General features: G+C 72.2%; 51 protein-coding genes and 1 tRNA gene (2 of these 52 cut by a window edge). 24 read left to right on the top strand and 28 right to left on the bottom strand.

Annotated elements, in window-relative coordinates:
* From IE318_RS19230 to IE318_RS19175, 12 genes are all read left to right on the top strand, one after another.
* Nucleotides 1-270, top strand: the 3' portion of a protein-coding gene (locus IE318_RS19230) for a hypothetical protein (RefSeq protein ID WP_189901959.1). The gene continues 189 nt to the left of window position 1, outside the view; 270 of the gene's 459 nt are visible here — the last part of the coding sequence; its start codon lies off the left edge, out of view; its stop codon occupies nt 268-270.
* 80 nt (nt 271-350) lie between these two features.
* Nucleotides 351-980: a hypothetical protein gene (locus IE318_RS19225; RefSeq protein ID WP_229903597.1), complete on the top strand. Its 630-nt coding sequence runs from the start codon at nt 351-353 to the stop codon at nt 978-980.
* Between the two features lie 88 nt (nt 981-1068).
* Complete coding sequence (locus IE318_RS19220; protein WP_189901957.1) at nt 1069-1416, top strand: hypothetical protein; 348 nt, start codon at nt 1069-1071, stop codon at nt 1414-1416.
* An 84-nt stretch (nt 1417-1500) separates the two neighbouring features.
* On the top strand, nt 1501-1776 hold the full coding sequence (locus IE318_RS19215) for a hypothetical protein (RefSeq protein WP_189901955.1): 276 nt from the start codon (nt 1501-1503) through the stop codon (nt 1774-1776).
* Between the two features lie 82 nt (nt 1777-1858).
* Complete coding sequence (locus IE318_RS19210) at nt 1859-2233, top strand: hypothetical protein (protein WP_189901953.1); 375 nt, start codon at nt 1859-1861, stop codon at nt 2231-2233.
* 28 nt (nt 2234-2261) lie between these two features.
* Nucleotides 2262-2651: a hypothetical protein gene (locus IE318_RS19205; RefSeq protein WP_189901951.1), complete on the top strand. Its 390-nt coding sequence runs from the start codon at nt 2262-2264 to the stop codon at nt 2649-2651.
* Between the two features lie 74 nt (nt 2652-2725).
* Nucleotides 2726-3289 (top strand): hypothetical protein, encoded by a 564-nt coding sequence (locus IE318_RS19200; RefSeq protein ID WP_189901949.1) that lies wholly within the window; start codon nt 2726-2728, stop codon nt 3287-3289.
* 70 nt (nt 3290-3359) lie between these two features.
* Entirely contained in the window at nt 3360-3749 is a 390-nt protein-coding gene (locus IE318_RS19195) for a hypothetical protein (RefSeq protein WP_189901947.1), read from the top strand.
* A gap of 92 nt (nt 3750-3841) precedes the next feature.
* The gene (locus IE318_RS19190) at nt 3842-5023 is read left to right on the top strand and encodes an N-6 DNA methylase (RefSeq protein ID WP_189901945.1); all 1182 of its coding nucleotides are present in this window, start codon (nt 3842-3844) and stop codon (nt 5021-5023) included.
* Nucleotides 5024-5127: 104 nt separating this feature from the next.
* A complete protein-coding gene (locus IE318_RS19185) occupies nt 5128-5298 on the top strand; it encodes a hypothetical protein (protein ID WP_189901943.1) in 171 nt (56 codons plus the stop codon).
* Nucleotides 5299-5379: 81 nt separating this feature from the next.
* Nucleotides 5380-5685 (top strand): hypothetical protein, encoded by a 306-nt coding sequence (locus IE318_RS19180; protein ID WP_189901941.1) that lies wholly within the window; start codon nt 5380-5382, stop codon nt 5683-5685.
* An 83-nt stretch (nt 5686-5768) separates the two neighbouring features.
* Entirely contained in the window at nt 5769-6488 is a 720-nt protein-coding gene (locus tag IE318_RS19175; protein ID WP_189901939.1) for a hypothetical protein, read from the top strand.
* Nucleotides 6489-7364: 876 nt separating this feature from the next.
* Here IE318_RS19175 and IE318_RS19170 read toward each other — a convergent pair.
* Together IE318_RS19170 and IE318_RS19165 are read right to left on the bottom strand one after the other, a co-directional pair.
* A complete protein-coding gene (locus IE318_RS19170) occupies nt 7365-8627 on the bottom strand; it encodes a tyrosine-type recombinase/integrase (protein WP_189901937.1) in 1263 nt (420 codons plus the stop codon).
* A gap of 77 nt (nt 8628-8704) precedes the next feature.
* Nucleotides 8705-8797 (bottom strand) — tRNA-Sec (locus IE318_RS19165).
* Between the two features lie 31 nt (nt 8798-8828).
* Here IE318_RS19165 and selD point away from each other — a divergent pair.
* Nucleotides 8829-9854: a selenide, water dikinase SelD gene (selD, locus tag IE318_RS19160; protein WP_030173469.1), complete on the top strand. Its 1026-nt coding sequence runs from the start codon at nt 8829-8831 to the stop codon at nt 9852-9854.
* Between the two features lie 29 nt (nt 9855-9883).
* On the opposite strand, the gene fdh is transcribed toward selD, so the two are convergent.
* From fdh to IE318_RS19130, 5 genes are all read right to left on the bottom strand, one after another.
* Entirely contained in the window at nt 9884-13144 is a 3261-nt protein-coding gene (fdh, locus tag IE318_RS19155) for a formate dehydrogenase (RefSeq protein ID WP_229903596.1), read from the bottom strand.
* A gap of 99 nt (nt 13145-13243) precedes the next feature.
* On the bottom strand, nt 13244-14287 hold the full coding sequence (nrfD, locus tag IE318_RS19145) for an NrfD/PsrC family molybdoenzyme membrane anchor subunit (RefSeq protein ID WP_189901933.1): 1044 nt from the start codon (nt 14285-14287) through the stop codon (nt 13244-13246).
* Nucleotides 14284-15297, bottom strand: coding sequence for a 4Fe-4S dicluster domain-containing protein (locus tag IE318_RS19140; protein WP_189901931.1), 1014 nt, complete (start codon nt 15295-15297; stop codon nt 14284-14286). Before IE318_RS19140 ends, nrfD begins: the two co-directional genes overlap by 4 nt.
* A gap of 46 nt (nt 15298-15343) precedes the next feature.
* Nucleotides 15344-16522 carry a carboxylate-amine ligase gene (locus IE318_RS19135; protein ID WP_189901929.1) on the bottom strand — a complete coding sequence of 393 codons (1179 nt, stop codon included), beginning with the start codon at nt 16520-16522 and terminating at the stop codon, nt 15344-15346.
* A 79-nt stretch (nt 16523-16601) separates the two neighbouring features.
* On the bottom strand, nt 16602-17054 hold the full coding sequence (locus tag IE318_RS19130; protein WP_189901927.1) for a hypothetical protein: 453 nt from the start codon (nt 17052-17054) through the stop codon (nt 16602-16604).
* A 163-nt stretch (nt 17055-17217) separates the two neighbouring features.
* On the opposite strand from IE318_RS19130, the gene IE318_RS19125 reads away from it, so the two are divergent.
* On the top strand, nt 17218-18198 hold the full coding sequence (locus IE318_RS19125) for a pyridoxal-phosphate dependent enzyme (RefSeq protein ID WP_189901925.1): 981 nt from the start codon (nt 17218-17220) through the stop codon (nt 18196-18198).
* Between the two features lie 77 nt (nt 18199-18275).
* On the opposite strand, the gene IE318_RS19120 is transcribed toward IE318_RS19125, so the two are convergent.
* The 6 genes from IE318_RS19120 to IE318_RS19095 all read right to left on the bottom strand — a co-directional run bounded on the left by IE318_RS19120 (nt 18276) and on the right by IE318_RS19095 (nt 23931).
* The gene (locus tag IE318_RS19120; protein ID WP_189901923.1) at nt 18276-18740 is read right to left on the bottom strand and encodes a hypothetical protein; all 465 of its coding nucleotides are present in this window, start codon (nt 18738-18740) and stop codon (nt 18276-18278) included.
* A 92-nt stretch (nt 18741-18832) separates the two neighbouring features.
* Nucleotides 18833-19030 carry a hypothetical protein gene (locus tag IE318_RS19115; RefSeq protein ID WP_189901922.1) on the bottom strand — a complete coding sequence of 66 codons (198 nt, stop codon included), beginning with the start codon at nt 19028-19030 and terminating at the stop codon, nt 18833-18835.
* 146 nt (nt 19031-19176) lie between these two features.
* The gene (locus IE318_RS19110) at nt 19177-20415 is read right to left on the bottom strand and encodes a cytochrome P450 (protein WP_189901920.1); all 1239 of its coding nucleotides are present in this window, start codon (nt 20413-20415) and stop codon (nt 19177-19179) included.
* A 23-nt stretch (nt 20416-20438) separates the two neighbouring features.
* The gene (locus IE318_RS19105; protein WP_189901918.1) at nt 20439-21833 is read right to left on the bottom strand and encodes an NAD(P)/FAD-dependent oxidoreductase; all 1395 of its coding nucleotides are present in this window, start codon (nt 21831-21833) and stop codon (nt 20439-20441) included.
* Nucleotides 21823-22068: a ferredoxin gene (locus IE318_RS19100; RefSeq protein WP_030173506.1), complete on the bottom strand. Its 246-nt coding sequence runs from the start codon at nt 22066-22068 to the stop codon at nt 21823-21825. The genes IE318_RS19105 and IE318_RS19100 overlap by 11 nt, the downstream gene beginning before the upstream one ends.
* Nucleotides 22069-22278: 210 nt before the next feature.
* Nucleotides 22279-23931: a multicopper oxidase family protein gene (locus IE318_RS19095; protein WP_189901916.1), complete on the bottom strand. Its 1653-nt coding sequence runs from the start codon at nt 23929-23931 to the stop codon at nt 22279-22281.
* Nucleotides 23932-24142: 211 nt separating this feature from the next.
* Between IE318_RS19095 and IE318_RS19090 the strand changes: the two genes are divergently transcribed.
* Entirely contained in the window at nt 24143-25873 is a 1731-nt protein-coding gene (locus IE318_RS19090) for a DUF1996 domain-containing protein (protein WP_189901914.1), read from the top strand.
* 335 nt (nt 25874-26208) lie between these two features.
* Here the strand turns inward: IE318_RS19090 and IE318_RS19085 are convergent, their stop codons facing one another.
* Nucleotides 26209-27042: an ABC transporter ATP-binding protein gene (locus tag IE318_RS19085; RefSeq protein WP_189901912.1), complete on the bottom strand. Its 834-nt coding sequence runs from the start codon at nt 27040-27042 to the stop codon at nt 26209-26211.
* 248 nt (nt 27043-27290) lie between these two features.
* Between IE318_RS19085 and IE318_RS19080 the strand changes: the two genes are divergently transcribed.
* Complete coding sequence (locus IE318_RS19080; protein ID WP_189901910.1) at nt 27291-27767, top strand: ATP-binding protein; 477 nt, start codon at nt 27291-27293, stop codon at nt 27765-27767.
* Here IE318_RS19080 and IE318_RS19075 read toward each other — a convergent pair.
* The gene (locus IE318_RS19075; RefSeq protein WP_189901908.1) at nt 27757-28497 is read right to left on the bottom strand and encodes a L,D-transpeptidase family protein; all 741 of its coding nucleotides are present in this window, start codon (nt 28495-28497) and stop codon (nt 27757-27759) included. The two genes, IE318_RS19080 and IE318_RS19075, sit on opposite strands and share 11 nt — an antisense overlap.
* A gap of 610 nt (nt 28498-29107) precedes the next feature.
* On the opposite strand from IE318_RS19075, the gene IE318_RS19070 reads away from it, so the two are divergent.
* The 3 genes from IE318_RS19070 (at nt 29108) to IE318_RS19060 (ending at nt 33894) form a co-directional block, all read left to right on the top strand.
* Nucleotides 29108-30391 carry an FAD-dependent oxidoreductase gene (locus IE318_RS19070; RefSeq protein ID WP_189901906.1) on the top strand — a complete coding sequence of 428 codons (1284 nt, stop codon included), beginning with the start codon at nt 29108-29110 and terminating at the stop codon, nt 30389-30391.
* Between the two features lie 93 nt (nt 30392-30484).
* Complete coding sequence (locus tag IE318_RS19065) at nt 30485-31054, top strand: TetR/AcrR family transcriptional regulator (RefSeq protein WP_189902087.1); 570 nt, start codon at nt 30485-30487, stop codon at nt 31052-31054.
* Nucleotides 31055-31284: 230 nt separating this feature from the next.
* Entirely contained in the window at nt 31285-33894 is a 2610-nt protein-coding gene (locus IE318_RS19060; RefSeq protein ID WP_229903594.1) for a SpoIIE family protein phosphatase, read from the top strand.
* On the opposite strand, the gene IE318_RS19055 is transcribed toward IE318_RS19060, so the two are convergent.
* The 4 genes from IE318_RS19055 to mdlC all read right to left on the bottom strand — a co-directional run bounded on the left by IE318_RS19055 (nt 33837) and on the right by mdlC (nt 39840).
* On the bottom strand, nt 33837-35276 hold the full coding sequence (locus IE318_RS19055) for a condensation domain-containing protein (RefSeq protein WP_189901902.1): 1440 nt from the start codon (nt 35274-35276) through the stop codon (nt 33837-33839). The genes IE318_RS19060 and IE318_RS19055 overlap by 58 nt on opposite strands.
* A gap of 150 nt (nt 35277-35426) precedes the next feature.
* Complete coding sequence (locus IE318_RS19050; RefSeq protein ID WP_189901900.1) at nt 35427-36674, bottom strand: MFS transporter; 1248 nt, start codon at nt 36672-36674, stop codon at nt 35427-35429.
* Nucleotides 36675-36737: 63 nt separating this feature from the next.
* Nucleotides 36738-38192 (bottom strand): benzaldehyde dehydrogenase, encoded by a 1455-nt coding sequence (locus IE318_RS19045; protein WP_189901898.1) that lies wholly within the window; start codon nt 38190-38192, stop codon nt 36738-36740.
* A 67-nt stretch (nt 38193-38259) separates the two neighbouring features.
* Nucleotides 38260-39840, bottom strand: coding sequence for a benzoylformate decarboxylase (gene mdlC, locus IE318_RS19040; RefSeq protein WP_030173541.1), 1581 nt, complete (start codon nt 39838-39840; stop codon nt 38260-38262).
* A gap of 102 nt (nt 39841-39942) precedes the next feature.
* Here mdlC and IE318_RS19035 point away from each other — a divergent pair, with 102 nt between their 5' ends.
* The 3 genes from IE318_RS19035 to IE318_RS19025 all read left to right on the top strand — a co-directional run bounded on the left by IE318_RS19035 (nt 39943) and on the right by IE318_RS19025 (nt 43115).
* On the top strand, nt 39943-40902 hold the full coding sequence (locus IE318_RS19035; protein ID WP_030173545.1) for a LysR family transcriptional regulator: 960 nt from the start codon (nt 39943-39945) through the stop codon (nt 40900-40902).
* A 168-nt stretch (nt 40903-41070) separates the two neighbouring features.
* The gene (gene ctaD / locus IE318_RS19030) at nt 41071-42750 is read left to right on the top strand and encodes an aa3-type cytochrome oxidase subunit I (protein ID WP_189901896.1); all 1680 of its coding nucleotides are present in this window, start codon (nt 41071-41073) and stop codon (nt 42748-42750) included.
* The gene (locus IE318_RS19025) at nt 42747-43115 is read left to right on the top strand and encodes a hypothetical protein (protein WP_030173551.1); all 369 of its coding nucleotides are present in this window, start codon (nt 42747-42749) and stop codon (nt 43113-43115) included. The genes ctaD and IE318_RS19025 overlap by 4 nt, the downstream gene beginning before the upstream one ends.
* Nucleotides 43116-43143: 28 nt before the next feature.
* Here the strand turns inward: IE318_RS19025 and IE318_RS19020 are convergent, their stop codons facing one another.
* The 9 genes from IE318_RS19020 to IE318_RS18980 all read right to left on the bottom strand — a co-directional run bounded on the left by IE318_RS19020 (nt 43144) and on the right by IE318_RS18980 (nt 54062).
* Nucleotides 43144-43821 carry a GPR1/FUN34/YaaH family transporter gene (locus tag IE318_RS19020; RefSeq protein ID WP_030173554.1) on the bottom strand — a complete coding sequence of 226 codons (678 nt, stop codon included), beginning with the start codon at nt 43819-43821 and terminating at the stop codon, nt 43144-43146.
* A gap of 62 nt (nt 43822-43883) precedes the next feature.
* Nucleotides 43884-44621, bottom strand: a complete 738-nt coding sequence (locus tag IE318_RS19015; RefSeq protein ID WP_037868499.1) for a DUF4142 domain-containing protein — start codon at nt 44619-44621, stop codon at nt 43884-43886.
* Between the two features lie 95 nt (nt 44622-44716).
* Complete coding sequence (locus IE318_RS19010) at nt 44717-45313, bottom strand: GTP-binding protein (RefSeq protein ID WP_030173560.1); 597 nt, start codon at nt 45311-45313, stop codon at nt 44717-44719.
* On the bottom strand, nt 45294-45668 hold the full coding sequence (locus IE318_RS19005) for a DUF742 domain-containing protein (RefSeq protein ID WP_189901894.1): 375 nt from the start codon (nt 45666-45668) through the stop codon (nt 45294-45296). The genes IE318_RS19010 and IE318_RS19005 overlap by 20 nt, the downstream gene beginning before the upstream one ends.
* Nucleotides 45661-46092, bottom strand: coding sequence for a roadblock/LC7 domain-containing protein (locus IE318_RS19000; RefSeq protein WP_030173566.1), 432 nt, complete (start codon nt 46090-46092; stop codon nt 45661-45663). Before IE318_RS19000 ends, IE318_RS19005 begins: the two co-directional genes overlap by 8 nt.
* A gap of 12 nt (nt 46093-46104) precedes the next feature.
* On the bottom strand, nt 46105-48789 hold the full coding sequence (locus IE318_RS46140) for a nitrate- and nitrite sensing domain-containing protein (RefSeq protein WP_189901892.1): 2685 nt from the start codon (nt 48787-48789) through the stop codon (nt 46105-46107).
* Nucleotides 48790-49111: 322 nt separating this feature from the next.
* On the bottom strand, nt 49112-50296 hold the full coding sequence (locus IE318_RS18990) for an FAD-dependent oxidoreductase (RefSeq protein ID WP_189901889.1): 1185 nt from the start codon (nt 50294-50296) through the stop codon (nt 49112-49114).
* Between the two features lie 68 nt (nt 50297-50364).
* On the bottom strand, nt 50365-52113 hold the full coding sequence (locus tag IE318_RS18985) for an AMP-binding protein (protein WP_189901887.1): 1749 nt from the start codon (nt 52111-52113) through the stop codon (nt 50365-50367).
* The gene (locus IE318_RS18980; RefSeq protein ID WP_229903593.1) at nt 52110-54062 is read right to left on the bottom strand and encodes a beta-ketoacyl synthase N-terminal-like domain-containing protein; all 1953 of its coding nucleotides are present in this window, start codon (nt 54060-54062) and stop codon (nt 52110-52112) included. Before IE318_RS18980 ends, IE318_RS18985 begins: the two co-directional genes overlap by 4 nt.
* A 795-nt stretch (nt 54063-54857) precedes the next feature.
* Between IE318_RS18980 and IE318_RS18975 the strand changes: the two genes are divergently transcribed.
* A complete protein-coding gene (locus IE318_RS18975) occupies nt 54858-55880 on the top strand; it encodes a GAF domain-containing protein (protein ID WP_189901883.1) in 1023 nt (340 codons plus the stop codon).
* A gap of 189 nt (nt 55881-56069) precedes the next feature.
* Nucleotides 56070-56720 carry the 5' portion of a phosphoglucomutase (alpha-D-glucose-1,6-bisphosphate-dependent) gene (pgm, locus tag IE318_RS18970; RefSeq protein WP_189901881.1) on the top strand. It continues 990 nt past the right edge of the window, so the window shows 651 of its 1641 coding nt (coding positions 1-651); the start codon lies at nt 56070-56072; the stop codon falls past the right edge of the window.

Below are 56720 nucleotides of genomic sequence, written 5' to 3'. Positions count from 1 at the left end.
AGCCGCTTGGGCCTGTGGGCGCTGGCCGCCCCGGACCCGGCCGAGGGCCCCGAGCATCCGGCGCACACCTTCGCCATGCGGTTCGTCACCGCCTTCGCCAACGACGACCAGGACACCTGCCAGGCCCTGTACCTGGCGGCCATGCGCGCCAGCGCCAAGGACTTCGCGCACTCGGTGACCGCCCTCGTCGGCATCACCGCCCACATCACCCGCACCGCGGTGGAGGAGCTGGCCGCCGACAGCGAGAAGCCCTCCCAGCACCCGCACTAGCCCCAAGACCGGGCCGCGCCCGCGGTGTCCAGCCCCGCGGGCGCGGCCCCCACCAACTCCTTCTGCAGAAAGGACCGCTCGTGCAGACCGCCCTGTTCGAGCCCACCCCGGCGATAGCGCCGGGCCTGGCGCCCCCGCTGGTGATCGGCATCGACCCGTCACTGACGTGCACAGGCATCGCCGGCGACGGTTGGGCCGACGCCCTGCGCTGCAAGGGCAAGGGGCACCACCGGCTGGGGTGGCTGCGCCAGGAGGTAGCGGAGCGCACCCGCGCGGCGGACCTGGTGGTCATCGAGGGCGCGGCGTACGGGCAGGGCGGCCAGGCCGGGCATCACGAGCTGGCGGGCCTGTGGTGGATCCTCACGCAGGACCTGTGGGATCAGAAGATCCCGTATGCGGTCGTCACTCCGCACGGCCGCACCATCTACGCCACCGGCAGCGCCAACCCGGCCAAGGACTACCCGAAGGAGAAGCGCGCCCGCATCGCCAAGGGCATGGTGCGCGATGCGGTCGCCGAGCGGTACGGACTCAACTGCGACGGGCCGGGCAAGTACGACAGGGCGGACGCGATGATCCTCGCCGCGATGGGCCTGCACTGGGCCGGCTGGCCGCTGGCCGTGGTGCCGGACACGCACCGCCGCGCGCTGGACGCGGTGCCATGGCCCGAGCGCACACCGCGCCTGCAGCCTCCTGACCTGGGGCTTCGCTGAAAAAATTCTTGCCCCCCCCTCCGAAGGGCACTAGAATAAGAGGGATGGGCAGGGAGAAGCCCGGCCTACACCACGAGGAGAACCGCGTATGAGTGAGCAGACGCACTCGATTCACAGCGACGGCTGGGAGCTGAGGCTGCGCGAGGTGGGCGACACGGCGATCGCCGAGCTCTGGACCTTCGGCGCCAACCTGAGCGAGACGACGCTGAACACCGCCGGAACCGGCGAGGTCACCGTCACCTCCGAGTTCTCGCCGCACGTCGGGGACGATCAGCAGACGAAGTGCTCCGCGAACTGCCCGTGCGGCTGGGAGGTGAGGTCGCGTTACGAGGGCGACAACGTGATCGCCGAGGTCTGGGCCTTCGACTCCAAGCTCAGCGAGACGACGCTGAGCACCACCGGAGACGGCGTGGTCGCCGTCACCTCCGACTTCTGATCCCGCCGCGGGCGGCGGACGACTCCGCCGCCCGCGGCAGGATGTGCCACACCACTCGACCGTTTCGACCTCTTGGAGGAGTCCATGAACCTGCTGGCGCTGTTCAGCGAGAGCTTCGGCGAAGACGAAGCCGTCGTGCGCACCATCGGCAACAGCCTCTTTGTCCGCTACGCCGGCGACCCGGCCGTCCTGAAGATCACCACCGAGCCCGGCGCCACCTACGAGGTCAAGGTCACCCTGCAGGTGATCCACCCGGAGCACGGACCGATCGACACCACCAGCTTCACCCACACCCGCTCCCAGAACGGCACCGCCGCCCTGGAGCGGCTGGCGGCGTACTCGGACATCTGGTTCGCCTGACACACCCCCACACCGGCCGCCCGCCCGCCAGGCGGGCGGCCGGTGCCATCCCCGCACGACAAACGGCCTCTTGGAGGAAGCCTTGACCAGCAGCACCACCACCGACGCGCTCGCCGCGCCGTACGCCCTCACCACCGGCCACACCGCCGACCGGCTCGCCGACATCCTCACCGAGGGCCCGCACCTGCAGCACCTCCTCGCCGAGCGGTTCGGCCTCGACACCGGCGCCGCCGGCGAGGCCGCGATCACCGTCGACCAGGCCCTGACCGCCACCTGGCGGATGTCCGGCTACGGCCAGGACTACCGCACCTGGATCAGCTGCATGCCCGACGTGCTCCTGAAGTGCTTCGTGGAGCTGGCCGCCCGCGCCGAGCGGGACGAGTTCTCCACCGGCCACGCGGTGCACATCGGCCGCCAGCTCCTCACCGAGCTGGCCCTGCAGCTCCGCCCGTTCTGACCCGCCCACCCAGAGCAAGGAGAAAGCGATGAGCAAGACGATCCACGCCGTCCGCCTCGACGTCGACGGCACCCTCACCGACCTGCAACTGCCCCTCGGGTGGGGCTTCCTCGAGGAGCTGCGCGAGCAGGTCGACGGCTGGGTGGAGATCGCCCACTACGCCCGCCCGGACGGCAACCGCCGCCTGTCGATCGCCGTCGACTCCGACGGGCAGGCCCGCAAGAAGGAGAACCTGTACGCCACCGCGCTCGTCAGCGCCGTCTACACGAAGCAGCTGCCGTACTGCCTGTACGGGCCGGTCGTCCTGATCGGCGCGCTGGACGACACCCGTCACCACACCGACATCCCCAAGGCCCTGCACGAGGTGCTGCCGAAGGTGATGAAGGCCCTCGCCACCCGCTACAGCACCACCGCCTGACGAAGCTTCCGGCCGGGCCCACACAGGCCCGGCCGGATGTGCCACACCACTCGAACGACCTCTTGGAGACCCGTATGACCGCCACCGCCGAAGCCAGCCGCCGCTGGCTCGTCGTCTACACCGAACAGCCGCACGCGATGCAGATCACCGCCGTCGAGCCCCTGCCTGACGACGCCGACGCCGAGCTGCGCTCCGAGCTGTGGGTGAACTGCCTGTCCTCCTACGTGGTGGACGCCGCCGGCGCCCGCGAGGCCCGGCGCACCGCCCGCCAGCTGCACGACGTCGACCGCATCCGCGAGGTGCGCGCCCGCCAGCGCGCCTGCCGCACCCTCCGCCGCACCCACCCGGCCGTCGCCCCGCACGGCCCGGCCGCCATCGAGACGGCCTCGCAGGACCTCAACCTCACCCACCGCTGCCGCGCCTACGCCAGCGCGCTGGCCGTGGCCGCGCTGACCTCCGGATACCGCCACCGCCCCTTCGAGCAGCGAGACCTGACGTTCCAGCAGTACGTCGCCGAGCTCCCGATCGCCCTGCAGGCGACCCTGCACCGCTACGCCGTGCTCGACGCCACCGGCCGCAACGACGAGGCCGTGGGGCTGCTCGTCAACACGCTCGCCGCCCACGTCTCCGACCTCTGACCCCCACACCCATCCACAGGGCCGGGCCCCGCACCGCGGGCGCCCGGCCCCTTCCATGCTTGGAGAAGCCATGGGAACTCAAGCAGTTGTCGCCCGAGCCACCGAAGGCGGCGGTTTCGCCGGGCGCATCGTCCTGCACGACGGAGAACCCGGCACCGCCGCGAGCCTGCTTCGTAGCCTCGTCCACCACGTATGTGGCGGCGACGTCGAAGCCGCCACCCGCCTGCTCATCGATGAGCACCCCGGCGGCTGGGTCGACATCCCCGACGCGGACAGCGACGGCACGTGCCTGTGCCACGACGCCCCACCCCTCAACGGTCCCGCCACCACCGAACTGGCAACCCACGAGACCAGCGGACACACCGAGTTCGTCTACGTCCTGTACCCCGACCGGCTGCAGATCCTCGTCCTCGGCAGCGACGGCTGGGAAGAGATCCGCTCCATTTCCTGGGCCTACTGACCCTTTCCCACCCCTTCTTCTGCGCCCCGCCACCCGGCCGACCGCGGCCCGGGCGGCGGGCGCCCTCATACCCACACCTGAAGGAGCACCCCATGGACCAGCTCGACCTGTTCGCCGACGCTGAGGAGACTAAGGTCCCAGCGACGTTCGCCGCCCGCCCCAGACCGGCTCGCACCACCCCCGCCCCGCCGGCGCCTCGCCCCGCGCCCCGCCCGGCCGCGCAGCTCCCCCTCCAGCCCACCGCCGCGCCCACGCCCGCGGTCCGACCGGCGCCCGCCCCGCGCCCCGTCGTGGTCGCCGAGGAGGAGCCGGACGGCCTGTTCACCGACCCACGCCCCGAGCTGCCGTCCGTCAAGGCGCCCATTCCCGCGCCGCGCCGGATCGCGCCGCTGCTGATCGGCAACCCGCGCGATGCCGGGCAGAGCCTCGGTGAGGCCGTCGCCGAGACCTGGCACGCCTCCAACTGGGGCGGCTACCGCATGGACATCCCCGTCAGCATCGTCGGCGCCCTGGCCCTGTTCCCCGTCAAGGGCCACACCGGGGACGTCACCCGCATCATCAGCAATGCCAGCGACTTCGAGATGCTGCAGGGCTACCGCGAGGTCTACGCCCACACCTGGGCCCACCGCCCCGATCTCGGGGCCCGCATGGCGCCGCTGATGGGCTGGCTCACCGAAGAGGGCGTGGAGGAGAAGGCGTACGCGGTACGCCGGGTGACCGAGACGGCGCTGCGCCACGGCATCCTGCAGCTGACCGGCGACCCCGACCCCTACCACCGCTCCGACACCGACGTGATGTCGTGGACGATCACCTCTCTGCGCTCGCTCGGCGCGAAGCAGGGCCTGGGCGAGTACCACACGCCCCCGGAGCTGTGCGACATGATGGCTGCGATACTCCTCGGCAACGAGGTGCCCGAGAAGGGCTTGAGGTTCCACGAGCCCGCCGGCGGCACGGGCGGCATGTTCCGCGCCCTCGCCCAGGCTCTGCGCCATCTGCACGCCGACCCCGCCGACTACGTGTGGGCGCTCAACGAGCTGGAGCCGCTCGCGGCAGCCGGCGCGGCCGTCAACGCCATCGTGTGGGGTCTGGGCCCGAACGTCGTCATCGCCTGCGGCGACACCCTCGCACGCGGCGACCTGCACGAGCAGGCGCTGGCCGAGCGCGAGGGCCTGTTCGCCGAGCGCGACGAGATCCTGAGCCGTCTCGCGGTCGCCGAGGCCGCGCAGCGGGCGATCGCGCTCGCGGACCGTCTGATCGGCTCGCACGGCGTCTGACCTGCGTTTTTTTCGAGAAGAGTCGTTGACCCCTTCGCGACTGGCGCTAGAATAAGAGGGATGGCCAGGGAAGAGCCCGGCCTACACCGCAAGGAGAACTGCATATGAGCGCACAGCAGAGTGCCGCGTCGACCGCGGCCTGCGAGGGCGGCAGCTGGAAGCTGGTAGTCCGCCACGAGGGCGAGACGACGATCGCCGAGGTGTGGTGCTTCGGCGCCAAGCTGAGCGAGACGACGATCAACACGAACGGCGACGTCACCGTTCGCGAGGCCTAACCCCGGTGCGGGCGGCGGACGACTCCGCCGCCGCCTCTGGATGTGCCACACCACTCGACCCCATCGACCTCTTGGAAAACCGTGCAGCACACAGCCGCCGCCCTCGACGTTCAGCTCGACCTCACCACCGTCGAGGCCGCCGCCCGCAGGTGGGCCACCCGCGCCCGCGCCCTCGTCAACCGCGCCGCCTGCGACGACCAGGAGGCCGCCCTCGCCGTCACCGCGAGGCAGTTCGACTCCGCCGCCACGTTCCTCGACCGCGGCGACATCACCAAGGCGCGCGAGGCCCTGTACGCCGCCCGCAGCTACGCCGCCAGCGAGGAGGCCATGAACGACCGGCTCGCCAAGGCCGCCAGCACCCTCCTGGAAGCCCTCGGAGACGCCTGAACCCTCCGGCCTGGCGGCGGACACCACCGCCGCCAGGCCGGGATGTGCCACGCCCCTCGACCGATGAACCTCTTGGAGAATCCGTGCAGCTCGCACCCTCAGCCCTCTACGCCACCGCCGAAACCCTCGGCGGCTACCTCGGCTGGACCCCCAACGAACTGATCATCGACGGCATCGTGAACCTCGACGGCCCCCGCGACCGCCAGATCGGCATGCGCCTGGTCGGCGACGGCAGCTCCATCCAGCTCTGGGCGACCGGCGGCGCCGAGCCCGACGCCCAGGAGCCCACGCCGGACTTCGTGCCCCTGCGGCGCGGCCACCGTTGGCACACCTGGATCCACATCGGAAGCCTCGAAGCCGACCGCGACCCCGCGACCGTCCTCTACAACGCGATCACCGACCGCCTGATGCCGGTCTTCGACACCAAGCCCCTCTTCGTCGGCCACCGCCCCTGGGACCCCGAGCCGGAGCCCGAGGCCGACGCCGAGGCGACCGCACCGGACGACACCGCGGCGACCGCCGAGGCCGACACCGGCCAGCCCGCGCATCCGCCCGCCCCGGCAGCCCAGGCCGAACCGCAGGCCGAGGTCGTCCCGATGCGGACCCGCCGCAAGTCCGCCGCGAAGACTGACACCCCGGCCGCCGACGACAAGCCCAAGCCCCGGCCCGCCCGCAAGCGCACCCCGGCCAAGCCGGCCGCCGCGAAGGCCGACGACTCGGCCGCCGAGGACAAGCCCAAGCCTCGCCCCGTCCGGAAGCGCACCCCTGCCAAGAAGACCGCCGACAAGCCCACCACCTCCTGACCCAGCCCCGACCGGGCCGCCCACCTCACCAGATGGGCGGCCCGCTCCATACCTCGTGGAGTTGGCCGACGCGGTCGCCTCGGCGAGGGCAGTCCGAGCCCAGCTCAACGCACCCCTGAGGGAACGCATCGAACGCATTCTCGGCCAATCCATGCGGCGGCTGTAGCCGCGACGAGCACGATGGGAAGTTTCTCAGGCAAACAGAAGGAGGTCAGCGCCGTCACTCAGTGTGCAAGGCTCACAAAATATGAGCCAGAACCGGAACTCGCGAACAGAGCCAGAGCCGGGCAAGACGACGCGAGGCCCTACCACTTCGGGGTGGTGGGGCCTCTTTGCGTTCCAAGGGCGTCATTCGATGGAGATTGCTTCGCGGAACAGCCATTGAGCGGAGAGGCCCGCATAGTGGCTCGGACAGTCCAACGTTCAGGCTGAGCGCCGTGGGGAGGAACGCAGTGGCAGCGGGCGCAACGCGGCAAAGTCCGCCGTTGCTGGGACAGCAGGTGACGTTGACGACGGCTCCACGCGATGCATGGCGTCAATCGCGTCCAGGTCCGCGTCCGAGAAGGTCACCGCGCGCCCTTTCTTGCTGTGCGGCAACCTGCTGATATTCCGACGCAGCCACCGCTCACTGACCCGAAGCCGCTCGGCGGCCTCGGGATAGGTGTGACGGTTCACTCGGCCGCCTCCTTCCGGACGGAGGGCACACAGCGGTGGGCCAGGCGTACGAGGCCATTGGGATGCGGCACGAAAGATCCTCCCGTAGCGCCCCCACGCCGCAGCCAGTATAGAGATCAATCCTCTCTCCAAGAGATGGGGTCGACCAGCCAACACGCTGCCGTCATGGCTAGTTCGTGCAGCCGGTGGACCCTTGCAAGCTCATCCCGCTACAGGTACGAGCTGACGCGCACCAGGTGCAGCAGGCTCCACAAGCGCCCGCTCAACAACTGCTGTGATCTCGTCATCCAATTCCCGCACCAAGTGCCCGTACCGGTCGACGGTCGTCGTGATCGACTCGTGCCCGAGGCGGACCTGTATCGCGGGCAACGGGATCTTCGCCGCGATCAGCCACGCCACATGCGTGTGCCGCAGATCATGGATCCGAGGGCGCTTCGGCAGCCCCTTTGCGATCGCGGCCTCTACGGCCGGCACCCACCGGCGGCGCCAGAAGTTCGTGTGCCGCCAGCTGTGGCCTCGCTGCGTCTCGAATATCAAGTCCTCGGGGCTCTTACCCGCCATACGGCGGCGCAGCATCTCCATCTGGGAACCGGTCAGTGCAACGATCCGCCGGGCCTTCTTCGTCTTCGGCGGGCCGAGGAAATAGGACGGGCCCGGCTCGCCCGGGGCCGCGCGCTTCCACGCCCGGTGAACGCTGGCCGTGTTCCGAGTGAGGTTGATGTCGCGAACCTGCAATGCGGTTGCCTCACCCCAGCGCATGCCCGTTCCGACGAGCCAGTCGGCGAGGTCCCGCGCGTGTGAATCCGTGATCTCGGTTGCAATCCGGGCGTACTCGTCGTGTTCCAGGAAGCACATCTCGTCCTCGATGCCGTCGTCCAAACGAGGAAGCCGTGTGCCCGTGCAGCAGTTCTTCGTGCGCAGCTGAGGTTCAGCCTCAACTGCGGCCTGCACGATGGTAGACAGGAGCCCGTGCCGGTTCGCGATGCTCTTCGGACTCGACGGCCGGCGCAGCCACTCCTCCGGGTTCTCCGGGTCGCGCTCGCCGGCTTCCTCGACGCGTACCCAGTCCTGGATGTCGTTCGCTGTGATGTTGGCGATCGTGGCGTCGACGACCAGACCGGACGGCTGGGTGTGCTGGACGAGCGAGATGTGGTTGTCGACGTCGCGCTTGTAGTCGCGGCGGGTGCGTTCGTCGATTCCGGTGAGGCGGTCGATGTAGCGGTGTGCCCATTCGGTCAGCGGCATGTCGCCGTCGAGTACGGTCTCCTGGACGAAGCCCTTGCCCTTGACCCAGCCGGTCGGCCACTGCTGTCTGTGTGCGTCGACGAGCTTCTTGAACTCTTCGGCTGAAGTCTCGTCGCCGAACTTCTCAGTCTCCCAGTCGCCGCCGCGGCCGCCTTGGAGCCAGCGCACCTGGTAGATCGCCGTGCCGTCCTTGCGTTCACGCTTTCGGATGCTCGCCATGGCGGAAGGGTAGGGGAGTGGAGGCGTTGGTGTTAGGCCCGTGTTTGGCCGAGATTTACATCGGTACAGGTAGGAGACGGAGGCGGACGGGAATCGAACCCGCCTGCCCGAGATCCTCGGACACCTCGGTTTTGAAGACCGGGAGGGCCACCAGGCACCCACACGCCTCCACCGCCCGCCAGGCTACCGGAAGGACCCGGCATGACCGCCACCCGCGAAACACCCGTACGGCTCACGCAGTTCGCCCACGGCGGCGGCTGCGCCTGCAAGATCCCGCCCGGCGAGCTGGAGGACGTGCTCGGCGGCCTGGCGACCGCGCCACCGGTCCCCGGTGGCACCCCGCTGCTGGTGGGACTGGCCACCGGCGACGACGCGGCCGTCGTCACCCTGCCCGCGTACGGCGGGGCCGCCGCGCAGGCGGTGGTGTCGACCGCCGACTTCTTCACACCGGTCGTCGACGACCCGTACGACTGGGGGCGCATCGCCGCGGCCAACGCGCTGTCCGACGTGTACGCCATGGGCGGCCGTCCGGTCCTCGCCGTGAACCTGCTGGCCTGGCCGCGTGACCTGCTGCCGTTCGAGCTGGCCCGCGAGGTGCTGCGGGGAGGGATGGACATCGCCGCCGAGGCCGGCTGCCACGTCGGCGGCGGGCACAGCGTGGACGACCCGGAACCCAAGTACGGCATGGCCGTCACCGGGCTCGCCGACCCGGCACGGCTGCTGCGCAACGACGCCGGCCGGCCGGGCCTGCCCCTGTCGCTGACCAAACCGCTCGGCCTGGGCGTACTGAACAACCGTCACAAGGCCACCGGAGAACGGTTCGAGCAGGCGGTGGCCACCATGGTGGCCCTCAACCGGGACGCGTCCGAGGCCGCGCTGGCCCGGGGCGCCACCTGCGCGACCGACGTGACGGGCTTCGGACTCCTCGGCCATCTGCACAAACTCGCCCGGGCCTCCGGCGTGACCGCGGTCCTCGACACCGCCGCCGTGCCCTGGCTCGACGGGGCCCGCCAGGCCGTGCGCGACGGCTACGTCAGCGGCGGCACCCGGCGCAACCTCGCCTGGGTGGCCCCGTTCACCGACTTCGGCGACACGGACGCCGACACCCGCCTCCTGCTGGCCGACGCCCAGACCTCCGGGGGCCTGCTCGTCGCGGGCGAGGTCCCCGGCGCCCCGGTGATCGGCGAACTCGTCCCGCGCGGAGCCCACTCGGTCGTCCTGAGATGAGCCCCGGACGAGCCTGGACACCCCCTAGGTCAGGGCTCGGTGCCCGTGTGGTCGTCGATGCCGGCCCGCGCCTGGTAGGCGCGCACCAGTTCCCGTGCGGCCGGGCCCCGGGGGCGGCGCCCCGGACGGATGTCGACGGCGAACGCCTTGGTCTCCTGGATGTGGGTGTTGGGGTCGAGCGACAGATGCACCAGCTCGTTGGCGGCGTCGCCCGTGCTGTAGCCGCTCGGCCCCCAGTGGTAGGGCAGCCCCACCTGGTGCAGGGTGCGGCCGTGCACGGTCAGCGGCGGCACCCGGTCGGTGACCAGCACCCGCGCCTCGATCACACCCCGGGCGCTGACGATCGTCGCCCAGCCGGTGTGCTCCAGGCCGCGCTCCGCGGCGAGTTCCGGCGACACCTCGCAGAAGAACTCCGGCTGGAGCTCGGCCAGATAGGGCAGCCAGCGCGACATGCCGCCCGCCGTGTGGTGCTCGGTGAGCCGGTAGGTGGTGGCCACGTACGGGAACACCTCCGAGCCCGGCTCGCCACCGCTGGGCTGGTAGCGGTTGTCCGGCCGCGAGGGCATCACCTGCCGTACCGGATTGCGCTGCTGCTCGTACAGCAGGTTCGGGAAGGGTGATTCCTGCGGCTCGTAGTGGGCGGGCAGGGGACCGTCGGTGAGCCCGGAGGGCACGTACAGCCAGGCCTTGCCGTCGGCCTGCATCACGAACGGGTCCGTGCCCGACAGCGCCTCGGGACCGGTCGCGTCCTTCGGCGGCCGATGGCCGGGCGCCTTGTCCTTCTTGAAGTCGGCGATGTCGTGGCCCGTCCACTCACCCTTCGCCTCGTCCCACCACACCAGCGCCTTGCGCGCGCTCCAGGGCCTGCCGTCCGGGTCCGCCGAGGCCCGGTTGTACAGGATGCGGCGGTTGGCGGGCCACGCCCAGCCCCACTCGTTCGCCACCCAGTTCTGCTCCCCGCCGGGCTTGCGGCGGGCGGCCTGGTTGACGCCGTCGGCGCGGACACCGCAGTAGATCCAGCAGCCGCAGACCGTGGAGCCGTCGGGCCTGAGCTGCTCGTACGACGCCAGCGGCTCGCCCTCGGCGTCATGGCCGTTGATCTCCGCCAGCACCGCCTCCGCCTCCGGCTCGGCCAGTGTGCCCTTCGTGGGATAGTCCCAGGCCAGGTCGAGCACCGGCCGGTCCATGGGGTCGGCGGACCCCGCGAGCTTCTGCCGGACGATCCGGCCGAGGTGGAAGGTGAACCACAGGTCGCTGCGGGCCTCTCCCGGCGGTTCGACGGCCTGGTGGTGCCACTGGAGCAGCCGCTGGGTGTTGGTGAAGCTGCCGTCCTTCTCGGTGTGGGCGGCGGCGGGCAGGAAGAACACCTCGGTGCCGATGTCCTCCGTGCGCAGCTCCCCGCTGTCGATCTCCGGGCCGTTCTTCCACCAGGTGGCCGACTCGATGAGGGAGAAGTCGCGCACGACGAGCCAGTCCAGCTTGGCCATGCCGAGCCGCTGCATGCGGGCGTTGGCGGAGCCGACCGCCGGGTTCTCGCCCATCAGGAAGTAGCCCTTGCACACCCCTTCCAACTGGGCCAGCACCGTCTCGTAGGTGGAATGCGAGCCGGTCAGCCGCGGCAGGTAGTCGAAGCAGAAGTCGTTCTCCGCCCTCGCCGCGTCACCCCAGTACGCCTTGAGCAGGCTGACGAGGTACGAGCGCATGTTGCCCCAGTAGCCCTTGTGGGCCGCCTCGGCCTGCACGAAGGCGTCCAGGTCCTCGTTCTTGTGCGCGTGCGGCATCGGGATGTATCCGGGCAGCAGGTTGAACAGGGTGGGGATGTCCGTCGAGCCCTGGATGGAGGCGTGGCCGCGCAGGGCCAGGATGCCGCCGCCCGGGCGGCCGATGTTGCCGAGCAGGCTCTGCAGCACGGCCGCGGCACGGATGTACTGCACCCCCACGGTGTGCTGGGTCCAGCCGACCGCGTAGGCGAACGCGGTGGTCCGCTCGCGCCCGGAGTTCTCCGTGATCAGCTCGCACACCCGGCGGAACACATCCTGCGGCACCCCGCAGATCCGCTCCACCATCTCGGGCGTGTACCGGGCGTAGTGCCGCTTGAGCACCTGGAACACACACCGCGGATGCGTCATCGTCTCGTCGCGTTCGATCTCGCCCTCGCCGATGACGGCGCCGCCCGACCCGTGGGCCTCGCCGCGTCCGGCCGCGCTCACCGAACTGCCGCCGCCGGTGCGCTTGTCGTACTCCTGGTCGCGCTCCCCGGAGGCGGCCTGCACCTCCGTGCCCTCGTACTGCCAGCTGCTGTTGTCGTAGGTGCGCTGCCCGGCGTCCAGGCCGGAGAACACGCCGTCGAGGTCCTCGGTGTCCCGGAAGTCCTCCCGCAGCACCACCGGCCCGTTGGTGTAGGCCACCACGTAGTCGCGGAAGTACGCGCCCGTGCTCAGGACGTGGTTGATGATCCCGCCGAGGAAGGCGATGTCCGAACCCGCGCGCAGCGGCACGTGCAGATCGGCCAGCGCGCTGGTCCGGGTGAACCGTGGATCGACATGGATCACCTTCGCCCCGCGGGCCTTGGCCTCCATCACCCACTGGAACCCGACCGGATGGCACTCGGCCATGTTCGAGCCCTGGATGACGATGCAGTCCGAGTTCTGCAGGTCCTGCTGGAAGGTGGTCGCGCCGCCGCGGCCGAACGAGGTTCCCAGACCGGGAACGGTGGAGGAGTGTCAAACACGCGCCTGGTTCTCGATCTGGATCGCGCCCAGGGCGGTGAACAGCTTCTTGATGAGGTAGTTCTCCTCGTTGTCCAGTGTCGCCCCGCCGAGGCTGGCGATGCCGAGCGTGCGCCGGGTGCGCGCGCCGTCGACCTCCCACTGCCAGCCCGCGCGGCGGGCCTCGATCACCCGGTCGGCGATCATGTCCATCGCCGTGTCCAGGTCGAGACGCTCCCACTCGGTGCCGTGCGGGCGCCGGTACAGGACGTGGTGCTCACGCGCGCCGCCCGTGGTCAGCTGGAGACTGGCCGCGCCCTTGGGGCACAGCCGGCCGCGGGAGACGGGGGAGTCCGGGTCGCCCTCGATCTGTGTGACCCGACCGTCCTCGACGTACACGTTCTGGCCGCAGCCCACGGCGCAGTACGGGCAGACGGACTTCACCACCCGGTCCGCGGAGGCCACCCTGGGTGTCAGCCGTGCGCTCGGCCCGCTCTTGGCCGCGGCGCCGCGCCCCAGGGGGTCGGTGCCCGTCAGCTGGCGGTAGACCGGCCAGGAGTCGATCCAGGTACGTACGCCCATCAGGTCAGCCCTTCCGGTGGTGCTCGGTTCCTGTTCGGGATCCTTCTCGTGTCCTCCTCGGCGGAGCGGCAGCCCGTCCGCCGACGGGTACCCGCGCCGTCAGCCGGTGCGGGCCCGCAATCGCTCCCGCTGCGGTACGACCGTGTACCGGGGATCCTCGGCCGAGGCCACCCCGGCGTGGAACACCCCGAACCGCAGCGCGGCCGAACCGGTCAGCAGCGCCACCCCGGCCGCCACCGCGCACGCCCGGCCCCGCCGCCGCCCCGTGCCCGGGTAGGCCGCCAGTGCGGCGCCGCCCGCCGTCAGCAACTCGGCGGCCCGCAGCAGCCGGTGCGGTCCGCCCTGTTCGAACGGCTCCGCGACCAGACCCATCCGACGCTTCATCAGTTGGAAGGCGCCCAGTTCCAGCCCGGCACCGAGCACCGCCATGCGGCGCGCCGGAGCCGTCTGCCCGGCCGGCGCGCAGGCCAGCGCCAGCCCGGCCGCCGCACTCGACGCAGACCCCGCGAAGACGAACGGCAGCTCGCGGTAGCCCTCGTGCCAGGACGGCACGGCGGTGTCGGAGAGCAGCACGGCGGTGTAGGTGGCGACCGCCGGGCCCAGGCAGGCCGCGGCCGCCGTGGCGCCCGCGCCGGCGACGCGCGCACGGCCCGTGACGTCGGCGGCAGCGGCGGCCATCGTCAGGGGCGCGTACCCGGCCAGCAGCCACGAGCCCATGCTCATCGGCGACGTGGGCTTGAACACGCGGAGCATGTTGAGGAACCGGGCGGGCCGGCCCAGATCGTGCACGAGCGCGCCCAGCGACCCGCTGATGGCGCCCGCCGCCCCCAGCTTCGCCACCCGCGCCAGGCCCGGCCGCCCGCTGGCCTGCCCGCCGGCCGCCAGCAGCGACGACGCGCCCGCCAGACCCCCGAGGAAGAGATAGCCGGCGATGTCGAGGGCCTGCCACGTCGGCTTGTTGAGGATCGGCCTGCCGTAGTACGACGAGAACCGCGCCTCGGGGACCATCGGCTGCTCGCCGCGGCCCCTGCCCCGGCGACGGCGACCCCGCCGCGAGCGCCCCGCGTCCTGAGCGCCCGTCACGGCGTCCCGGCCGGGCCGCGCCCCTCGCAGGCCCCCGCGGGTCACGTCCGACTCGCTCATCGCCGCCTCCCGGCGAAGCTCGCGACACCCAGCGCGGCGAGCGAGACGGCTGCCACCGCCGCGTGCCGCCACATGGCGGGCAGATCCCGGGTGGTCACCACCGGATCCGGTGGCAGGCCGTACACCTCGGGTTCGTCGAGCAGCAGGAAGAACGCGCCGTCGCCGCCGACCCCGTCCTGCGGGCTCTCGCCGTACAGCCGGGCCTCGGTGACACCGGCCGCGTGCAACTGCGCCACCCGGGCCGCCGCCCGTGCGCGCAACTCCTCCAGCGGGCCGAACTGGATGGAGTCGGTCGGGCACGACTTGGCGCAGGCCGGCTCCATGCCGACACCGAGCCGGTCGTAGCACAGCGTGCACTTCCAGACCCGGCCGTCCTCCTTGCGCTGGTCGATGACCCCGTACGGGCAGGCGGGCACGCAGTACCCGCAGCCGTTGCACACATCCGCCTGGACCACCACCGTGCCGAACTCGGTGCGGAACAGTGCCCCTGTGGGACACACGTCAAGGCAGCCCGCGTGCGTGCAGTGCTTGCACACGTCGGAGGACATCAGCCAGCGCAACTCGGTCCGGCCGTCGGGCGACACCGGCGAGATCGCCCCGTCGGGGGAGGGGGAGGGAGAGGGAGAGGGAGAGGTGCCGAGGTTCCGGGCGGCCTCGAACGCGTCGAAGCCCTCGTGGCCGCCGCCCGGTTCGCGGCCGGTCTCGGGCAGGCGCTGTTCGATGAACGCCACGTGCCGCCAGGTGTCCGCGCCCAGGCCCTGCGTGTTGTCGTAGGACATGCCCGTCAGTTCCAGGCCGTCCTCCGGCACGGCGTTCCACTCCTTGCACGCCACCTCGCACGCCTTGCAGCCGATGCACACGGACGTGTCGGTGAAGAAGCCCACGCGCGGCGGGGCGTCGGGGTATCCGGCGGCCCCCGCCACGTTGGGCTGCGGCCCGGACAGCAGGTTTCCGGACGGCGGCGGTTCGCCGCCTGTCGCGCTCACCGCCGTCGTGTCGCCCTCGGACATGCTCCGACCTCCTCGGCTTCCGTGCGCGGCGCTCACCCTGTCCTGCTCACGAGCCTGGCACGGGTGCCCGGCCGGCGCGCGTCCGAAACCGCGCCGGAGGCGGCCCGCCGTCCGCGCCGGAGCACCCCACGGCGCCGGTGTCGCCGCGGGTCTCGGCGATCAGCAGACGGACCGCGGCGGGCAGGCCACCGCTCTCGGCGGCCCGCCGCAGCCGGCGTGCGGCGCTGCCGTCGGCCAGCGCCCGGCCCAGCAGTTCGCGCACGCTCTCCCAGTCGCCGGACGCCTCCAGCGCCGGGCGCAGCCGGTCCGGCAGGCCGTGCAGCACTTGGCGGGCGGGGACCGCACGCCGGGTGACCGGGTCGACCAGGGGGCCCTCGAGGCCGGAGCGGGCGGCTCGCCAGGCGGCGGCGCGCAGCCATTCGTGGTGCCCGGCGCAGGCGGGGCCGGCCCGTCGGGCCAGCCGCGCGCACGCGTCGTGGACGAGGGCCCGGAAGAGCCCGGCGACCAGGACGACCGTCTCCACCCGAGGGCAGGCGTCGCAGATCCGCAGCTCCAGCGTGCGCTGGTGCGCGGAGGGCCGTACGTCGTAGTAGACCATTCCGGGGTCGGTGATGACGCCCGAGCCGATCAGCTCCTCCAGGGCCGCGTCGTATTCGGCGGCGCCGGAGTAGCACCCGGCCGGCCCGGCGGTGGGCCAGCGCTGCCACAGCATCGTCCGCCAGCTCGCGTAGCCGGTGTCACCGCCGAGCCAGAACGGCGAACTCGCCGACAGCGCGAGCAGCGGCGGCAGCCACGGCGACACCAGGCACATGGCGCGCACCGCCGTGTCCCGGTCCGGGACGTCGACGTGCACCTGAGCGCTGCAGATCAGCTGTTCCTCGGCGACCCTGCGGTACTCGTCGGCCATGTGCCGGTAGCGGGGATGGTCGGTGACGCCCTCGTGCGAGCCGAGCCGGGCCAGCGGCGCGGTGCCGGCGGCCACCGCCGCGAGACCCAGCGGGGCGGCCGCCGCGTCCAGGCTGCGCCGCGACGCGGCCAGATCGGCGCGGAGGCCGTCGAGGGACTCGTGCACCCCGCTGTTGCTCTCCACGACGCAGCTCTGGAACTCGGGCGCGAACCCGGGTCCGGTCAGCCGGTCGAGCACGGCGCGCGCGCCCGGCACCGGCAGGCCGCTGTGAACGTCCAGCAGGTGGAACTCCTCCTCGACCCCGATGCGCAGCGTCACGGTTCGTTCCCGCCCTCGTCGTGGTTTACCGCCTGTGATGTGACCGGCCGGTGGCTCCCGCGTCGCCGGCCCTGTCCGGTCAGCCCATGGCCCGGTACGCCGCGGCGGTCGTCAGGCCGTACGCCAGGTGCGGTACGACGTCGGACGCCCATGACGTCGGGCTCCACGAGGTGGGATCGGTCAGGCGCAGCGCGGTGGCGGGGGCGTCGGCGCCCGCCATGGCGGCGGCGCCGAGCAGCGGTCCGGCCAGCCAGATCGGCAGGGCCGGACGGCGGTACCGCAGCAGCCCGTACGCCGCTCCGGCCCCGAGACCGATGGCGTACCCCAGCAGCGCGCCGGCCGCCTGGGCGCGGTTGTCCTTATCCTCGCCGTCCCCGAGCGGCACCTGGGCGCGGTCGGCCAGACGGTCCGCTATCTGGGCCGGGATGCCGCTGGCGGACCGCCCGCGCAGCAGCATGTCGCCGTAGGACACCAGATCCAGTGCGAGGGTGCCCGCGGCGCCTGCCAGCAGGCCTTTGGTGATCGAGTGCATGACCGGGCGCTCCCTCGGTGGCGGGTGGCTGGGGTGCTCACGGGTCCTCCGGGTTCCATCCGTGGGAGCGGCGAAACAGCGGGAGAAAATCGTTGGCAGCCCGGTGTGCGGGGTGCTGGGATGACGCGGTGAGCAGCGACACCGGCCAGGATGGAGCACCCGCATGACCGACACCCCGCCCGCGACCGCGTCCGTCACCCTGGACGACGTCCGCGACGCCGCCGAGCGGATCAAGGGCGTGGCGCACCGCACCCCCGTCCTGCGTTCGCGCACCCTGGACGCCCTGGTCGGCGCCGAGGTGCACGTCAAGTGCGAGAACTTCCAGCGGGTCGGCGCCTTCAAGTTCCGCGGGGCCTACAACGCCGCGTCCCGACTGTCCGCCGGGCAGCTGGCCCGGGGGATCGCCGCGTACTCCTCCGGCAACCACGCCCAGGCCGTGGCCCTGGCCGCACGGGAGCTGGGCACCAGCGCGGTGATCGTCATGCCGGAGGACACACCGCGCTCCAAGCGGGAGGCGACGGCGGGGTACGGAGCGGAGATCGTCACCTACGACCGCTACACCGGCGACCGCGTCGCCATCGGGGAGGCACTCGCCGCCGACCGAGGGCTCGCGCTCATACCGCCGTACGAGCATCCGCACGTCATCGCGGGCCAGGGCACCGCGGCCCTGGAACTGATCGAGGAGGCCGGTGAGCTGGACGCCCTGGTCGTCCCGGTCGGCGGCGGCGGGCTGATCGCCGGCAGCGCCACGGCGGGCAAGGGACTGCTGCCGAACCTTCGGGTCGTCGGCGTCGAGCCGGAGGCCGGCGACGACACCAAGCGGTCCCTCGGGGCCGGCCGGCGCGTCGGCGTGCCGGTGCCCCGGACCATCGCCGACGGCCAGGCCGCCGACATCCCCGGGGAACTCACCTTCTCGCTCAACCGGCGTCTGGTGGACGCGATCAGCCTGGTGAGCGACGACGAGATCCGCGAGGCCATGCGGTTCGCCTTCGAACGCCTGAAGATCGTCGTCGAGCCCAGCGGAGCGAGCGCCCTGGCCGCGCTGCTGGCCCGCCGGGTCGAGGCGCTGCCCCGCCGGGTCGGCGTCATCGTCTCCGGCGGCAACATCGACTCCCGGCGCTTCACCGAGATCATCGGCGGCTGATGCCACCGGGTGCCCGCTCTCGCGGGCACCCGCCCCACATCAGCTCAGTCCCACCGAGGGGAGAGGCCGCGCCGATCTCAGTCCCACAGCGGGGTGGTCATCACCCGGTCGTACCCCTCCGGCCGCGCGCCCGTGAAGACCAGGCTGATCCGGGTGAAGTGGTCCACCTTCGGGTCCTTCTTCCAGGGCTCCGGGCGGTCCAGCCGCACGATGACCGGATACGAGCGGAAGGTGCCCTTCGCGCAGTACGGCTTGCAGTCGTTGACGAAGTTGACACCCTTCGCCACCGCGCTCCTGCCGTTCCACGTCGACCAGTGCAACGAGGAGAGGCGGCTGTTGGCGTCGCCGCAGGCGAGGATGAACGCGTCGGGGCGCGCCTGCGGCTTCCAGAAACAGTCGACGAGCACGGGCTTGTGCGACGCCCCGTGCCCCGCCGACGGCGACGGCTGCCCCGCGGGTGCGGCGGAGGCCGTTGCCAGACCCGCGCTGAGCACTGCGGCAGCAGCGAGCGTGACCACTGTCCTCACCGTGTGTGTGCGCATGTTCGCTCCCGGCCGACGACGTCCGATTGCTGTAACGACGCTACGACCGTGCTGGATGCGGCACCACTCGGACGGACCGGTGCCGGGCGGCCTCATCCGGGGAACGGCCGGTGCGCGGGCACGCCGAACGGCGGGTCGCCGCCGCCGGGATCCGGCTGGCAGGTGTCGCAGAGTTCATGCTGACCGTCGCGGGTGATGACGGTTCCCCAGCCCAGGCAGTGGTCGCAGTCACGAGCCAGGCTCAGGTCGGGGTGAGGCGGGATGGGGCTGTGGTGGGCTCCGTACGCCATGTGGGGGCGGCTCCTCGAAGTCGCGTGGTGGACGTCACACCATTTTGTCGGATTTTTCTGAGTTGTCCAGAAAATTCTTCGGTGTAATCGGCCCCGCACAGTGTGCGACCGACGGCAGGCGGAGGCCTGATGCCCCCGTCGCGAGCTCAGGGGCGTACGCCGTCGATGTCGAGGTGGAGATGGCGCGGGCCGCGCAGCACCGCGTTCTCCCGGTACGGCGGCGGGTCCTCGACCAGGCGTGGGCCGTCGAGGCGACGGGCCAGCTCGGCCAGCGCGATCTGGGTCTCCAACCGGGCCAGCGGCGCCCCGAAGCAGCTGTGGATGCCGCTGCCGAACCCGAGGTGCTCGAGGTCCGCGCGGTCCGGGTCGAACCGGTCCGGGTCCTTGAACCGCTCCGGGTCGCGGTTGCCCGCCGCCAGGACGAGCCAGATCCGCGCGCCCTTGGGGATCGTCACCCCGCGCAGCTCGATGTCCGTGATGCAGGTGCGCTGCGGCAGCAGCTGCACCGGCGGCTCGTAGCGCAGCAGCTCCTCGACGATCTTGACGGACAGCCCGGGGTCCTCCCGCAGCCGCTCCAGGTACTCGGGATGGCGCAGCAGGGTGAGCATGCCGTTGGTGATGAGGTTGACCGTCGTCTCGTGCCCGGCGATCAGCAGCAGGACCGCCGTGCTGAGCACCTCCATCATCGACATCGAGCCGTCGGGGCCATCGCCGCCGACCAGGTCGGACAGCATGTCGTCGCGCGGCTCCCGAGCGCGCTGCTCGACCAGGCCGGCCAGGTACATGCCCAGCTGGACCCGTGCCTCCCGCGCGGCCCGCTGGACCGGCGCCTCGGGATCGTTCCGGCTCTCCGGGTCCAGTGCGGCGACGATCGGGTCGACCCAGGCGCGAAAACGTGGCTCGTCCTCGCGCGGCACCCCGAGCAGCCGGCAGATCACGGTCACCGGGAAGGGATAGGCGACCTGGTCGACGAGGTCGATCCGCCGGGCGTCCCCGAGGCCGTCGACGAGCTCGGTGACGATCCGGACCAGCTCGCCGCGCAGCGAGTCGATCCGGTGCGGCCGGTGCGGCGGGCCGAAGGAGCTGTTGGCGATCCGCCGCAGCCGGTCGTGCTCGGGCGGATCGAGCCGGATGAAGCTCGGCGGCAGCCCCGTGGTCTCCGGATCCGACAGTTCGTCGACGCCCGGCGCGGTCAGATGGGCGGCGTCGGAGCTGATCCGCGGGTCGTGGAGCAGGCTCTGGATGTCGTAGTACGAGCTGACGGCGTACGGGCCGTCCTCCTCCTCGTGCAGCACGGGCGTCCGGCGGAGCTCCTCGTACAGCGGATACGGGTCGGCGCGGCTGGAGAAGTCGGTGATCCGGCGCAGGAGCGAGGCGTGCGTCATGGGGGGTCCTCGGGTCGCTTCGGTCAGTGGCGGGCCGGGGTGAAGACCAGGCGCCGGTCGGCGGGGGAGTAGCCGCTGAGGGTCACCGTCGGGCCGTGGGTCGGCAGGGACGGGTCGGGGAAGTCGGCCGGCACCGGCTTGCGGCCCTCGGGCCGGCGGTCCACCGTCGGGTACTCCACCGGGAACGGAGCGCCACGCTCGATCTGCCGCTCGTAGAACTCCAGCCACCGCGTGTTGTCGAAGCTCACGGCGGCGATGACCCGCCCCTGGTAGCCGTAGACCCCGACGAACCGGCGCTCGGCGAGCGAGCCCTGCGTGATCATGATCTCGGTGCCCATGGACGGCACCCCGACCGACTTGATGTTCACCCCGAACTGCGACGACCAGAAGGCGGGCACCCACAGATGCGGGATCCGGTCGGAACTGGCGCTGATCATGTTGTGCGCGGCCACCTCGGCCTGCGCCACGGCGTTGCCCCAGTGCTCCAGGGACAGGAACTGGTAGCCGAACAGCGGATGCGGGGAGCGGGCCACGTCGCCCGCCACGAAGACGTCGTCGGTGACGATGCCCCGGAAGTCGAAGGCCCGGCAGCCCGCGTCGCAGGCGACGCCGCGCGGCCCGGCGCCCAGCCCGGAGCCGGCCAGCCAGTCGGTGTTGCGGGTCGCGCCCAGCGCGACGACCACGACGTCCGTCTCCACGACGCTGCCGTCGGACAGGTGAGCGGCCCGCACCCGGCCCACCGAGTCGCCCTCCAGACCGGTCACCATGACACCGGTGCGCAGGTCCACCCCGTTGTCGCGGTGGAGCTCCGCGGCCACCGCGCCGATCACCCCGCCGAGGGCGCCCACCAGCGGAGCGTCGGCACGCTCCGCCACGGTGACCGGGATCCCCTGGTCCCGGCAGGCCGAGGCGATCTCCGAACCGGTGAACCCCGCGCCGATGACGAACACCCGGCGCGGCGCGGCCTTCAGCCGGCGGTGCAGCCGGACGGCGTCGTCCCGGGTGCGCAGCACACAGACCCCGTCGAGCTGGGCCTCCTCCTCCTTCGGCCACGGCCGGGCGCGCACCCCGGTCGCGATCAGCAGCCGGTCGTAGGGCACCTCGTCGCCGTCGGCGAGCCGCACCCGCTTGCCCGCCATGTCCAGTCCCGTGGCGGCCACGCCGAGGCGCCAGGTGGCGTCGATCCCGCGGCGCCGGGGCAGTTCCGTGCGGTCCGGCGACGCCTTGCCGAGCAGCACCGCCTTGGACAGCGGCGGACGGTCGTACGGCTGGTACGGCTCGTCGCCGATCATGGTCAGCGAGCCGGCGAAGCCCTCGGCGCGCAGCGTCTCGGCGGCGCGCAGACCGGCCAGCGAGGCTCCGACGACGACGATGCGCCCCTCGCGCCTGAGCCACTCGTGGAACTGCTCAGCGGGCATCGGAGGCCCCCTGCCCGGCCCCGGCGGACCTCTCGGCCGCCTCGTCGAGGCCGTCCGCCGTGATCGCCTGCACCGGGCAGGCCGCGACCGCTCGCGCCACCTTCTCCCGGTGCTCGTCGCCGGCCCAGGGGCTGTAGACGAGCGACTCCTCGCCGTGCATGGTGAACACGTCCGGCGCGAGGAACGCGCACTGGGCGTACCCCTGGCACTTGTTGAGATCGACGACAAGCCTCATCGGCGTCCCCGCCCTTCCGGCGGCCAGGTCCTCGGCGACCACCCGGCCGGCGGGCATCCTCGGACGACGGTCATCTTCCCCGTGCCAGGATCGAAGGAGCGGCGGGCCGGGTGCCCGCCGGGGCGGGCCGAAGGGGTGACGGACCGCGCGGCCCGGCCGGCCGGGCGGTTCCGAGCGGCGCCGGCCGTACGGCCCATGGCCCCGCGCCGGTCATCTGTGGTAGCCGAGGGTGGTCATCATGCCGGACTCGGAGTGGTACTGGTTGTGGCAGTGCAGCATCCACAGACCGGGGTTGTCGGCGTAGAAGTCGAACACCAGCTTGCGGTGCGGCAGCACGATCGCCGTGTCCTTGCGCGCGCCGGCGGCGTCCAGGCCGGTCATGGCGAACGTGTGGCCGTGCAGGTGGATCGGGTGCCACATGTTGGTGGCGTTGATGATGGTGAGTCTGACCCGCTCGTCCTGGCGGATGGGATGGCGCTGCTCGACCGAGTAGGGCCTGTGGTCGAAGCTCCAGTTGAAGTCCTTCATGTTGCCGGTCAGCCTCAGCCGGATCTGCCGGTCCGGCTTGCGGTCGGAGTACGCCACCGCGTCGCCCGGCACCAGGCGCCGGGCCGGCACGAGGCGGCCCTGGAGTTCGTCCGGCTGCACCGAGGGCTCGGGCAGCGCCCCGGACTTGGCCGTGCGCAGCACCGCCAGCGCCCTGGCCTTCTTGCCCTCGGCCAGCGCCACCAGGGGGAACACTCCGTCCTGGGCGGTGACCAGGACGTCGTAGCGCTCGGCCATGCCCAGCAGCAGGGCGTCGGTGGTCGTGGGCTGGACCGGGTAGCCGTCGGTGTGCGTGATCGTCATCTCGTGGCCGCCCAGGGCCACCCGGAACGCGGTGTCGGCGCCGGCGTTGATGATGCGCAGCCGGATGCGGTCCCCGGGCTTGGCCCGGAACACCGTGGGGGCCTGCGGGAGGCGGCCGTTGACCAGGTAATAGGGAAAGTCGACATTGCCGCCCATGCTGCTCAGAAGGTCGCTGTGGGAGCCCCGCAGCACCCGGGAGGGACCGGACGAGCCGGCCCGCGCGGGCCCGCGGGCCATGGCATGGTGACCGGCGGAGCCGCCGTGCCCGGACATGCCGCCCGTGCCCATGTCCATCGGCGGGCGCTTTCCGTGGTGCAGCTGGGTCAGCACGGAGTCGGGGGTGGAGCCGTCCACGCCGTCCACCCAGTCGTCCAGGACGACGACCCACTCCTTGTCGTACGTCAGCGGCTCCTTGGGATCCTCCACGATCAGCGGCGCGTACAGGCCGCGGTCGAGCTGCATGCCCGAGTGCGAGTGCAGCCAGTAGGTGCCCGGATGCTGCACGGCGAAGCGGTAGGCGAACTCCGCGCCCGGCTTGATGCCCGCCTGGGTCAGGTCCGGCACACCGTCCATGTCGCAGCGCAGGCGAATGCCGTGCGAGTGCAGTGTGGTGTCCACGGGCAGGTGATTGGCCAGCGTGAGGTCCAGAATGTCCCCCGCGGTGACCCTGACCTCCTTGCCGGGCAGGTCGTCCCCGTAGGCCCAGGTCCTGAGGGTGCGTCCGCCGAGGTCCACCCGTGCCTCGGCGGCGGTGAGCCTGAACCTGCGCACCGGCCCGCCACCGCGCTTCTTCTCGGCGGCGAGGACCTCGGGGTCGGACGGGTTCACATACCCCTTGGGCCCCTTGGGAGCGAAGCGCCGGGTGCCGCCGGAGTCCGACTCCGCACCCTGCGTGGTCCCCGGGTGCGGGTCCGACCCCGAGGAGGAGTCGGCCCCGGAACAGGCGCCCAGGAGTCCCGAGCCGGCAGCCAAGATCGAGGCACTGAGCAAGGTGCGCCGCGTAGGTGAGTGCATGAATGAATAACACACGTTTTGTGCCGGTATGTGGGAGAACCGAAGCGGCGCGTCCGGGGATCTCGGCCACCAATTCCGCCGCGCCGACGCTCTCCTGCCGAGGCGTCATCACCCGTTCGGCGGCCCACCGGACCGCCCATGAGGTTGCTGTGAATCGCGTGGACGTTTGAACACCCGGCGGCTCACGTCCGTATGGGACCGGGGGATCCACATGCCCGGCCCGGTCACGACGACGTCCAGGAGCACTTTCGTGAGACGCACCTCGCGCAGACGACCCACTGCCCCGCGACGCGCCACGTTCGCCGCGGCCGCGCTCATCCTGGGCGGCGGTGGCCTGATGGTGGGCAACGTCTACGCCTCGGCCACCGAACCGGACCGGAATCAGGACGTGGGTCAGAACCAGGGCGTGGGGCGGAGCGAGGGCCAGAATCAGGGCGGGGGGCAGAACGGGGAACAGAACGGTCCCGTGGCCGCGGACTACGTCGACATCACCGGCGTGCGGCCCGAGGGAGACAGGCCCCGGGAGGAGGCGGACGCCTCGCGCGGCAGCTTCACCTCCAGCTGCGGGGTGAACGCGAACGGCCTGTTCAACTCGGACAACGTGATCGTCGCCCCCGGCGTCGGCAACGGCGCCCACCACTTCCACGACTACGTCGGCAACCAGGCCAACAACGCCTTCGCGAGCAACGCGACCCTGGCGAACGGCGACACCAGCTGCGCCGACAAGGGCGACAGGTCGACGTACTACTGGCCCGTGCTGCGGCTGCGCGACGGCACCCGGGAACGGGACGCCGACGCGCCCGGCGGCGGCACCGAGGGCAACACGGGACGGATCGTCACGCCCGCGCAGGTGACGCTGACCTTCGAGGGGAACCCGCGCGGCAAGGTCACCGCCATGCCGCGCTTCCTGCGCATCATCACCGGCGACGCCAAGGCGTTCGTCAACGGCCCCGCCAACGCCAACGCCTCCTGGTCCTGCACCGGCTTCGAGGACCGCCGGCTGAAGGACAAGTACCCGCTGTGTCCCGCCGGCAGCAAGGTGGTGCGCACCTTCAGGTTCCAGAGCTGCTGGGACGGCCGGAACATCGACAGCGCCAACCACCGCACCCACGTGGCCTTCGCCGGCGCCGACGGCAGCTGCCCGGACGGCTTCCGCGCCATCCCGCGACTGGTCCAGCGCATCGTCTACGACGTCGCCGCCCCGAGCCTGGCGGACGGCGGCCGCACGAGTCCGCTGTTCGCCGTGGACTCCTTCCCCGACCAGCTGCACAAGCCGGTCACGGACCACGGCGACTTCATCAACGTCTTCGACGACCGTCTCATGCGGGAGATGGTCGACTGCATCAACAGCGGGCGACAGTGCGGCTCCGGAAGGGGTCAGGAGCCGTCGCACGCCCCCGCGCCGCCGCAGGAGACCCGGCCCCCGGCGGAACCGGACCCCTCCACCTCGCCCATGGCCACGAAGAGCCCGGCCGAACCCGTGCCCGCGACAAGCACTCCCGTGACGGCCGCGCCTTCGCGCACCGCCATGCCCTCGCGCACCGCCATGGCTTCGCGCGCCGCCTCGGCGAGTCCTTCACCGGCACGCACGGCGCCCGCGCGCACCCCTTCCGCCAGCTCTGCGCCCGCGCGCACCACCCCAGCGCCCTCTGCGCCCGCGCGCACCGCATCCGCCCGTGCCTCGCAGGACGGCGGCGGCAGCCGAGGCGGCGGCAGTGGCGGCGACGTCGGCACCCCCACACAGGCACCGCCCCCCTCCGGGAACGGTGCGCCCGGCGAGCCGGGCGCGTCCGGTTCCACCGGCGGTGCGCAGACCGAACCCCAGGCGGTCCAGGGCAACTTGGCCGAGACCGGTACGCGGCTGTGGCCCGCGGCCGCGGGCGGGGTGCTGGTGATCGCCGGCTTCCTGCTGCTCCACCGCATCCGGCGCGCCGCCAGGTGAGACCGCCGTGGGCGCCCCCGCCCGGTCAGTCGGTGCGGGGGGCGCTCCGTCTGGCGTTGTTGTACAGGCGCAGCAGGTGCTTGGCCACCGCGCACGGCACGGTGTCGGCGTGGCACTGGCGACAGGTGCGCATGTGCTGCTGGTAGTCAGTATGCGCTTGCTGCAGAGCATCGTCCTGGGACGGCATGGGGTTTCCTCGCACGGGGGTGTCGGACGGCACGGGGAGCCCTCAACTCGGTTGTGGAGAGCGCCCGGTGCCAAAGTTGATCACGTTACTCCCGGTAGTGGAAAGCGCGTCCGTCCCTGCCGCATGACGAACCGGCGGTAACCGACCGTTACGATCCCTGTCGTCCGGAGTATGCCCACCAGCGGCCCTCGTGCCGGTTCACGGCGATGGGACGGCCGAAGCAGGCGGTCAGCCAGGTGCCGGTCAGCGTCTCCTCCACCGGGCCCCGGGTCAGGATCCGGCCCTCGCGCAGCAGCAGCGCGTGGCTGACGGCAGGGGAGAGCTCCTCGAGGTGGTGGGTGACCGTCACGGTGGCGAGCCGCGGACGGCCCTCGGCCAGCCGGTGCATGGCCTCGACGAGATCCTCGCGGGAGGGCAGGTCCAGGGCGTTGAACGGCTCGTCCAGGAGCAGCAGGGCCGGATCCGCCATCAGCGCCCTGGCGATGAGGATGCGCGCCCGCTGTCCGCCCGAGCAGACGCCGTACGGCCGGTCCGCCAGTTCCTTGATCTCCAGTTCCGCCAGGAGCTCGTGCGCCCGCTGCCGTACGGCCTCGTCGTACATCCGCCACAGCGGCTGCACGGTGCCGGTGTGACCGGTCAGCACGACCGTGTGGGCGTCGAGGTCCTGGGGCACGCGCTGGGCGGAGGTCACATGCCCGATGCGGGCGCGCAGTTCCCGTACGTCGACCCGGCCGAGCCGGCTGCCCAGCACCTCGACGCTGCCGGTGGTGGGATGCATCAGGGCGCCGAGCAGCCGCAGAAGTGTGGTCTTGCCGGCACCGTTGGCGCCCAGCAGCGCCCAGTGCTCACCGGGCCGGACCGTCCAGTCGACGCCGTCGAGGATCACCTGGTCGGTGGTGTAGCGGCGTACGCCCACCTCCCGGAGCGCGACGACGGCCCCCGGGCCCGCTGCCGGTTCCCGCTCTGCGGTCTCCTCCGTCATCAGCCGTCTCCCCTCGACGCGTTCGGGCCGGCCCGCTCGCCTTCGCCGCGCCGGCACCGCAGACGGTAGATGTATTCGGCAGGTTGTCGCCGGGCTGTCCGGTTGATGGACGGTTGGTAAGCGGTTGGCCGGATGGGCGGCCGGACGTCAGGGCCGGGGCGTGTGTGACGGAGATGACAGGAATTGCCTGGGCGTGTCCGGCCGGAAGTGGGGTACACGCAGCCCGGTGAACAGTGAAGGCGGTGGACATGGATTCGGTACTCCTCGGAGGTGAAGGCAGGGCCTCGGACGCCGGAGCGCCGAGGGCGGCGGCGGCCCTCTGCGGGGACGCCACCTGCATCGCCGAGGCCCGCCGTCTCGCGGCCGGGTTTCTGACCCGGGTGCGGACCGAGCACGGCCTGCCGGTCTCGGACCGGGCCATGGACGTGACCCAGCTGGTGGTCAGCGAACTGGTCACCAATGCCCGCAAGTACGCCGCCGGACCCATCCTGATGGACCTGCTGGTCGCCGGTGACACGGTGGAGGTCGCGGTCTGGGACAGCGATCCGGTGCTGCCGGTGGCCCGCGCCGCCGACCCGGGCCGGGTCGGGCAGCACGGCCTGGAGATCGTGCTGGCGGTCGTGCAGGGGTTCGAGGCGCGGCGGGAGCCCGTGGGCAAACGCGTCATCGCCCGCATCGCCCTGCTCGACGGCCAGGGCGGCGACGCGTCCGCCGTCAGGACTTGAGGTCCTGCCTGTCGCCCATCACCACGACCGGGTGCTGTCGCGGGTCGAGGGTGCGCAGCAGGTACCGCATCGCAGACTTGGACAGGCTCACACACGCCGAGGTGCCGCTGCCGTGGTCCATGTGCAGCCAGATGCTGCCGCCCTTGCTCTGCCCTTCGGGCCGTGTGGGGTCGTTGGGTGAGGTGCCCTTGACCCGGTTGTAGTCGATGGCGATGACGTAGTCGAAGTCGTGCCAGTAGGCCTTGCCCCAGGAGTGGGGTGCCTGGAACGAGGCGGACCTGGTGTACGGCAGCCTGGCCCCGGGGTCGTCCAGGACACCGCCCGCGTCGCTCAGCGTGAACACCCCGACGGGGCTGCGCTTGTCGCCCTCGTGGTGGTCCGTGGTCCAGCCCTTCCGGCCGTTGTGCGCCGCCCAGGACTGCTCGCGCTTCCAGGTGGAGCCGTCCTTGGCGAAGAGCTCGACGGTCGAGTCGGGCGAGTCGGGTCCGGCGCCGTAGACGGCGACGACCTGGCGGGAGCCGGCGGGTACGCGCTGCCACAGCCGGTCGCCGATGTCGGGTACGCGCTCGAAGGAGGTGGGCGGCGGCGGTGCGTCGTCGGTGCGGCGACCGCTGCCCGCCGCGCCCTTCGCGTCCCGGTCACCGGAACCGCCGCAGGACGTCAGGGACATCGTCACCGCACCGCACAGGGCCACCAGGGCGGCCGTGCGTATCGCACCGCTTTTTCGCATGGCGCCCATGATTCCACCGCGCCGCGGGCGCTTTGTCCCCGGCCCACCGCAGGGGTCCCGTCACCCGAATGGGCGTCCGTGGCAGCGTGGGTGGGGCTGATCGGGTGTCTCCTGGAGTGAGAGAGGCGTCCATCAAGGGAGCCGATCATGTATGAGATGTGTGCAGGAGTCGACAAACCCGGCGGCGCATTGGTGTGGCATGTCATGGCCAAGAACGCGGCCAGGACATTGTGCGGTCGTCGGCTCGGCCAACGCGTCGACGGCGCGAGCGCACAGCGGGCTGGTCACTGTTCCACGTGCATGGCCCTGTTCGGGAAGCTGATGACGGCACCACCGGCCGTCGGCTCTCCCGCCGGCACGGACCACTGACGGTCCGCGCCCGAAGGCCTGCCCCGCCAGGGCAGGCCTTCGTCCTGTCCGTACGTCCGTCTTCGGTCAACGGTTTGACCAACTTCTGGCAAGGTGGCCCCATTTGGCATCCCGGCGGCGGCCGATGGGTAACACTGAGCGGCGGAGGGGGGAGGTGCGCGGCGGCGCTGTGCCGTCGTGCCGTCCCGAAGTGTCACGCCCGCCTTGGGGAAGGCGGCGAGGGGACCAGTCGGGGGGATGCATGACGCAGTCGCTTCCGGGGCAACGCCCTGCCCGAAAGAAGGCGTTCACCGGGGAACAGGAGCTTCCGGTCGCCGTGATCGGCGCCGGTCCGTACGGCCTGTCCGTCGCCGCCCATCTGCGGGCGCACGGTGTGCCGGTGCGGGTCTTCGGCGAGGTCATGGGCAGCTGGCGGCACGCCATGGCGACCGGGATGTTCCTGAAGTCGACCCCGGACGCCGTCGATCTGTCCGCGCCGGAGCCCGGCGGGCGGCTGGCGGACTTCCTCCGGGTGCACGGCGAGCCGGAGCTGACCGAGCTGACACCGATCCCGTGCGACGTTTTCGTCCGCTACGGGCAGTGGTTCCAGAAGCGGTACGTCGGTGAGGTGGAGGCGGCGCGGGTGGTGGCCGTGGACCGCGCGGCCGACGGCTCCGGATTCGCCGTACGTCTGGACGACGGAGAGGAGCTCGCGGCCCGGTCCGTCGTCGTGGCCACGGGCCTGAACGGGCTGGCCCACATACCGCGCGAGCTGCGGCGTCTCGCGCCCGAGGGGCCGGGCCCCGAAGCGCTGGTGTCGCACACCAGCCACCACACCGACCTCTCCCGCTACGCGGGCCGGCGGGTCGCCGTGATCGGCGGCGGCCAGTCCGCGCTGGAGAGCGCGGCACTGCTGAACGAGGCGGGTGCCCGGGCGCAGGTGCTGGTGCGGGAGCGGAGCCTGCTGTGGGGGACGACTCCCACCCTGACCAGGCCGTGGCCGCTGCGGATCACCCGGCCCGCCTCGCCGCTGGGCACCGGCTGGATCCTGGCCGCGGTTTGTCGGGCCCCGGGCGGGGTGCGGCACCTGCCCGCCGCCGCCCGGCTGCTGCTCTTCCGGCGTGCGCTGCGGCCCTCGGGCGGATGGTGGCTGCGCAACCGGGTCGAGGGGGTCGTACCGGTGCGCACGGCGTGCCGGGTCACTGGAGCCGAGGCGGCCGGGGGCGGCGTCCGGCTGGACCTCGCCGGGCCGGGCCGCGCGGCGGAGACCCTCGCCGTCGACCACGTGCTGGCCGCCACCGGATACCGCCTCGATCTGGACGCGGTCCCCTTCCTGTCACCGGCGGTGCGCGGCGCGCTGGAGCACGTGCCGGGTTCGAAGGCGCCCCGGCTGTCCGCCGGCTTCGAGTCGTCGGTGCCGGGTCTGCACTTCACCGGATCGCTGGCCGCCCCGGTGTTCGGCCCCATGATGCGCTTCGTCGCCGGTGTGGAGTACGCGGCCACACGGGTCGCCCGGGCCCTGGCCGGCCGTGCGGCTGCCCGCTGAGGACACCGGACGAGCCCGGCGGGACCCGAGGAGGTTGCCTAAGAATTTTAGGAAAGCGCATAATCCCTTCAGGGAAACGAAGGGATGGCAGCCGTGCCGCGCGCTGGACTCACCACCGAACGACTGGTCCGGGCGGGAGCCGATCTGGCCGACGAGGTCGGCTTCGACCAGGTGACCGTGTCGGCGCTGGCCAGACGGTTCGACGTCAAGGTCGCCAGCCTGTACTCGCACCTGAAGAACTCCCAGGACCTCAGGACCAGGATCGCCCTGCTGGCGCTGGAGGAGCTCGCCGACCGGGCCGCCGACGCCCTGGCCGGGCGGGCCGGCCGGGACGCCCTGGCCGCGTTCGCGGACGTCTACCGCGACTACGCGCGCGCACACCCCGGCCGCTACGCCGCCGCCCGGCTCCGCCTCGACCCCGAGACGGCCGCCGCGAGCGCGGGCGTGCGGCAGGCGCAGATGATGCGGGCGATCCTGCGCGGCTACGACCTGCCGGAACCGGACCAGACGCACGCCGTCCGCCTGCTGGGCTCCGTCTTCCACGGCTACGTCAGCCTGGAGCTGGCCGGAGGCTTCAGCCACAGCTCCCCCGACCCGCAGGACACCTGGGCCTGGATCCTGGACCACCTGGACACCCTGCTCCGCGGCCGGCCCGCCTCCTGAACCAGCCCGCCGCGACCTCTGCAACCGGCCCTGACCGGCCGATCCCGTGATCCACGCCACCTGATTCCCGCCATCTTCGTGATATCCATCACGCAGGATTATCGGCTCAAGCCGTGACGACTCGGGCAAGTCGATGCTAGAAAGGCCAGATGGCAGACCGTTTTGCCCGTCTTCGACGGATATCGCGGCGGTCGCTGGGTGGAAAGAGTCCGCGAAGCGTCGCCGGACAGATGTTCCTCCTGCAGGTGGCCCTCGTGGTGCTGCTCGTGGCCTTCGCCGTCTTCGCTCTCCTCATGCAGTCGGAGCGGGACACCAGCGCCGAGGCCAAGCGCCGCTCCATCGCCGTCGCCCAGACCTTCGCGCACTCCCCGGGAGTCCTCACCGCACTGAAGGCCCCCCACCCGTCGGCCGTGCTCCAGCCGCTGACCGAGGCGGGGCGCAAGGCCGCCGGCGTGGACTTCATCGTGGTCATGGACACCCACGGCATCCGCTACACCCACCCCATACCCGATCGCATCGGCAAGCGCTTCGTCGGCACGATCGGACCGTCCCTGGCGGGCAAGGTCTACACGGAGAGCGTCCACGGACCGCTCGGTGAGGAGATGCAGGCCACCGTCCCCGTCGACAATGCAGACGGCCATGTGGTGGCCCTGGTCTCCGCCGGACTGAAGGTCAAGAACGTCACCAGCCAGGTGGACCGGCAGATCCCGCTCATCCTCACCGCCGGAGCGGTCGCGCTCGGCGTGGCCACCGGCGTGACGGCGCTCGTGGGCAGGCGGCTGCGCCGCCAGACCCACAGCCTCGCCCCGGACGAGATGAGGCGCATGTACGACCACCACGACGCGGTGCTGCACTCCGTGCGCGAAGGAGTGCTCATCGTCGGCGACGACGGACGGCTGCTGCTCGCGAACGACGAGGCCCGACGGCTGCTGGACCTGCCCCCGGACGCGGAGGGCCGGTACGTGACGCAGCTGTCGGGCCTGGAGCCCGAGACCGTCTCGCTGCTCGCCTCCGGCCGCGAGGCCACCGACGAGGTCCACCTCGCCGGCGGCCTGCTGCTCGCCGTCAACCAGCGGCCCACGGACCGTGACGGAGGCCCCAGGGGCACGGTCGTCACCCTGCGCGACTCCACCGAACTCCAGGCCCTCTCCGGCCGGGCCGAGGTCGCTCGTGAGCGGCTCAAACTCCTGTACGACGCCGGCCTGGGCATCGGCACCACCCTCGACGTGACCCGCACCGCCGACGAACTCGCGCAGGTCGCCGTCCCCCGCTTCGCCGACTTCGTCACCGTCGACCTCGCCGACGGCGTGCTGCACGGCGAGGAGCCGGGCCCCACCGCGGCCGGGGTCCGGCGGATCACCGTGCACGGCGTCCGCGACGACCATCCGCTCTACGAGAAGGGCCGGCTGATCGACTTCCTGCCCTCCACCCCCCAGGGCCGCGGCTTCGGCACCGGCCGCTCCGAGCTGGTGACCGACCTGCTGACCGCCGACGGCTGGTATCTCCAGGACCCGGAGCGCGCCGCACGGATGGTGGACTACGGCATCCACTCGCTCATCACGGCCCCCATCCTGGCCCGCGGTGTCGTGCTCGGCGTGGTCAACTTCTGGCGCATCAAGGAGCACGGCCCCTTCGACGTGGAGGAGCTGTCCCTGGCCGAGGAGCTGGTGGCCCGCGCCGCCGTCAGCATCGACAACGCCCGCCGCTACTCCCGCGAGCACGCCATGGCCGTCACCCTCCAGCGCAGCCTGCTGCCGCGGGCGCTGCCCGAGCAGAGCGCCATCGAGGCCGGCTACCGCTACCTGCCCGCCCAGTCGGGCGTCAGCGGCGACTGGTTCGACGTGATCCCCCTGCCCGGCGGCCGGGTCGCGCTGGTCGTCGGAGACGTCGTCGGCCACGGACTGCACGCCGCCGCCACCATGGGCCGGCTGCGCACCGCGGTGCACAACTTCTCCACCCTCGACCTGCCCCCCGACGAACTCCTCAGCCACCTGGACGACCTCGTCGGCCGGATCGACCAGGACGAGGCCTGCCCGGAGGCCGCCGCGGGCGTCGTCGGCGCCACCTGCCTCTACGCGATCTACGACCCCGTGACCCGCCGCTGCGCCATGGCCCGCGCGGGACACCTGGCGCCCGTGCTGGTCCACCCGGACGGCAGCGCCACCTTCCCCGACCTGCCCTTCGGACCGCCCCTCGGCCTCGGCGGCATGCCGTTCCGCACGGCCGAGGTGGAACTGGAGGAGGGAACCCAGCTCGTGCTGTACACCGACGGCCTGATCGAGGACCGCAACCGTGACCTGGACGAGGGGATGGAACTGCTGCGCGTGGCCCTCGCCGGTCACCCCGACCGGCCCCCGGAGCAGAGCTGCCAGGCCGTGCTGGAGTCGCTGCTGCCCCCGCGGCCCAAGGACGACGTCGCTTTGCTGATCGCCCGCACCCGGGCGCTGCCGTCCGACCGGATCGCCGACTGGGACGTGCCGGCCGACCCGGCCGCCGTCGCCCGGATCCGCGACGCGGCCAGCGCGACACTCGAGGAGTGGGGCCTCGGCGAGCTCGCCTTCGGCATGGAGCTCGTCCTGAGCGAACTCGTCACCAACGCCCTGCGCTACGGCTCCGAGCCCATCCATGTGCGGCTGATCCACGACCGCACCCTCATCTGCGAGGTGTCCGACGGCAGCAGCACCTCACCGCACCTGCGGTACGCCGCGACCACCGAGGAGGGCGGCCGGGGACTGTTCCTGGTGTCCCAGATGACCGAGCGCTGGGGCACCCGCTACACCCCTCAGGGCAAGGTGATCTGGGCGGAACTGGCCCTGCCGGACGACTCCTGGGGCTGCTGAGAGCGGGCCACCGACACGATCACCTCCCGCAGCCGCTCGACGTACAGCCGCAGGTTCTTGTGCGCGACATCGGTGTCCGGGTAGCGGCTCGCGAACTGCAACCCCTCGTGGAGCCGGGTGACCCACGCGCACACCTGGTCGCCGTAGGACACCCGGAGCAGGCCGTAGGCCTTCAGTTCCGTCCAGCGCTCCGAGCCCGGGATGCCCCGGGCGTCGACGAACGAGACGATCGAGTACAGGTCGGGCGAGGTGGGACGGAAGTCCGAGCCGAGCAGGCGCAGCACGCGGGCGAGCGGCATCCGGGCCAGCGACCTGTTGGCGCGCAACTGGGCGCTCACCATCCGCAGCAGGCTGTCGAAGTCGGGTGCCTGGTCGGTGTGGATCTCCACCGGGGCGCCGCCGACGTACCAGCCCACCGACTCCAGCCACCGGGAGTTCCGCCTGGTGTGGAACGGCACGACCGTGCGGTACACCGGCCGGCCGCCGATCTCGTGGACGATGAGGCTGGTGGCCGCCAGGACACCGACCAGGCTCCCGCCGAAGGGGCGGCAGTACGCCTCGAACGCCGCCGCGTCCTCGGCGTCCACCAGCATCTCCCGCATGAGCTTCTGCCGGGGCAGCCGCCCGCCGGGCTCCAGACCGAGGTCGACGGGGAAGTTCGGCAGCCTGCCGTCGCAGCGGTCGATGAACTCCCGCCACCGCTCGACGACCGCGTCCGTGCCGTCGATCTCGTCCGCGCTGGTGCGCTCGGTCCGGCAGAAGTCGACATAGCTGCCGGCCGGTTCGCGTTCGGGGCGGATGCCCCCGGCGCCCGCGGCGTACAGCTCGTGGATCTCGGCCGGAATGCGCTGCACGGAGTAGGCGTCGACGTTGCTGTGGTCGAAGGCCATGTACACGCTGGCGCCGTCCTCCCTGACCACGGCCGTGTACAGGAAGTTCGGCCAGCGCAGCGCGTCCGCCGCCACGTCGAAGCGATCCTGCAGATACCGCACCAGCACGTCCGCGTCGCGGAACTCGCCGATCGTCTCGCGGCGCAGCGACACGTCGGCGGCGTCCAGCGTGAACCGGCGCATGTCGTCGCCGACCCAGCGGAAGCCGCTGCGCAGCGTCTCGTGCCGGAGCATCCAGCCGCGCAGCGCCTCCTGAAGGACGTCCAGGTCGACTCTGCCCGGGATGTCGAACGCGGTGCCCAGCCAGGTCGGCACGAACAGGCCGTCCTCCCGCACGGACCTGGCCGTCCTGATGTGCGACTCCTGGATGTACGCCGGTGGCCGGGAGTCGTCGGGCAGACCGGTCGCGGCCCGCACGGCCGCCGGATCGAGACTCCATTCGACGAGCAGCCCGGGCCGGACCTCGCAGCGCTGGATGTCGGTCATACGCAAGGGAAGCCTCCGTTGCATGGGGGTACAGGGAAGCAACTGCGTAGAGGCACGGGTGGTTGCGGGTGGTCACCGGCCGGGTCCGCGGGGCGGCCGCGCCGTCCGGGGCCGGCCCGGGGCCCGGGTCGTGCCCGGAGCCGGCCCCGCGAGGCGTCACCGGGCGGGCGCCACCTGCGCGGTGCGCGTCGCCCGGGGCAGGGTCAGCACGGCGGCGAAGCCGAGGACCGCGACCGTGGCGAAGAAGTAGAAGCCCCACGGGTGGCCAATGCCCGCGGTGACCAGGGCGCCGGTGATCGACGGGCCGACGATCGAGCCGATCCGGCCGATCCCGGAGGCCGAGCCCAGGGCGGTGCCGCGGACGGCGGCCGGGTAGTACGCGGTCACATAGGCGTAGACGAGCACCTGTGCGGAGAAGACGAACACGCCCGTGCAGAAGACGACGGTGTTGAGCAGCAGGTCGCTGTCCATCTTGACGCTCAGGCAGGCCAGCATGAGCACCGAGACCGCGAACCAGACGAGCGTGGTGCCCTTGATGCCCCGCCGGTCGGCGACGAGGCCGCCCACGACCAGTCCGACGACACCGCCGGCGTTGAGCACCAGCAGCTGGGTGACGGCCGTGGGGACGGGGTAGCCGGCGTCGTTCATCAGCTTCGGCAGCCAGGTGTTGAGGCCGTAGACGAGCAGCAGCCCCATGAAGGAGGCGACCCAGACCCCGATGCCCGCGCGCAGGTACGCCGGCTTCAGCAGCTCCGTGAACGGCACCCGGTGCGCGCCCTCCGACTCCTTGGCGCGGACGAACGCCTCCGACTCCGGCAGCCGGAACCACTGGACGGCGGCGATGACGAGACCGGCGGCGCCGAGGACGTAGAAGAGTATCTGCCAGTTGTCGGTCACCTGGAGCGCGAGCAGCGAGGTGATCACGGCGCCGGTGTGGTAGCCGGTCATGGTCAGCGTGCTGGCCCGGGCCCGGCGTGCGGCCGGCATGTGCTCGGCCATCATCGTCAGCGACACCGGCATGCAGGCGCCGAGGCCGACGCCGGCGATCAGGCGCAGCAGGGCGAACATCGTCACCGAGCCGGCCAGCGGCACCAGCAGGGTGAACACGGAGAACAGCACGACCGACCCGATGAGCAGCAGCCGCCGCCCCAGCCGGTCGGCCAGCGGCCCGACGCACACCGCGCCGATGGCCACGCCGACCAGCGACAGCGTCGCGATCGTGGTGGCGTCACCGGCGGTCATGCCGAGGTGATGGGTGCGGAGCAGGACCGGGATGATCGCGCCGAGGACGACGAGGTCGTATCCCTCGAGCATGACGGTGATCCAGCACAGGACGACGGTCCAGGCGTTGCGCCCGGTGGTGCCTCTCTGTGCCGGTGTGCGGGACGAGACGGTGGATGTCATCGGGACATACCCCCCAGGGGGACGGGTGCGGGCGGACGGGAGCGGGGTGGATCGGGGTGGGTGTCAGAACGGGTAGTCGGCGATGTCCGGGCGGACCGTGACCCACTGGGTCTCGGTGAAGGCCTCGACATTGGCGGCCGCGCCGCCGAACCGGGAGCCGGTGCCGGAGGCCTTGACCCCACCGAAGGGCGCGTTGGGCTCGTCGCTGACGGTCTGCTCGTTGATGTGGACCTTGCCGGAGTCGATCCGGTCGGCGAGCTTCATCGCCGTGCCGACGTCGCCGAGGATGCCGACGGACAGCCCGTACTCGCAGTCGTTGACGATCTCCGCGGCCTCCTCCAGCGTGGCGAAGCCGGTCACGGGCGCCACGGGGCCGAAGATCTCCTCGCGCCAGGCCGGCATGTCGGGGCGCACCCCGGTCAGGACGGTCGCCCGGTAGCCGGCGCCGACGATCTCGCCGCCCGCCGCGAGGGTCGCGCCCGCCGCGACGGACTCGGTGACGATGCCGTGCACCCGCTCCAGCTGACGCCGGTCGATGAGCGGGCCGAGCGCCACGTCCTCGCGGGCCGGGTCGCCCACTGGCAGCGCCTTCGCCTTCGCGGCCAGCGCGGCCGTGTACTCCGTCAGCAGCGACTCGTGGACGATGTGACGGCCGGTCGTCATGCAGATCTGCCCCTGGTGCAGATACGAGCCGAACGCTCCGGCCGACGCCGCCTTGTGCACATCCGCGCCCGGCAGCACCACCAGTGCGTTGTTGCCGCCCAGCTCCAGATGGGCCCGCTTGAGCAGCCGGCCCGCCCGCTCGCCGATCGCCCGCCCGACCGCCGTGGACCCGGTGAAGGAGACCACCCGCACCTCGGGGGCCTCGACGACCGCCTGGCCGACCGCGCCGTCACCCGGCAGCAGGTGCAGCACCCCGGCCGGCAGCCCGGCCTCCTCGAAGATCCGCGCGATGACCACGCCACCGCTCACCGCGGTGCGCGGATCCGGCTTGAGCAGGACCGCGTTGCCCAGGGCGAGCGCGGGCGCCACCGAGCGCAGACCAAGGATCAGCGGGAAGTTGAAGGGCGCGATGACGCTCACGACACCGGCCGGGCGGCGCCGGGCGAGCGACCAGCGGGCCTCCTCCGAGGTCAGCACCTCGCCCTGCGGATGCGTCGGCAGCCCCGCGCACTCGAAGCACTCGCCCACCGCGAGCCCCACCTCGAAGCCCGCCTTGGCCCGCACCGAACCGGCCTCGCGCACCAGCCAGTCCTCCACCTCCGCGGCGTGCTCGGCGAACAGCTCGCCCGCCCGGCGCAGCACCGCCGCCCGCCGCTGCGGGGAGGTCTCCGCCCACGCCCGCTGCGCCTCGGCCGCCCGCGCGGCGGCCCGGCCGACGTCCTCGGCCGTCGCCAGACCCACCGTCGCGAGCTGGTCGCCGGTCGCCGGCTCGACGACCGGCTGCTCGGCGGCGGAGCTCCGCCAGCCGTCGCTGAAGAACTTCTTCGCCCAGACGTCGCTGTCCAGGAGTGCCATCGGTGTCCCTTTCGTCGTAGCGGTTCATCGGACTGCCCGGATGCGGCCAGGGCCGGGCAGGTGGTGCTCAGGAGGGAGTGGTGAGGGCCGTGTCGACCTGGACGAGCCGCGGCCCGTCGGGGCGTTCGGCGAGGACGGCCCGCAGCTCCTCGACGCCGCCCACCTGCCGCGCGCCGACCCCGTAGCCCTCCGCGATCCGGGTGAAGTCCAGGCCCGGGATGTCCAGGCCGGGGGCGTCCGGCACACCGAGCAGCCCGCCGAACCAGCGCAGCGCGCCGTACGTCCCGTTGCGCAGCAGCACGATCGTCAGCGGAACGCGGTGCTGGGCGGCCGTCCACAGCGCGGTGATGCCGTAGTTGGCCGAACCGTCCCCGATCACCCCCACGACCGGCCGGTCCGGCTGGGCCAGCGCGACCCCGACCGCGCCGGGCAGCCCGAACCCCAGCCCGCCGGCCGCCGGGAAGTAGTAGGAGCCCGGCCGGCGCAGATCCATCTGGCGCCACCAGGAGGAGTTCGTCGAGGTCGACTCGACCACGTACGCGGTGTCCTCGGGCAGCCGGTCGCGCAGCGCCGCGAAGACCTCCTCGGGGTGCAGCAGCGGCCGCTCGGCGGCCGGCGGCTCGGGCACCGGCCGGTACGGGCCCGTGGGCGCGGCGGGGGAGCCGAGCCGCTTGATCAGCAGGTCGATCACCGCGCCCGGGTCGGCGACCAGCGCCTCGCCCATCGGCGCCCGCGCGGCAGCGGAGGCGTCCTCGGTCACCTGGATCAGCCGGGTGCCCTCCGGCAGGTACCGGCCCGGCTGGTACTCGTGGTACCGGAACACCGGCGCGCCCAGCACCAGCACGAGGTCGTGCCCTTCCAGCGCCTGGCACACGGGCGCGATCCCGGCCGGCAGCACCCCGCGGAACAGCGGATGCCGGTTGGGGAAGGGCAGCCGGAACAGCGAGGGCGCCGCCCAGACCGGCCCGCCCAGGCGCTCGGCCAGCCGCACGGCGTCGTCGAACAGGCCGGCCGAGTCGATGTCGCCGCCCAGCACCAGCGCGGGCCGCTCGGCGGCGGCCACGCGCTCGACGAGCCGGCGGGCCTGCTCCCCGTCCGGTACACGGGCCCGCTCGACCCGCCGGTCCAGCACGGCCAGGCAGTTGTCGTCGACGTCGGCCGCCCAGTCGTCGTAGGGCACCGACAGATACGTCGGCCGCCGCTGCAGCTCGGCCTCGAACACGGCCTGCGCGAGCGCGCGCGGCACGTCCTCGGCGCACGCGGGCTCCGCCGCCCAGCCGACCAGCGGCTTCATCAGCGAGGGCGCGTCCACGTTGGTCAGGTTGGCCTCCGGGCCGACGGCGGGGCGCACCTGCTGTCCGGCCACGACCACCAGCGGGGTCCGCGAGGCCACCGCATTGGTCAGCGCGCCCATCGCGTTCCCGGAGCCGGCGGCCGCGTGCAGGTTGACCAGCACGGGTCGGCCGGTCGCCTGGGCGTAACCGTCGGCCATGCCGACGACCGCCCCCTCGTGCAGACCCAGGACGTAGCGGAAACCCTCCGGCAGGCCGGCCAGGAACGGCAGCTCGTTGGAGCCGGGATTGCCGAAGACGGTGGTGAGCCCCTGGCGCCGCAGGAACTCGTGAGAGACATGACGTACGGAGGACACGGACGTTCCTTTCAGGTGATGCGACGCACGCTAGGCAAGGCCCGACATGGGCACCAATAAATGTTCCCGAGCAGCGATATAGAGTTCCTCGATATGAGGACCATGCGGAGCTTCGACCTCAATCTCGCGCGGGTGTTCGTGCTGCTGTACGAGACCGGCAGCGTCACGGCCACCGCGGAGACCCTCCACGTCACCCAGCCCACCGTCAGCTACAGCCTGGGCAAGCTGCGCCGGCACTTCGACGACGAACTGTTCCGGCGCACGGGACGCGGTCTGACGCCCACCGCCGGCGCCCGCCGGCTGTACGAGCCACTGCGGCGGGCCCTGGCCGAGATCGACGGCACCATCCGCCAGGCCGACGCCTTCGACCCCGCCACCATGCCGGGCCGTTTCACGCTGGCCCTCTCCGACCTCGGCGAGGCCACCCTGCTGCCCCGCCTCCTGGCGGCGGCCCGCGAGCGCGCGCCCCGGGTGTCGTTCATCGTCCGGCCGCTCGACGTGGACGACGCCGAGCAGCAGCTGCGCCGCGGCGACCTCGACGCCTTCGTGGCCACCCCGGTGCTGACCTCCCACCGGACCGTGCGGATCCCGCTCTTCCACGAGCGCTACGTCTGCATGGTGGCCGCCGACCACCCCCGGATCCGGGGCGAGGCGGTCACCCTGGAGGAGCTCGCCGCCGAGCACCACGCCACCGTCTTCGGCTCCAGCGGGCACGTCGTGCCGCGGGCCGTTCTCGCCACGCACGACCTGCTGGACCGTGTGGTGGTCGACGCCACCCGCTTCTCGATGCTGCCCTACCTGCTGGAACAGACCGACCTGATCGCCATCGTCCCCGAGTACGTCGGCGAGGTCTTCACCGCGTCCCACCGGCTGCGGCTGGTCCGGCTGCCCTTCGAGACCGAGCCGATCGAGGTCGCCCTCTACGCCCGGCACGAGTCCTCCCGCAGCCCCTCCCAGCGGTGGCTGGTGCAGTTCATGGCCGAGGTGCTGGGGGAGCGGGTGAGCCCGGCGCAGCTCCCGCCGTACGCGGTCGGGCCCGAACGGCCGGCCCGGCCCGTCTGACCCACGCGCCGTGTAGGCCGACCGGGTGCAATCGTCCCGTTGTTGGGCCATCCCGGCGACGGCAGACGGTGCCGTGCGTGCCCGAGCCACGAGGATGGTGCCGAGCCCTGCGGATTCCCGCGGAACTCACGCATCCATGTCTTCGCAAGAAAGCGTGTCACGGGCCGCATGACAGACGTTCAGTACATCACGCCGGAAACCGCCGGTCCCCGTCGCCGCCTGCGGGCCGGTGCCGTGGTGGTGAAATGGGCGACGACGACCGATCACAAGACGATCGGCTCGCTGTATCTGATCACCTCGTTCGTGTTCTTCGTGTTCGGCGGCATCCTGGCGCTGCTGATGCGGGCCGAACTGGCCCGTCCGGGCCTGCAGATCATGTCGAACGAGCAGTTCAACCAGTTCTTCACGATGCACGGCACGATCATGCTGCTGATGTTCGCGACGCCGCTGTTCGCGGGCTTCACGAACTGGATCATGCCGCTGCAGATCGGCGCCCCGGACGTGGCCTTCCCACGGCTGAACATGCTGGCCTACTGGCTGTACCTGCTCGGTTCGCTGATCGCGGTGGGCGGCTTCCTCACCCCGCAGGGCGCCGCCGACTTCGGCTGGTTCGCCTACTCCCCGCTGACCGACGTCGTGCACTCACCGGGTATCGGCGGAGACCTCTGGATCATGGGACTCGCCCTCTCCGGCTTCGGCACCATCATGGGCTCGGTCAACTTCGTCACCACGATCGTCTGCATGCGCGCGCCGGGCATGACCATGTTCCGCATGCCGATCTTCGTGTGGAACGTGCTGCTCACCAGCATCCTGGTGCTGCTCGCCTTCCCGGTCCTGGCAGGTGCCCTGCTCGCGCTGGAGGCGGACCGCAAGTTCGGCGCACACGTCTTCGATCCGGCCAACGGCGGCGCGCTGCTGTGGCAGCACCTCTTCTGGTTCTTCGGCCACCCGGAGGTGTACATCATCGCGCTGCCGTTCTTCGGGATCGTCACGGAGATCATCCCGGTCTTCTCCCGCAAACCGATCTTCGGCTATATGGGTCTGGTCGGCGCGACGATCTCGATCGCGGGCCTGTCGGTGACCGTGTGGGCCCACCACATGTACGTCACCGGTGGTGTGCTGCTGCCGTTCTTCTCCTTCATGACCTTCCTGATCGCGGTCCCGACCGGGGTGAAGTTCTTCAACTGGGTCGGCACGATGTGGAAGGGCTCGCTGTCGTTCGAGACGCCGATGCTCTGGTCGGTCGGCTTCCTCGTGACCTTCCTCTTCGGCGGTCTGACCGGCGTCATCCTGGCCTCCCCGCCGCTGGACTTCCATGTCTCCGACAGCTACTTCGTGGTGGCGCACTTCCACTACGTGGTCTTCGGCACCGTCGTCTTCGCGATGTTCGCGGGCTTCTACTTCTGGTGGCCGAAGTGGACCGGCAAGATGCTCGACGAGCGCCTGGGCAAGATGAACTTCTGGATGCTGTTCGTCGGCTTCCACACCACCTTCCTCGTCCAGCACTGGCTGGGCGCCGAGGGCATGCCGCGCCGGTACGCCGACTACCTGGCCGCCGACGGCTTCACCGCGCTGAACATGGTCTCCACCATCGGCTCGTTCCTGCTGGGCCTGTCCACGCTGCCGTTCTTCTACAACGTGTGGAAGACGGCGAAGTACGGCAAGAAGATCGAGATCGACGACCCCTGGGGCTACGGCCGCTCGCTGGAGTGGGCGACCTCATGCCCGCCGCCGCGGCACAACTTCGTCACCCTGCCCGTGATCCGCAGCGAGTCCCCGGCCTTCGACATGAGCCATCCCGAGGTCTCGCTCACGGACAAGCGGGAGAACCTGGGCCTGCCGACATGACGGACGCACGGAGACGCACGGACGACGAGCCGGTCTCACCTGCCCACGTCGTCAACCAGGTGGAGGGCTATCTGCTGTGGCAGGCCCGCGTCGCCGAGGCCGAGGAGCGGGCCCGCGCCTTCACCGAGCCGCTGCAGTGGCTGACCACCGCCCAGCGGGAGGAGATCGAACAGCACTACGTCCGCGACTGCCTGGTCCGGGCGCGTGGGGACCTGCAGCGCGTCGCGGACCGCTGCCGGGCCCTGCGCGGGGAGTACGAGGAGCGGTACGCGCGGTTGCGGGCGCGCTGCGTGGCGTCCGTGATCGCCGCCGTGGCCGTTCTGGCCGCGGCGGCACTGCTCACCCTCGCCGTCACACAGTCCTGACGCGCTGCCCGCGCAGGGCGGGACGCCTTCACAACTGCTTGCGGATGCCCGGCTCGCTCGCCCGGCCGGTCCGCCGGCCGTCCTGGTCCTCCTCGACCGCCCGCCGGGCGTCCCCGCGGCGCAGGACCGGCAGGACCGTGCGCTGCCGCAGGTCCTCGACGAGGAAGGCGGTACCGGCATACAGCGCCAGTGCCGTCAGCAGTAACGCGGCGGCGGCATCGGCGAGTTCGAGTGCGTGCGGTGCGCCGAGCTGATAGGCGGCCGCCAGCGCGGCCCGCAGCGTGGAGACGCTCAGGACCACGCCGAGCAGCGCCTTGCCCAGGAAGCCGGTCACCGCCAGCGGCAGCAGCATGAGGGCGAAGGCGCACAGGTACATGCCGAGGGCGGTGCTGGTCCGCTGGTCGGGCGCGACGATGTGCAGCACCCCCAGCGCGGCCCACGACGTGGCGAACAGCCCGAGCGCCGCCGCCGCGGCGGTGTCCCGGGTCAGAAAGGCCATGACGGCGGCGAGGAACTCCAGCGGGAAGACGAACACCGCGAGCAGGATGCCCGCGGAGCGCACCTCGTCGCCGGTGAGCACGCCCAGGCCGACCCCGGCCAGCAGCACCATGCCGATGCCGAACGCGAAGAACCCCAGGGGCAGCGGATTGCCGTACGGCCGGACGGTGACGGTGGCGGCCTCCGGGCCGTCCTCCGGAGTGGGCATCACGTTCGCCGCGTACCCACCGGCACCGGGGGGAAACGGCACCGCCCGCGTGACCGGCCTGATCAGCCGACGGTCGGCGGACTCGGTGCCGGGGAGGCGGTGTTGATGTTCAGGTCGGGGCGGGGGGTGAGGGCGACGACCGGGGCACCGGGCTGGGGCGGGGGCGGGGTGAGCTGGTCCTGCGGGAGTTTCGGCGGCGTGGTCTGCCGGAAGTTCACCTGGCCGAAGTCGACCACTCCGGTGGCCTCCAGCACGGTGATGTGGTCGAGGACGGTGTCGTTGGCGAGGTTGGCAAGCTGACGCACCAGCGTGTTCTCGGTGCCGGCCCGGATCTTCGCGATCGCCGGGAAGATCTGTCCGTGCGTGACGCGCATGATGTTCGCCGCGGTGACGTCGAACTCCTTGCCGGACCGGGCGGCCGAGGTCTGAACGAACTGTTGCTGTTGCGGGCTGGCCTGGTTGGGCAGCGTGATGCCCAGCTCGGGAGCGATCCTGCGGCACATCTCGTCGAGCCCGGCATGCCCGACGATCAGATGCTTCCCGGCCTCCCGCATCTGCGGCGTCGACCCCTTCTTCAGCGCCAGCTCGCCCAGCGGGTACTCCCACAGCCCGGCCGAGCGCACCTTGACGACGAAGTCACGGTCGGCCTCGGTGAGCGGCCCGTACCGTGTGTCGGCGATGACGCGGCTGGGCGAGCCGGCGGTGTTCTGCACCCCGAGCACGGCGGGATAGCCGAGTGCGGCGACGGTCAGACCCAGCGCGCCGACCACGAAGGCGGTTCCGATCGTTCTGCGGGACATGGGCAGGCTGCCTCCAGACGCGAGCGGCTCGTACGCCAGGTGGTACGGACGCGCGGCGGGAACCGATCACCGCACCGGGCAAAACTTCCGGGCTGTCATATGGCGTAGGTCACATCACGTTCCGCGGTCGCCCGGGCGCGGGCCGCTTCCAGGGCGCTGAGGAGGACCTGCTTGCTGGAGGCGCGGTCGCGCACGTCGCACAGCACCACGGGGGTGGACGCGTCCAGGTCCAGCGCGGCCCGCACCTGCTCGGCGCTGCAGTCGCGCTGCCCGTGGAAGCAGTTGACGCCCACGGCGAAGGGGATGCCACGTGCCTCGAAGAAGTCGATCGAGGCGAACGACGCCTCCAGCCGCCGCGTGTCCGCGAGGACCACCGCGCCGAGCGCTCCGGTGGCCAGGTCGTCCCACATGAACCAGAACCGGTCCTGGCCGGGCGTGCCGAACAGGTACAGCACCAGTTCCGGCGCGATCGTGATGCGGCCGAAGTCCATCGCCACCGTCGTCGAGAACTTGCCCTCCACCCCGGACAGGTCGTCGACGCCGAGGCTCGCCTCGGTCATCCGCTCCTCCGTCTCCAGCGGAGGCACCTCGCTCACCGCGGCCACCATGGTGGTCTTGCCCACCCCGAAGCCGCCCGCGATGAGGATCTTCAGCGCGGTCGGCATGACCGGTTCAGAGCTGACGGATACCATCCATCACCCTTTCGATGAGTTCCACACTCGGCCGGCTCTCCTGACCGGGCGGCGACTGCACCAGGATCAGCGAGGCGTCGAGCAGATCGCCGCAGAGCACCTTCACCACGCTCACCGGCAGATCCAGCAGTGCGGCGATCTCCGCGACCGCCAGCGCACGGTCCCGGCACAGGTCGAGGATGTGGGCCGACTCCGGCTCCAGATGGCCCGTGGCCGACCCGTGCGCCGACCGTGCCACGACCAGTGTGATCAGCGTGAACGCGTACTGGCTGTGCTGGGTGCGTCCGCCGGTGATGGCGTACGGCCGTAAGTAGCGCCCGGCCTGCTCGACGTCGTGCCGGCGCGGCTCAGGCATCCTGAACGGGGCCGCCGGTCGGGGACTGCACGCGCGGCGCGGCCGTCAGATACTGGCCCACCTGCTTGACGAGCGTGCCCATCTCGTACGCCATCATCCCCACATCCACTTCCTCCGAGGCGAGCGATGCCAGCCGGGCGCCCTTGCCCGCGGCCGTGACGAAGAGGAACGCCTTGTCCATCTGAATGACCGTCTGCTGCACGCGTCCGCTGTGGAAGTGACGCGCGGCGCCGCGGGCGAGGCTGTGCACACCCGAGGCCACCGCGGACAGGTGCTCGGCGTCGTCGCGGAGCATGTCCTTGGACTTTCCGATCAGAAGACCGTCACCGGAGAGCACGATGGCGCACCGGATCTCCGGTATCCGGTCCACCAGACCGTCCAGGAGCCAGTCGAGCTGACGTCCGGTGTGTACCTGCTCAGTCATTGCTTAACGTCCTCACAGTTCAGGGGCAGTGGGGCCTGCCGCGTCGCTGGGCCGCCCGTGCGCACCGTGCGGCGTGTCGTCGTCCTCGGCGTACTCGGCGTCCTGGGCGTTCTCGGAGCTCCATGCCCGCTTGAGCCCCTGGTGGATGGCGCTCATCGCACGGGCCGACGCGTGCGGGGAGATGACGTCGTCGTCGCTTGCGCTCTCGGGCTCGTCCTCGGCCTGTTCCGCCTGACTGCGCAACTGCTGGGCCAGACTGGCCCCCCTGACCCGTTGCGGCAGGACCGAGGGCGTCGTGAGCGGACGGGGGGTGTCCGGCGCGCCGGGTCCGCCGGACGGCTCCGGGGTCTGCCGCGCGGGCGGGTGCACCGGCGGCTGTGCGGGCGGCGGTGCCGTCCGCCGGTAGGACTCCGCGGTCTGTCCGGGCGGCTGCGGGCCCGGTCCGGCCGGCTCGGTACGTCGGGCCGACGGCGCCGACTGGGCCGGTGGTGCCTGGTGGACCGGTGGTCTCGGCTGGGCCGGTGGTGCCGGCTGGGCCGGCCGAGTCGGCTGGGCCGATCGAGTCGGCTGGGCCGATCGAGTCGGCGGGGCCGGCCGGATCGGCGGGGCCGGCTCCGGGGCCGAGGGCGCGGGGTGTTCCGACGCGGGGGGCAACAGGCCTGCACCTCCGTACTCGGGGAAACCGTTGTGGTCCGGCAGCGCCGTGTGGACGATGACGCCCTCGGCGCCGGCCTCACGGGCGCCCACCCCCGTCAGGGCGCCGTGGCCGGCGGCGGCCGGGTGCTGCCCGGCGCCCGTCAGCTCGGGTTCCGGCCCGCTCTCCACGGCCCGGCCGGCGGCGACCGCCGCCGACTGGAGCTGGTCGACGACGGGCGAGGAGGTGTCCTCCAGCAGCGGGACGGGGATCACCACCAGGGCGAGCGTGCCGCCGTAGTCCGACTCGCGCAGCACCACCTTGATGCCGTGCCGCTCGGCGAGCCGTGCCACCACGAAGTGCCCCAGACGCGGGTCCTCGCCGAACACGGTCATGTCGACCCTGGGCGGCTCGGCGAGCAGCCGGTTGGCCCGCTCCAGCAGGTCCGCGGGCATGCCGAGGCCCTGGTCCTCCACATGGATGGCCAGGCCCTTGGCGACCCGGGTGGCGCTGACCGTCACCTGGGTGTCCGGCGGGGAGAAGCTGGTGCCGTTCTCGATGAGTTCGGCCAGCAGATGCGTGACGTCGGCGACGGCGCGGCCGGCCAGGGCCACCCGCCGGTCCGCCGGCGTGTTCTTCACCCTGACCCTGGTGTACTGCTCGGTCTCCGCCACCGCGCTGCGCATCACGTCGGTGAGCGCGACGGGCTGGGTCGTACGGCGGCTCGGCGGAGCACCGCTGAGGATCATCAGGTTCTCCGCGTGCCGCCGTACCCGGGTGGCCAGGTGGTCGACGCGGAAGATGTCCTTGAGCAGGTCCGAGTCCTCGTGCTTGCGTTCGAGGTCGTCCAGCAGCGCGATCAGCCGGTGGATCAGCACCTGGGCGCGCCGGATGAGCTGCCCCACGACCTTGTCCGAGCCCTCCCGGCCCTGGGACTGACGCAGCGCGGACCGGGCGGCGACGTGCGCGAGTTGGTCGACGGCCGAGTACAGCCGCCCGATCTCGTCGCCCGCCTGCTGACGTTGCGGGGTGAGCACGGCCGGGTCGATCCGCTCGCCGCGTTCTATTCGGCCCAGCACCTCGGGGAGCCGGTAGCCCGCCAGCTGCTCGGCGCTCGACCGGAGTTCGGACAGCTGCTCGGCCAGGCGGTCGGCCTCGACGAGGCGGCCGGTCGCCGAGCGGCGGATGCGCAGCGCCAGCACCGCGGCGGCGGCCAGCGCCGCCAGCGTGGCCGCCGTCCCCAGCAGGGTGGCCAGCAGCAGGTCGTCGGCCCGGTCCGAGGCATGGCCGGCCCACGCCTCCAGGGAGGTGGCGCCCAGCGCCTGGGCGTCACCCACGACGCTGTCCGCGGCGGCCGGCCAGCCGGTGGCGCGCTGCGGCAGAGCGGTGCCCCGGCCGCCGGTGACGGCGTCCTCCACCGAGCCGACCGTGGCCCACTGCGTGCCCGAGGTGATCCGCGCGTAGCCGGCGGCCGCGTCGCCGGGCAGGTCCTCGGCGATCAGTCCCGCCCGTGCGGCCCGCTGGAAGCCCAGGTACTCGCCGAAGCGGATGCGGTCGGCCTCCGCGATGCGGCCGGCGGGCAGGGCCGCGGAGACCAGCGTGTCCTCGCGCGCCAGCATCTCGGTGATCTGCGCCAGCGCCACGGTCGCGGTGCCGGCGCGCTCCAGCGTTCCGTCGTCGCTGCGTACGGCCGCGGTGAGCAGGGCCAGGCCCTGGGAGGCGGCGTCGGTGAAGTACGTGAAGGCGTCGCCGGTCGACAGCTTGCGCGCGTCGACCGCGGACCGGCGGTCCGCCAGCGACGCCAGCGCGCCGTCGAACGCCCCGGCCCGGCGCCGCAGCGTGGCCGTGTCCGCGCCGTCCGCCTGCCGGTGGTACTCGGCGAGGGCGGTGTCGGTCTTCTTGCGGGCCGCGTCCAGGTCCGCCCGGGCGGCGTCCGTGCGCGCCGCCTGCCAGACGGCGGTCAGCCGGCGCTCGTCCTGGATCCGCGACAGCAGTTCCTGCGCGGGCCGGGCGAGGGACGTGACGTGGTCGGCCTCGGTGTGCAACAGGACCTGGTCGTCCACGAGTCCGGCCGCCGTGTACCCCCACAGGCCGCTGAGACAGACCGCGGGAATGACGAAGGGGAGGACGAACGAGGATCGCAGTGATCGGGGGGAAGCGGCGCGGTGACGTGTCCGCCGGTCGCGGGTGCCTGGCATCTGATTCCTCGTACAGCAGCGGTACAGCGGTGCGGGCAGGTGCGCTCGACGTTGGACGATCCCCGCGCTGCGGCCTGGTGGCTCACCGTGATCGAGGTCGGCGCGAGCTGCACGGTATCAGGATCATCGCGCAGCGTCATATGCGGTCTGCGGCAACTGGCCTGTATCTCCACATGGTTGGCACCCTTCACAGCAGCGTGAGAAGCCGCGGGGTGTACAGGTCCGAGGCGGAGGCGATGCCGGCCACCAGATCGAGGTAGATCGCGGTGAGTTCCGGGTCCGACTGCACCGCCCGCAGCAGGGAGAGCCGCTGTTCGTGCGGGTCCAGCCGGGCGGCGCCGAGCGTGGCCTCGTAGCCCGGTGCGAGCCGTGCCCTGCCGTCCTCGGCGAACCGGCTCAGCGCGGCGTCCAGGAGCACCGGATCGCCGCCCAGCGTGCCGCTCACCGCGGCCACCAGATCCTCGACCTGCTGGAAGGCGTCACTGATCCCGCGTGCCGTGATGGAGTCCTTGTGGTGCGCGGCGTCGCCCACCAGGACCCAGCCGGGTCCGGTCGGCTGCCGGAAGAAGTTCTGCTGGTCGCCGCTGCCGTGCAGCCGCTCCACCGGTCTCGCGTCCGCCAGCCGCTCGTGCAGGGCGGGCGCGGTGGCGCGTATCTGCTCCCGGTAGGCGCGCCACGCGTCGGTACGGACCTCCTCGAAGCGGGACTGGGGGAAGTAGGCCAGGACCAGGGTCGCCGCCTCGTGGGTGGGCACCGTGGCCACCCAGCCGCCGGGCCGCTCGTAGAGCTCCAGATCGGCCGGGACGTCCTGCCAGTAGGTGTAGTAGGCGCAGGTCAGCCGGGGGTCCTGCACCGTGTATGGCGCCGCCGCCAGCCGGGCGACCGCGGAGCGCATCCCGTCCGCGCCGATCACCAGGTGGGCGCGCTCGGTGAACGCGCGCCCGCCGTGCCTGCCCTCGACGCCGACGACCCGGCCGCTGTCGTCGCGCAGCAGACCGGTCACCCGGCAGTGCTCGCGGAACTCGGCGCCCGCCTCGACGGCCGCGTCCACCAGGAGGGCGTCCAGCACGTGCCGCCGTGGGGCGAACCCCGCCCGCTGCCCCTCCACACCCCGGGCGCAGCCCTCGATGTGGACGTCGGCGACCTCGTAGACCGCGCGCTCGATGGGCGGGCAGCCCGAGGCGCGCACCCGTTCCAGCAGGCCCCAGCGGGCGAGCGCGGCGACGCCGGGCTGGTGGATCAGGTGGGTGGAGAGGGTGTCGGAGCCGTACGCCGCCTTCTCGAGCAGGAGTACCCGGTGTCCCGCGCGGGCCAGCAGCAGGGCGGTGGGCGCGCCGGCGCAGCGCGCCCCCACCACGATGGCGTCGTACATGCGGATGCCTCACAACGGACGTCGGTGGACGATGGTCGGGGACAGGGAAGAGGGAAGGCCGGGAAAACTCAGCGGGCGCACCCGAGTTCGGTGAGCACGGCCCGGCGGTCGATCTTGCCGTTGGGGTTGAGGGGCAGCCGGTCCAGGACGGTGATCCGGCTGGGCATCATGTACGGCGGCAACCGGTCGCCCAGGGCCGTGTACAGCCGGTCGGGCACGCAGCCCTGGCCGCTCACCGCGGCCCGCAGCTCCGGCTCGCCGTCGGCGGCCGGCACGGTGACCACGATCGCGTCCCGCACCCCGGGCTGCCCGCGCAGCGCGGCCTCGATCTCGCCCAGCTCGATCCGGTGACCGCGGATCTTGACCTGGTGGTCGGTCCGACCGAGATGGACGAGCCGGCCGTCCCGCACGGTGACCCGGTCTCCCGTCCGGTACCAGTGCCGCTGCTCCGGCGGCCCGTCGCCGGCCGGCCGGAGGTCCTCTGTGAGGAAGCGGCCCGCGTCGTGCGCGGGGTCCAGGTATCCGGCGAAGCGCAGCGGGCCCCGCACGCACAGCTCGCCGGTGTCGCCCGGCCGGCCGTCCTCGCCCAGCAGCATCAGCTCCAGGGCAGGGTGGCCGGTGCCGATCGGCGCGGTGCCGTTGGGGGTGTGCGGCCAGTCGGCGATGTCCTCGGGGAACCGGTAGGCGGTGCAGGAGATGGTCACCTCAGTGGGGCCGTAGAGGACTTCGAGGCGGCTGCCCGGAGCGGCGGTGCGCCACTCGCGGGCCGCCTGCAGCGTGAGCGGCTCGCCGCCGAAGACGCTCCAGCGCAGCGTCGGCATGCTGCCGGGGGCGAGGGTGCCCAGGCGGGAGGCGAACGTGATCAGCGACGGCACCGAGAACCAGTGCGTCAGGCGCAGGTTGTTGATGGTTCTGACCGGGGACAGCAACTGGCTGCGCCGGGGCACGACGAGGGTGCCGCCGCCCGCCCACGCGACGAACAGGTCGTGCACGGAGCCGTCGAACGTCAGCTCGAATGTCTGCGACAGCCGGCTGCCCGGGCCGATGTCGTACCGCCCGGCGACCTGCTCCAGATAGGCGCAGATGTTCCGGTGCCGCACCGGCACCCCCTTGGGCGCCCCGGTCGAACCGGAGGTGAAGATGATGTACGCGACATCGTCGGGCCCCACTTGTCGAGACGTCCCGGCCGCTCGGTCTGCCCCGACGGCCGTTGCGGCCCTGTCGGCCTTCGCAGCCCCGGTCGGGCTCTCGCTGCTCGCCCCGGTGCCCGCGCCGGTCCCGGTGGCGGGGGCGGCCCCGATCGCCGTGCCGGTTCCGGTGACCGCGTCGGCCTGCTCGGGCCCGCTCGCCCTGTCCGCCCTGCCGGCCTCCTCGGCCGAGCTGTCCGCCCCGGGGCCGCCCGTGGTGGCGCCCGGGGCGGCTCCGTCCGGGGTTGGCGGAGCGGGTGTGTGGACGGGTACGCCGAGGGCTGCGGCGGCGTCGGGGGTTTCGGTCAGGATGAGGTCGAGGGCGGCCGCCTCGACGACTCCCGCCGTTCGTGCGGTGGGGTGCTCCGGGTTCAGGGGGACGACGGCCGCGCCTGCCCGCAGGATGGCGAGGTAACCGGCGTAGGCGGTCACCGAGCGGGTGGCGAGCAGGCCGACCCGGCGCGGCGGGGTGCCGCCGGCCGCCGCGACCAGGTCCGCGGCCGTCCGCTCGGCGCGCTCGCGCAGTTCGCCGTAGGTCAGCCGGGACCCGTCGACCTCCAGGGCCGGCTCCTCCGGGTGCGCGGCGGCCGTGCGGGCGAACCACTCGTAGAGGGTCTGGGGGGTGTTCACCGGGCCGCCGCCTCCAGCGCCCGGGTCCACTGCCGCAGCTCGCCAACGGTGCGCAGCCGGCCGAACTCCTCGGGGTCGACCTCCTGCCGGCACCGCTTGGCCAGTTCCACGACGATCCGCAGCTTCGCCAGCGAGTCGATGCCGATGTCGGTGAGGGAGGAGCCGTCGTCGAAACCGGTGCGGGCGTGCTCGCGCAGCACCCAGGAGGCCAGGTCGCCGGCGTCGCCGTGCCCGTCGCCGTGCTCCTCGCCCGGCCAGTACCGGCGCAGCTGCCAGGGGTAGGCGGGCAGCGGGACGTAGCGGCCCGGCGTGCCGAACACCGCCTCCCAGTCCGGCTCCTCGCCCGCGCGGTAGCGGTCGGCGACGGCAGACAGCGGCCGCCCGCCCAGCCCCGGGGCCCCGGTGAGCGCGTCCGCCAGCTCCTCGTGGGTGCGGCCGACCACCGCGATGCGGTGCGCGTGGTGCTGCCGCCGTGTGGCCGCGCTGTAGCAGATGTCGCGCAGCGCGTACGAGGCTCCCTCGCCGCCCGGACGCAGATAGGCGGCGTAGGCCGAGGCCAGCGCCTCGAGGGCGGCGGGGCTGTGCGCCGACACGGCCAGGACGTACGGCGTGGTGTCCGCCTCGCCGGCGGGCGGCGCGGCCGGGGCGTCGGCCTGGCCGAGCACCACGTGGGCGTTGAGCGCGGACGAGCCCTGACCGCCAACCCCGACGACGGCGGGCCGGCCCGGGTCGGGCAGATCCCGCAGCTTGGCCGGCACCTCCAGCGGCAGGCTGTCCCAGTCGACGCCCGGGTGCGGGGTGTCGAGGTTCAGGCTGGCCGGTATCTGGCCGTGCTCCAGGCACAGCACGGCCTTGACGAGCCCGGCCATGCCGCCGGCGGCCTCCGCGTGCCCGACGTTGGTCTTGACCGAGCCGACCAGCAGCGGCCGGTGGGCGGGCCGTCCCGCGCCGAGCACCTCGCCCAGCGCTCTCAGCTCCAGCGGGTCGAGGGCCGGCGAGCCGGAACCGTGCGCCTCGACGTAGTCGACGTCGGCCGGGTCCACGCCGGCGTCCTCGTACGCCCAGCGTAGCACGTCGAGTTGGCCCTGGAGCGAGGGGTTGAGCACCGAGTCGCTGGTGCGGCCGTCGTTGCCGATCGCGCTGCCCCGGATGACCGCGCGGACGCGGTCGCCGTCGGCCAGCGCGTCGGTCAGGCGCTTGAGGACGACGACGGCCACCGCGTCGCTCGGGGAGTAGCCGTCCGCGCCCGCGTCGCCGAACTTGCTGCGTCCGTCGCCGGCCATCGCGCCGGCGTGGGTGAGGACCAGGCCCTCGTCCGGACGCAGCGCGAGGTTCACCCCCGCGGCCAGGGCCAGCGGGCTCTCCCCGGCGCGCAGGCTCCGCACGGCCTGGTGCACGGCGACCAGCGAGGACGAACAGGCGGTGTCCACCACGACGCTGGGGCCGCGGAGGTCGAAGAAGTGGGACAGGCGGGCGGACAGCAGGGACCGGAAGTTGTTGAGCTGGGCGGCCGTCACCGACTCGGGGCCGCGGCGCAGGGCGAGTTCCAGGTGGTCGGCGCGGGCGTTGCCGACGAAGACGGCGGACCGGCTGCCCGCCAGCCGGTCGGGGCGCTGCCCGGCGTCCTCCAGCGCGTCCCAGGCCGTCATGAGCAACAGCCGCTGCTGCGGGTCGAGTTCGGTGGCCTCGGTGGCCGACATCCCGAAGAACTCCGCGTCGAACTCCGCCACCCGGTCCACGTAGCCGCCGCGGCGGGCGGCTATGCGACCGGGGCCGGCGCCGGGGGAGTGGAGGGCGTCCACGTCGTAACGTTCAGGAGGCGTCTCGCTCGTGGCGTCCACACCGTCCCGCAGCAGAGCCCACAGTTCACCGGGCGTGGCGGCGCCGGGCAGCCGGCAGGCCATGCCGATCACCGCGACCGACCGAGCGTCCACGTCGGACCTGTTCATGAGAGAACTCCGTTCATACGTCGCCACGACTCCTACGCCCTGGCGCAGTCGATCTTGCCCCATCGCAACTTTCCGCACGCATACGTCACTTGGCAGAGGCTGAGCAACCGTCCCGGAACGAGGACGGCGGAGAAGGGAATCTCGCGAACCGGTCGTGTGGGCGGTCCCCTCGTGTGGGTGGTCCCCTCGTGTGGGCGGTCCCGTCGCGCGGGTACCTCCGGCCGTGCACCGCCGGGAGTGCACCTGCGGGGGCGCCACCGCGTTCAGGGCGACGGGCGGCCGCCGCCTCCGGGCCGCGCGATCACGGCAGGCGAGAGTCGTGGCGTAAAACCGATGCGGGGACAGGGGGCCGACGGTGTGGCGCCCGCCCGAGGAAGCGGGGCCGACGGTCTCGACGCACGCACTGCTCGGGCCCGGACCGGGGACCGTGCACCCGCCTCACCCTTCCCAATTTCGAACTAGTATTCGAGTGCCTGGTGTCGTGCCGGACTGAACGCGTCAGTGTCGACAGCAAGTCCACCGCACGATTGTCGGGGGCAAAATCGTTTCGGTTCGCTGGGCGTTCAAAGATTGACGGGAAGTGATCGCTGGGCGTTGAAACATCGAAAAGTTTGGACAGAATCCCCGAATGGGCACGTGCCGGTCCTGCCCGGTAGTGACCGGAGCGCCCCACCGTGACCGGCGCGGAAGCCAAGTACTGTCGCCCGCACAGGCGTTGACGGCGGGACGGGTGGGGCGGAAATGACCGGGAGTGGTGATCCACAGGGGGCCGGAACTCTGCTTTGATCTGACCCCATGGATTCCCTGTCACCCGAACAGCAGCACGCCGCCGGCGAGCAGCGGACGCACCGGCTGAGGATTCTCGGCCTCAACACGGTCGAGGCGGAGGCCACGTTCGACCGCGTCGCGCGCCTCGCGGCCACTTTCACCCAGTCCCCGCTGGCCATGGTCAACTTCATCAACGACGAGCGGCAGATGTTCCGCGGCATGTTCGTGCCCACCGGTTCCGACGAGGACCCCGTGGACACCGCGGGCGGCGGAATCCCGTTCGACCTGAGCAACCTCGCCCGCGAGGCACCCGGCGACTACGGCTTCTGCCCCCACGTGGTCGCCCAGCAGTCCCAGCTCGCCCTGGACGACGTCTTCGACTACCCGCGCTTCAAGGGCAACGCCCTGGTCAACGACCTGGGCGTGCGCTCCTACCTGGGCACTCCGCTGCGCGACAACACCGGCGTGATCCTCGGTACCGTGTGCGTCGCCGACTTCAAGCCCCGCACCTGGGACCGCCAGCTCAGGCAGGGCATGCAGGAACTCACCGAGACCCTGCTGTCCGAGTTCAAGCTGCGCGACAGCCTGCTCGCCCAGCAGCAGGAGCTGTTCGCGGTGTTCGACGGCGCGCCCTTCCCCATCATGCTCACCGAGGGCCCCGAGCACCTGCTGCGCTACGCCAACGGCAAGCAGGGCCAGGCCTTCGGCATGGTGCCCCAGTTCAGCCTCGGCCGCAGGGTGCTGCCCGGCCTGGACGAGGTCGGCGTGTTCAGGGCGATGGACGACGCGCTGCGCACCGGCCGGCCCACCACGGTGCCCCGGGTCTCCCTGAGGACCTACGACTCCCCGGCACCCCAGGACTTCAACTTCCTGTGCACACCGGTGCGTACCTCCCCCAGCGCGCCCTTCAAGGGCGTCCTGACGGTGGCGATGAACGCCGGCGGACAGGGCTACGGCGGCGCCGAGTCGCAGGCCTTCGCGGCCAATGTCCAGCAGCGGTTCGAGCAACTGGGCGGCGGAGCGCTGTCCGACGGCATGCCCCTGAGGTGACGGTCCCCGCGCGGCGCCCGGCAGCCCCGCACCCAGGGCCGGTTGCGCAAGTCCCTCCCCCCGGCCTGCGGCCGGGAGGCACCCCCGGCCCCGCCGGTCGCCGCGCTGCCGAGCCGGTGCGCCCGCGCTCCGGCGAGGGGGGAAGATGACATCGCGAGCGGATACACGATCGAACGCGAGGAGTGCGCCATGCAGCAGGAACGAGCGGGCAGGCCGGCCGGGCCCGAGGACCTGATCGACGTCGCCCGGCTGGTCACCGCGTACTACGCTCTCCACCCCGACCCGGCCGAACCGGGCCAGCGCGTGGCGTTCGGCACGTCCGGCCATCGCGGCTCGTCCCTGGCGGCGGCGTTCAACGACGACCACATCGCCGCGACCAGCCAGGCCATCTGCGAGTACCGCGCCGGGCAGGGCACCGACGGCCCCCTCTTCCTCGGCGCGGACACGCACGCCCTGTCCGAGCCGGCGAAGGTCACCGCGCTGGAGGTCTTCGCTGCCAACGACGTCACCGTGCTCATCGACGCAGCGGACGGCTACACCCCCACCCCGGCTGTCTCGCACGCCATCCTCACCCACAACCGGGGCCGTACCTCGCACCTCGCCGACGGCGTGGTCGTCACCCCCTCCCACAACCCGCCCGGCGACGGCGGCTTCAAGTACAACCCGCCGAGCGGCGGCCCGGCCGGCTCCGAGGCGACCTCCTGGATCCAGGACCGGGCGAACGAGATCATCGCCGCCGGGCTGAAGGACGTACGGCGCATCCCCTACACCCGGGCGCTCGCCGCCCCCGGCACCGGCCGCCACGACTTCCTCGGCGCCTACGTCTCGGACCTGCCGAGC

The organism is Streptomyces spiralis (assembly GCF_014654675.1).
In the GTDB taxonomy this organism is placed as follows: domain Bacteria; phylum Actinomycetota; class Actinomycetes; order Streptomycetales; family Streptomycetaceae; genus Streptomyces; species Streptomyces spiralis.
Note: the sequence above shows the minus strand (reverse complement) of the source record. Positions and strands in the feature narration are given on the sequence as shown.

Bases quoted from the DNA above. Each gene is read 5' to 3' on its own strand.
- IE318_RS19080 (WP_189901910.1), top strand. From the start codon at position 27,291: ATGGATTCGGTACTCCTCGGAGGTGAAGGCAGGGCCTCGGACGCCGGA.
- IE318_RS19205 (WP_189901951.1), top strand. From the start codon at position 2,262: ATGAGCAAGACGATCCACGCCGTCCGCCTCGACGTCGACGGCACCCTC.
- IE318_RS19005 (WP_189901894.1), bottom strand. From the start codon at position 45,668: ATGCCTGAGCCGCGCCGGCACGACGTCGAGCAGGCCGGGCGCTACTTA.
- IE318_RS19170 (WP_189901937.1), bottom strand. From the start codon at position 8,627: ATGGCGAGCATCCGAAAGCGTGAACGCAAGGACGGCACGGCGATCTAC.
- IE318_RS19125 (WP_189901925.1), top strand. From the start codon at position 17,218: ATGACCGACACCCCGCCCGCGACCGCGTCCGTCACCCTGGACGACGTC.
- IE318_RS19085 (WP_189901912.1), bottom strand. From the start codon at position 27,042: ATGACGGAGGAGACCGCAGAGCGGGAACCGGCAGCGGGCCCGGGGGCC.
- IE318_RS18975 (WP_189901883.1), top strand. From the start codon at position 54,858: ATGGATTCCCTGTCACCCGAACAGCAGCACGCCGCCGGCGAGCAGCGG.
- IE318_RS19035 (WP_030173545.1), top strand. From the start codon at position 39,943: ATGCGGAGCTTCGACCTCAATCTCGCGCGGGTGTTCGTGCTGCTGTAC.
- IE318_RS19110 (WP_189901920.1), bottom strand. From the start codon at position 20,415: ATGACGCACGCCTCGCTCCTGCGCCGGATCACCGACTTCTCCAGCCGC.
- IE318_RS19070 (WP_189901906.1), top strand. From the start codon at position 29,108: ATGACGCAGTCGCTTCCGGGGCAACGCCCTGCCCGAAAGAAGGCGTTC.
- IE318_RS19195 (WP_189901947.1), top strand. From the start codon at position 3,360: ATGGGAACTCAAGCAGTTGTCGCCCGAGCCACCGAAGGCGGCGGTTTC.
- IE318_RS19060 (WP_229903594.1), top strand. From the start codon at position 31,285: ATGTTCCTCCTGCAGGTGGCCCTCGTGGTGCTGCTCGTGGCCTTCGCC.
- IE318_RS19045 (WP_189901898.1), bottom strand. From the start codon at position 38,192: ATGGCACTCCTGGACAGCGACGTCTGGGCGAAGAAGTTCTTCAGCGAC.
- IE318_RS19105 (WP_189901918.1), bottom strand. From the start codon at position 21,833: ATGCCCGCTGAGCAGTTCCACGAGTGGCTCAGGCGCGAGGGGCGCATC.
- IE318_RS19090 (WP_189901914.1), top strand. From the start codon at position 24,143: ATGCCCGGCCCGGTCACGACGACGTCCAGGAGCACTTTCGTGAGACGC.
- IE318_RS19050 (WP_189901900.1), bottom strand. From the start codon at position 36,674: ATGACATCCACCGTCTCGTCCCGCACACCGGCACAGAGAGGCACCACC.
- IE318_RS18980 (WP_229903593.1), bottom strand. From the start codon at position 54,062: ATGAACAGGTCCGACGTGGACGCTCGGTCGGTCGCGGTGATCGGCATG.
- IE318_RS19140 (WP_189901931.1), bottom strand. From the start codon at position 15,297: ATGTCCGAGGGCGACACGACGGCGGTGAGCGCGACAGGCGGCGAACCG.
- IE318_RS19185 (WP_189901943.1), top strand. From the start codon at position 5,128: ATGAGCGCACAGCAGAGTGCCGCGTCGACCGCGGCCTGCGAGGGCGGC.
- IE318_RS19215 (WP_189901955.1), top strand. From the start codon at position 1,501: ATGAACCTGCTGGCGCTGTTCAGCGAGAGCTTCGGCGAAGACGAAGCC.
- IE318_RS19000 (WP_030173566.1), bottom strand. From the start codon at position 46,092: ATGACTGAGCAGGTACACACCGGACGTCAGCTCGACTGGCTCCTGGAC.
- IE318_RS19200 (WP_189901949.1), top strand. From the start codon at position 2,726: ATGACCGCCACCGCCGAAGCCAGCCGCCGCTGGCTCGTCGTCTACACC.
- IE318_RS19130 (WP_189901927.1), bottom strand. From the start codon at position 17,054: ATGCACTCGATCACCAAAGGCCTGCTGGCAGGCGCCGCGGGCACCCTC.
- IE318_RS19075 (WP_189901908.1), bottom strand. From the start codon at position 28,497: ATGCGAAAAAGCGGTGCGATACGCACGGCCGCCCTGGTGGCCCTGTGC.
- ctaD (WP_189901896.1), top strand. From the start codon at position 41,071: ATGACAGACGTTCAGTACATCACGCCGGAAACCGCCGGTCCCCGTCGC.
- IE318_RS19220 (WP_189901957.1), top strand. From the start codon at position 1,069: ATGAGTGAGCAGACGCACTCGATTCACAGCGACGGCTGGGAGCTGAGG.
- IE318_RS19025 (WP_030173551.1), top strand. From the start codon at position 42,747: ATGACGGACGCACGGAGACGCACGGACGACGAGCCGGTCTCACCTGCC.
- selD (WP_030173469.1), top strand. From the start codon at position 8,829: ATGACCGCCACCCGCGAAACACCCGTACGGCTCACGCAGTTCGCCCAC.
- IE318_RS19010 (WP_030173560.1), bottom strand. From the start codon at position 45,313: ATGGTATCCGTCAGCTCTGAACCGGTCATGCCGACCGCGCTGAAGATC.
- IE318_RS19190 (WP_189901945.1), top strand. From the start codon at position 3,842: ATGGACCAGCTCGACCTGTTCGCCGACGCTGAGGAGACTAAGGTCCCA.
- nrfD (WP_189901933.1), bottom strand. From the start codon at position 14,287: ATGAGCGAGTCGGACGTGACCCGCGGGGGCCTGCGAGGGGCGCGGCCC.
- IE318_RS18990 (WP_189901889.1), bottom strand. From the start codon at position 50,296: ATGTACGACGCCATCGTGGTGGGGGCGCGCTGCGCCGGCGCGCCCACC.
- IE318_RS19020 (WP_030173554.1), bottom strand. From the start codon at position 43,821: ATGCCCACTCCGGAGGACGGCCCGGAGGCCGCCACCGTCACCGTCCGG.
- IE318_RS19095 (WP_189901916.1), bottom strand. From the start codon at position 23,931: ATGCACTCACCTACGCGGCGCACCTTGCTCAGTGCCTCGATCTTGGCT.
- IE318_RS19100 (WP_030173506.1), bottom strand. From the start codon at position 22,068: ATGAGGCTTGTCGTCGATCTCAACAAGTGCCAGGGGTACGCCCAGTGC.
- IE318_RS19015 (WP_037868499.1), bottom strand. From the start codon at position 44,621: ATGTCCCGCAGAACGATCGGAACCGCCTTCGTGGTCGGCGCGCTGGGT.
- IE318_RS19120 (WP_189901923.1), bottom strand. From the start codon at position 18,740: ATGCGCACACACACGGTGAGGACAGTGGTCACGCTCGCTGCTGCCGCA.
- IE318_RS19115 (WP_189901922.1), bottom strand. From the start codon at position 19,030: ATGGCGTACGGAGCCCACCACAGCCCCATCCCGCCTCACCCCGACCTG.